Origin of the sequence: Thalassospira sp. (genome assembly GCF_030690045.1) — a bacterium.
Lineage (GTDB): Bacteria > Pseudomonadota > Alphaproteobacteria > Rhodospirillales > Thalassospiraceae > Thalassospira.
This window is the reverse complement of sequence record NZ_JAUYHK010000016.1, coordinates 344309-401324: the sequence shown is the minus strand read 5'-3', so window position 1 is coordinate 401324 and position 57016 is coordinate 344309. Positions and strand designations below refer to the sequence as shown.

57 protein-coding genes (1 of these 57 only partly in view) are annotated in these 57016 nt (G+C 56.7%); 41 read left to right on the top strand and 16 right to left on the bottom strand.

The window, feature by feature from the left end; all coding sequences use genetic code 11:
* Positions 1-123: the 5' portion of a hypothetical protein gene (locus tag Q8O73_RS13415; RefSeq protein ID WP_305558672.1), read on the bottom strand. 111 nt of this gene lie to the left of the window's left edge; only the first 123 of its 234 coding nucleotides appear in the window; it begins with the start codon at positions 121-123; its stop codon lies off the left edge, out of view.
* Positions 124-366: 243 nt separating this feature from the next.
* On the opposite strand from Q8O73_RS13415, the gene Q8O73_RS13410 reads away from it, so the two are divergent.
* The 6 genes from Q8O73_RS13410 (at position 367) to Q8O73_RS13385 (ending at position 6392) form a co-directional block, all read left to right on the top strand.
* Positions 367-1002, top strand: a complete 636-nt coding sequence (locus Q8O73_RS13410) for a LysE family translocator (protein WP_305558671.1) — start codon at positions 367-369, stop codon at positions 1000-1002.
* A 23-nt stretch (positions 1003-1025) separates the two neighbouring features.
* Positions 1026-2243, top strand: a complete 1218-nt coding sequence (locus tag Q8O73_RS13405; RefSeq protein WP_305558670.1) for an MFS transporter — start codon at positions 1026-1028, stop codon at positions 2241-2243.
* Positions 2244-2478: 235 nt separating this feature from the next.
* A complete protein-coding gene (locus tag Q8O73_RS13400) occupies positions 2479-3552 on the top strand; it encodes a hemin-degrading factor (RefSeq protein ID WP_305558669.1) in 1074 nt (357 codons plus the stop codon).
* A 4-nt stretch (positions 3553-3556) separates the two neighbouring features.
* Positions 3557-4420: a hemin ABC transporter substrate-binding protein gene (locus Q8O73_RS13395; protein WP_305558668.1), complete on the top strand. Its 864-nt coding sequence runs from the start codon at positions 3557-3559 to the stop codon at positions 4418-4420.
* Between the two features lie 26 nt (positions 4421-4446).
* The gene (locus tag Q8O73_RS13390; protein WP_305558667.1) at positions 4447-5496 is read left to right on the top strand and encodes an iron ABC transporter permease; all 1050 of its coding nucleotides are present in this window, start codon (positions 4447-4449) and stop codon (positions 5494-5496) included.
* The gene (locus Q8O73_RS13385; protein ID WP_305558666.1) at positions 5493-6392 is read left to right on the top strand and encodes a heme ABC transporter ATP-binding protein; all 900 of its coding nucleotides are present in this window, start codon (positions 5493-5495) and stop codon (positions 6390-6392) included. Before Q8O73_RS13390 ends, Q8O73_RS13385 begins: the two co-directional genes overlap by 4 nt.
* Here Q8O73_RS13385 and Q8O73_RS13380 read toward each other — a convergent pair.
* Both Q8O73_RS13380 and gcvA read right to left on the bottom strand, forming a co-directional pair.
* Positions 6337-8037 carry a methyl-accepting chemotaxis protein gene (locus Q8O73_RS13380; protein ID WP_305558665.1) on the bottom strand — a complete coding sequence of 567 codons (1701 nt, stop codon included), beginning with the start codon at positions 8035-8037 and terminating at the stop codon, positions 6337-6339. The genes Q8O73_RS13385 and Q8O73_RS13380 overlap by 56 nt on opposite strands.
* Positions 8038-8156: 119 nt before the next feature.
* Positions 8157-9080 (bottom strand): transcriptional regulator GcvA, encoded by a 924-nt coding sequence (gene gcvA, locus Q8O73_RS13375; RefSeq protein WP_305558664.1) that lies wholly within the window; start codon positions 9078-9080, stop codon positions 8157-8159.
* 291 nt (positions 9081-9371) lie between these two features.
* Between gcvA and Q8O73_RS13370 the strand changes: the two genes are divergently transcribed.
* The 5 genes from Q8O73_RS13370 to Q8O73_RS20155 all read left to right on the top strand — a co-directional run bounded on the left by Q8O73_RS13370 (position 9372) and on the right by Q8O73_RS20155 (position 14016).
* Positions 9372-10559, top strand: a complete 1188-nt coding sequence (locus Q8O73_RS13370; RefSeq protein WP_305558663.1) for an FAD-binding oxidoreductase — start codon at positions 9372-9374, stop codon at positions 10557-10559.
* A gap of 30 nt (positions 10560-10589) precedes the next feature.
* The gene (locus Q8O73_RS13365) at positions 10590-11882 is read left to right on the top strand and encodes an aspartate aminotransferase family protein (RefSeq protein WP_305558662.1); all 1293 of its coding nucleotides are present in this window, start codon (positions 10590-10592) and stop codon (positions 11880-11882) included.
* Between the two features lie 40 nt (positions 11883-11922).
* Positions 11923-13422: an aldehyde dehydrogenase family protein gene (locus tag Q8O73_RS13360; RefSeq protein ID WP_305558661.1), complete on the top strand. Its 1500-nt coding sequence runs from the start codon at positions 11923-11925 to the stop codon at positions 13420-13422.
* Positions 13423-13552: 130 nt separating this feature from the next.
* The gene (locus Q8O73_RS13355; RefSeq protein WP_305558660.1) at positions 13553-13744 is read left to right on the top strand and encodes a hypothetical protein; all 192 of its coding nucleotides are present in this window, start codon (positions 13553-13555) and stop codon (positions 13742-13744) included.
* Positions 13744-14016, top strand: coding sequence for a type II toxin-antitoxin system RelE/ParE family toxin (locus tag Q8O73_RS20155; protein WP_371135087.1), 273 nt, complete (start codon positions 13744-13746; stop codon positions 14014-14016). The genes Q8O73_RS13355 and Q8O73_RS20155 overlap by 1 nt, the downstream gene beginning before the upstream one ends.
* A 94-nt stretch (positions 14017-14110) precedes the next feature.
* Here Q8O73_RS20155 and Q8O73_RS13350 read toward each other — a convergent pair whose 3' ends face one another.
* From Q8O73_RS13350 to Q8O73_RS13340, 3 genes are all read right to left on the bottom strand, one after another.
* A complete protein-coding gene (locus Q8O73_RS13350) occupies positions 14111-14716 on the bottom strand; it encodes a superoxide dismutase (protein WP_305558659.1) in 606 nt (201 codons plus the stop codon).
* 234 nt (positions 14717-14950) lie between these two features.
* On the bottom strand, positions 14951-15256 hold the full coding sequence (locus Q8O73_RS13345) for a hypothetical protein (RefSeq protein ID WP_305558658.1): 306 nt from the start codon (positions 15254-15256) through the stop codon (positions 14951-14953).
* A gap of 198 nt (positions 15257-15454) precedes the next feature.
* The gene (locus Q8O73_RS13340; RefSeq protein ID WP_305558657.1) at positions 15455-17830 is read right to left on the bottom strand and encodes a Tex family protein; all 2376 of its coding nucleotides are present in this window, start codon (positions 17828-17830) and stop codon (positions 15455-15457) included.
* Between the two features lie 181 nt (positions 17831-18011).
* Here Q8O73_RS13340 and Q8O73_RS13335 point away from each other — a divergent pair, with 181 nt between their 5' ends.
* Positions 18012-18245, top strand: coding sequence for a DUF1674 domain-containing protein (locus Q8O73_RS13335; protein WP_305558656.1), 234 nt, complete (start codon positions 18012-18014; stop codon positions 18243-18245).
* 92 nt (positions 18246-18337) lie between these two features.
* Here the strand turns inward: Q8O73_RS13335 and rpe are convergent, their stop codons facing one another.
* Positions 18338-19006 carry a ribulose-phosphate 3-epimerase gene (rpe, locus tag Q8O73_RS13330; protein WP_305558655.1) on the bottom strand — a complete coding sequence of 223 codons (669 nt, stop codon included), beginning with the start codon at positions 19004-19006 and terminating at the stop codon, positions 18338-18340.
* A gap of 62 nt (positions 19007-19068) precedes the next feature.
* The gene (locus Q8O73_RS13325) at positions 19069-20424 is read right to left on the bottom strand and encodes an RsmB/NOP family class I SAM-dependent RNA methyltransferase (protein WP_305558654.1); all 1356 of its coding nucleotides are present in this window, start codon (positions 20422-20424) and stop codon (positions 19069-19071) included.
* A gap of 162 nt (positions 20425-20586) precedes the next feature.
* Here Q8O73_RS13325 and Q8O73_RS13320 point away from each other — a divergent pair, with 162 nt between their 5' ends.
* The 6 genes from Q8O73_RS13320 to Q8O73_RS13295 all read left to right on the top strand — a co-directional run bounded on the left by Q8O73_RS13320 (position 20587) and on the right by Q8O73_RS13295 (position 26427).
* Entirely contained in the window at positions 20587-21618 is a 1032-nt protein-coding gene (locus tag Q8O73_RS13320) for a glycosyltransferase family 4 protein (protein WP_305558653.1), read from the top strand.
* A gap of 114 nt (positions 21619-21732) precedes the next feature.
* On the top strand, positions 21733-23709 hold the full coding sequence (locus Q8O73_RS13315; protein ID WP_305558652.1) for a nucleoside-diphosphate sugar epimerase/dehydratase: 1977 nt from the start codon (positions 21733-21735) through the stop codon (positions 23707-23709).
* A gap of 143 nt (positions 23710-23852) precedes the next feature.
* On the top strand, positions 23853-25430 hold the full coding sequence (gene purH / locus Q8O73_RS13310; RefSeq protein WP_305558651.1) for a bifunctional phosphoribosylaminoimidazolecarboxamide formyltransferase/IMP cyclohydrolase: 1578 nt from the start codon (positions 23853-23855) through the stop codon (positions 25428-25430).
* A gap of 1 nt (position 25431) precedes the next feature.
* A complete protein-coding gene (locus Q8O73_RS13305) occupies positions 25432-25740 on the top strand; it encodes a hypothetical protein (protein WP_305558650.1) in 309 nt (102 codons plus the stop codon).
* Positions 25741-25810: 70 nt separating this feature from the next.
* Complete coding sequence (locus Q8O73_RS13300) at positions 25811-26149, top strand: type II toxin-antitoxin system RelE/ParE family toxin (protein WP_305558649.1); 339 nt, start codon at positions 25811-25813, stop codon at positions 26147-26149.
* Positions 26146-26427 carry a Fis family transcriptional regulator gene (locus Q8O73_RS13295; protein ID WP_305558648.1) on the top strand — a complete coding sequence of 94 codons (282 nt, stop codon included), beginning with the start codon at positions 26146-26148 and terminating at the stop codon, positions 26425-26427. The genes Q8O73_RS13300 and Q8O73_RS13295 overlap by 4 nt, the downstream gene beginning before the upstream one ends.
* 72 nt (positions 26428-26499) lie before the next feature.
* Here Q8O73_RS13295 and Q8O73_RS13290 read toward each other — a convergent pair whose 3' ends face one another.
* Genes Q8O73_RS13290 through hemC form a run of 4 tightly spaced genes read right to left on the bottom strand, consistent with a single transcriptional unit; the run spans position 26500 to position 31055 of the window.
* On the bottom strand, positions 26500-27897 hold the full coding sequence (locus Q8O73_RS13290; protein WP_305558647.1) for a heme biosynthesis protein HemY: 1398 nt from the start codon (positions 27895-27897) through the stop codon (positions 26500-26502).
* On the bottom strand, positions 27894-29303 hold the full coding sequence (locus Q8O73_RS13285) for a COG4223 family protein (protein WP_305558646.1): 1410 nt from the start codon (positions 29301-29303) through the stop codon (positions 27894-27896). The genes Q8O73_RS13290 and Q8O73_RS13285 overlap by 4 nt, the downstream gene beginning before the upstream one ends.
* Before the next feature lie 55 nt (positions 29304-29358).
* Complete coding sequence (locus Q8O73_RS13280) at positions 29359-30081, bottom strand: uroporphyrinogen-III synthase (RefSeq protein ID WP_305558645.1); 723 nt, start codon at positions 30079-30081, stop codon at positions 29359-29361.
* A 29-nt stretch (positions 30082-30110) separates the two neighbouring features.
* A complete protein-coding gene (gene hemC, locus Q8O73_RS13275) occupies positions 30111-31055 on the bottom strand; it encodes a hydroxymethylbilane synthase (RefSeq protein ID WP_305558644.1) in 945 nt (314 codons plus the stop codon).
* 222 nt (positions 31056-31277) lie between these two features.
* Here hemC and tsaD point away from each other — a divergent pair, with 222 nt between their 5' ends.
* The 5 genes from tsaD (at position 31278) to Q8O73_RS13250 (ending at position 34493) form a co-directional block, all read left to right on the top strand.
* Positions 31278-32336 (top strand): tRNA (adenosine(37)-N6)-threonylcarbamoyltransferase complex transferase subunit TsaD, encoded by a 1059-nt coding sequence (gene tsaD, locus Q8O73_RS13270; protein ID WP_305558643.1) that lies wholly within the window; start codon positions 31278-31280, stop codon positions 32334-32336.
* Between the two features lie 24 nt (positions 32337-32360).
* A complete protein-coding gene (locus Q8O73_RS13265; RefSeq protein ID WP_305558642.1) occupies positions 32361-33368 on the top strand; it encodes an NAD(P)H-dependent glycerol-3-phosphate dehydrogenase in 1008 nt (335 codons plus the stop codon).
* 86 nt (positions 33369-33454) lie between these two features.
* A complete protein-coding gene (locus Q8O73_RS13260; protein WP_305558641.1) occupies positions 33455-33733 on the top strand; it encodes a YciI family protein in 279 nt (92 codons plus the stop codon).
* Between the two features lie 2 nt (positions 33734-33735).
* Positions 33736-34149 carry an EVE domain-containing protein gene (locus tag Q8O73_RS13255; RefSeq protein ID WP_305558640.1) on the top strand — a complete coding sequence of 138 codons (414 nt, stop codon included), beginning with the start codon at positions 33736-33738 and terminating at the stop codon, positions 34147-34149.
* Positions 34146-34493 (top strand): Rieske (2Fe-2S) protein, encoded by a 348-nt coding sequence (locus Q8O73_RS13250; RefSeq protein WP_305558639.1) that lies wholly within the window; start codon positions 34146-34148, stop codon positions 34491-34493. Before Q8O73_RS13255 ends, Q8O73_RS13250 begins: the two co-directional genes overlap by 4 nt.
* Before the next feature lie 7 nt (positions 34494-34500).
* On the opposite strand, the gene Q8O73_RS13245 is transcribed toward Q8O73_RS13250, so the two are convergent.
* A complete protein-coding gene (locus Q8O73_RS13245) occupies positions 34501-35295 on the bottom strand; it encodes an alpha/beta fold hydrolase (RefSeq protein ID WP_305558638.1) in 795 nt (264 codons plus the stop codon).
* A 38-nt stretch (positions 35296-35333) separates the two neighbouring features.
* Between Q8O73_RS13245 and Q8O73_RS13240 the strand changes: the two genes are divergently transcribed.
* The 16 genes from Q8O73_RS13240 to Q8O73_RS13165 all read left to right on the top strand — a co-directional run bounded on the left by Q8O73_RS13240 (position 35334) and on the right by Q8O73_RS13165 (position 51020).
* Entirely contained in the window at positions 35334-36566 is a 1233-nt protein-coding gene (locus Q8O73_RS13240; RefSeq protein WP_305558637.1) for a glycosyltransferase family 4 protein, read from the top strand.
* Positions 36567-36610: 44 nt separating this feature from the next.
* The gene (locus Q8O73_RS13235) at positions 36611-37573 is read left to right on the top strand and encodes a glycosyltransferase family 9 protein (RefSeq protein WP_305558990.1); all 963 of its coding nucleotides are present in this window, start codon (positions 36611-36613) and stop codon (positions 37571-37573) included.
* Positions 37574-37671: 98 nt separating this feature from the next.
* A complete protein-coding gene (locus Q8O73_RS13230; RefSeq protein WP_305558636.1) occupies positions 37672-38244 on the top strand; it encodes a helix-turn-helix domain-containing protein in 573 nt (190 codons plus the stop codon).
* Positions 38245-38250: 6 nt separating this feature from the next.
* Positions 38251-38796 carry a GNAT family N-acetyltransferase gene (locus tag Q8O73_RS13225; RefSeq protein ID WP_305558635.1) on the top strand — a complete coding sequence of 182 codons (546 nt, stop codon included), beginning with the start codon at positions 38251-38253 and terminating at the stop codon, positions 38794-38796.
* Between the two features lie 219 nt (positions 38797-39015).
* Positions 39016-39531, top strand: coding sequence for a translation initiation factor IF-3 (gene infC / locus Q8O73_RS13220; protein WP_305558634.1), 516 nt, complete (start codon positions 39016-39018; stop codon positions 39529-39531).
* 39 nt (positions 39532-39570) lie between these two features.
* Positions 39571-39975 carry a response regulator gene (locus Q8O73_RS13215; RefSeq protein ID WP_305558633.1) on the top strand — a complete coding sequence of 135 codons (405 nt, stop codon included), beginning with the start codon at positions 39571-39573 and terminating at the stop codon, positions 39973-39975.
* Positions 39976-40200: 225 nt separating this feature from the next.
* Positions 40201-40398: a 50S ribosomal protein L35 gene (gene rpmI / locus Q8O73_RS13210; protein ID WP_305558632.1), complete on the top strand. Its 198-nt coding sequence runs from the start codon at positions 40201-40203 to the stop codon at positions 40396-40398.
* A gap of 19 nt (positions 40399-40417) precedes the next feature.
* Complete coding sequence (gene rplT / locus Q8O73_RS13205; RefSeq protein ID WP_305558631.1) at positions 40418-40774, top strand: 50S ribosomal protein L20; 357 nt, start codon at positions 40418-40420, stop codon at positions 40772-40774.
* Between the two features lie 110 nt (positions 40775-40884).
* Entirely contained in the window at positions 40885-41955 is a 1071-nt protein-coding gene (gene pheS, locus Q8O73_RS13200) for a phenylalanine--tRNA ligase subunit alpha (RefSeq protein ID WP_305558630.1), read from the top strand.
* 4 nt (positions 41956-41959) lie between these two features.
* Positions 41960-44368 (top strand): phenylalanine--tRNA ligase subunit beta, encoded by a 2409-nt coding sequence (gene pheT / locus Q8O73_RS13195; RefSeq protein ID WP_305558629.1) that lies wholly within the window; start codon positions 41960-41962, stop codon positions 44366-44368.
* Positions 44369-44497: 129 nt separating this feature from the next.
* Positions 44498-45400 (top strand): LysR family transcriptional regulator, encoded by a 903-nt coding sequence (locus tag Q8O73_RS13190; protein WP_305558628.1) that lies wholly within the window; start codon positions 44498-44500, stop codon positions 45398-45400.
* 159 nt (positions 45401-45559) lie between these two features.
* On the top strand, positions 45560-46720 hold the full coding sequence (locus Q8O73_RS13185; RefSeq protein ID WP_305558627.1) for an ABC transporter substrate-binding protein: 1161 nt from the start codon (positions 45560-45562) through the stop codon (positions 46718-46720).
* A gap of 103 nt (positions 46721-46823) precedes the next feature.
* Positions 46824-47825: an ABC transporter ATP-binding protein gene (locus Q8O73_RS13180; protein WP_305558626.1), complete on the top strand. Its 1002-nt coding sequence runs from the start codon at positions 46824-46826 to the stop codon at positions 47823-47825.
* A complete protein-coding gene (locus Q8O73_RS13175) occupies positions 47825-48766 on the top strand; it encodes an ABC transporter permease (protein ID WP_305558625.1) in 942 nt (313 codons plus the stop codon). The genes Q8O73_RS13180 and Q8O73_RS13175 overlap by 1 nt, the downstream gene beginning before the upstream one ends.
* Entirely contained in the window at positions 48756-49568 is an 813-nt protein-coding gene (locus Q8O73_RS13170) for an ABC transporter permease (RefSeq protein ID WP_305558624.1), read from the top strand. The genes Q8O73_RS13175 and Q8O73_RS13170 overlap by 11 nt, the downstream gene beginning before the upstream one ends.
* Before the next feature lie 21 nt (positions 49569-49589).
* Entirely contained in the window at positions 49590-51020 is a 1431-nt protein-coding gene (locus Q8O73_RS13165; RefSeq protein ID WP_305558623.1) for a gamma-aminobutyraldehyde dehydrogenase, read from the top strand.
* Positions 51021-51046: 26 nt separating this feature from the next.
* On the opposite strand, the gene Q8O73_RS13160 is transcribed toward Q8O73_RS13165, so the two are convergent.
* Both Q8O73_RS13160 and Q8O73_RS13155 read right to left on the bottom strand, forming a co-directional pair.
* Entirely contained in the window at positions 51047-51514 is a 468-nt protein-coding gene (locus Q8O73_RS13160; RefSeq protein ID WP_305558622.1) for a hypothetical protein, read from the bottom strand.
* Complete coding sequence (locus Q8O73_RS13155) at positions 51511-53556, bottom strand: ATP-binding protein (RefSeq protein WP_305558621.1); 2046 nt, start codon at positions 53554-53556, stop codon at positions 51511-51513. The genes Q8O73_RS13160 and Q8O73_RS13155 overlap by 4 nt, the downstream gene beginning before the upstream one ends.
* Positions 53557-53843: 287 nt before the next feature.
* On the opposite strand from Q8O73_RS13155, the gene lepA reads away from it, so the two are divergent.
* Both lepA and Q8O73_RS13145 read left to right on the top strand, forming a co-directional pair.
* Positions 53844-55649: a translation elongation factor 4 gene (gene lepA, locus Q8O73_RS13150; protein ID WP_305558620.1), complete on the top strand. Its 1806-nt coding sequence runs from the start codon at positions 53844-53846 to the stop codon at positions 55647-55649.
* 72 nt (positions 55650-55721) lie between these two features.
* The gene (locus tag Q8O73_RS13145) at positions 55722-56183 is read left to right on the top strand and encodes a heme-degrading domain-containing protein (RefSeq protein WP_305558619.1); all 462 of its coding nucleotides are present in this window, start codon (positions 55722-55724) and stop codon (positions 56181-56183) included.
* A gap of 24 nt (positions 56184-56207) precedes the next feature.
* Here the strand turns inward: Q8O73_RS13145 and Q8O73_RS13140 are convergent, their stop codons facing one another.
* Positions 56208-56972, bottom strand: coding sequence for a nucleotidyl transferase AbiEii/AbiGii toxin family protein (locus Q8O73_RS13140; RefSeq protein WP_305558618.1), 765 nt, complete (start codon positions 56970-56972; stop codon positions 56208-56210).
* Between the last annotated feature and the right edge of the window lie 44 nt (positions 56973-57016).

The window sequence follows — 57016 nt, the reverse complement described above, 5'->3', positions numbered from 1 at the left end:
CACGCCAACACCGGAACCAATGGCGGCCCCGCTCAGCATTTTCTGGTCTCGGTCACTCAAATTTGTGCAGGCCGAAAGTCCAAAGGTTGCCACTGCGATGGCCATGATTGCTGTCTTTTTCATCTCATGTCCCTTTCTGTCGTTTTTGGGGTCTTCGATCCTGCCGAAAACCCGTAAACAGGTTCCCAAAATCAGAATGCCTGACCTTTAAGGATGCGATAGGGCAAAGATGTGGCGGATTAAGGCATGGATTTAAGGAGTTAGGCGGGCTGTCTGTTTCAAACGTGATGGCTGGCGTTTGCGGCGTTGCAACCGATGGCAACAGCCGCTAGCCTGCGGGCAAACAAGATCATCCGGGGAACGTTCATGACTTTTACTGCCTGGCTGTCGGTGGCGGTCATTTGCATTTTGGGCGCGATGACGCCGGGGCCGAGTCTTGCCGTTGTGTTGCGCCATTCACTGCATCAGTCGCGTCGGGCGGGTTTTGCCTGTGCGCTGGCGCATGGGGCGGGGATCGGGTTTTATGCAGTGATCACGATGGCAGGTCTGGGTATTTTGTTTCAGACCGTGCCGGCCTTTCGCAATATCGTCAGTGTGATGGGCGCACTCTATCTGATCTGGCTGGCGGTCCGGGCGTGGCAGGCCGCCGGAAGCAGCGCACGGTTTGCATCCGGACAGGGCGGTTTACAGGCCCAAACCATGATGCAGGCGGTGCGTGACGGTTTCATGATTGCCTTCCTCAATCCCAAAATCGCGCTGTTTTTTCTGGCGCTGTTCAGTCAGTTTGTCTCGCCGGAATTTGGTTGGGGTAGCAAGGCATTGCTGGCCTTTACCGCCGCCGCCATTGATGCGGTGTGGTATTGCCTGGTCGCGGTCGGATTTTCGCATGGGGCGGTTTTGCCGTGGCTCAAACGCCATGCCGGGATGATCGAACGGTTGATTGCCGTACTGTTTGTGCTGGTCGCCGGGCGTGTGCTGTATGATATTCTGCCTGTTTTCTAGCCTTATCCTTGCGGAGAAACCCGATGACTGAATTGCAACCTGTTGATCCTGCTGCCGATCCGGCGGCACGGGGATTTCGGCGTTTGACGCCGCATCTGGGTTTTTTGGCCGCCCTGTTGTTGTTGGCGCTCAATATGCGCGGTTCTATCGTTGTGATGGGGCCGTTGGCCGAAACGGTGGGGATCGATTTGTCTCTGTCGGCAACGCAACTGGGCCTGCTGACGACCATTCCGATCCTGTGTTTCGGAGTATTGTCGGTGTTTGCGCCGCGCCTTGGGCAACGTTATGGAATCGAAACGACGTTGGTGGTGATGTTGATTCTGGTTGCCGTCGGGCAGGGTCTGCGGTCCACCGGGATTTACGGAGTGATGGTCGCCGGGACGCTGGTTTTGGGATCGGCGATTGCGGTGATGAATGTGCTGACGCCATCACTGGTGCGGCGCAGTTTTCCGGCGCGGGTCGCGATGGTCACTGCCCTTTATACCTTTACGATGTCAAGCGGGGCGGCCTTTTCGGCATGGATTGCCATTCCGGTGCGCGATGCGATGGGGGGTGACTGGCGATATGCGCTGGGCATCTGGGCGGTTGTGGCGGTGATTGGTTTTGTCTGTTGGTTGCCAATGTTGCGGTATCGGCATCGCAATGCGGTGTCGGGCCTTCCGGCGGCCTCATTATGGCGCAATCGTGAGGCCTGGGTGCTGAGTCTGTTTTTTGGTTGTCAGTCGCTGGTGTTTTATACCGGGATTGCGTGGGTATCGAAAATCTTTATCGATTCCGGGATATCCGAGGCCGAAGCGGCAACCCTGCTAACACTTTTCAATATTTTTGGTATTCCGGCGGCATTTCTGGCCCCCCTGATTTATTCGGTGATTCCCAACAAGAAACTGGCAATGACGGTATTGCATTTGCCGTTTTTGATCGGGGTGCCGGGTTTTGCCTTTGCCACCACCAGTTTCCCCTATGTCTGGGTGATTTGCATGGGGCTGGGTCAAGGCAGCATGATCAGCATTGCCCTGACTCTGGTTGGCATGCGCGGGGCGGACCCGCAAACATCGGCACGATTATCGGGCATGTGCCAGTCTTTGGGATATTTGCTGGCGGCGATTGGCCCCGTGCTGTTTGGGGCGTTGTATGACGTTCTGGGCGGCTGGCGGGTGCCGCTGATGATCCTGTTTGGGGTTCTGTGCGTGCAATATCTGGCCGCCCTGCGTGCCGGGTCAGCCGAAAAAATCAGCGCCTGATTTCAGATAAAAGGCTTTGTCGTTCGTTTTATGTTTAACCCGCCGGATATTCCGGCGGGTTATTTGGCTTTGACACACGGCGTAGCCTTGTTTCAGGCCGGGTGGATGCCTTGACGACAGGTGACAATCATTATAATAATGCAAATCATTATTAATATTAATTCCGAGGCAGCATCGGGTCCTGTGTGCCTTTTTCCGCGCCTTTTTTCCCGTTTTCAATCCAGGAGAAACCGCCATGACCGGAAATAATTTCAAGACAGCAGCCGAAGCCTGGGCCGCGATTTCCAGCGGCACGGCCAAGGGATATACCCGCGACATCGCCGACGAAATGGAGATCAGCGAGGGGGAACTTGTGGCGGCGGGATGCGGTGATAATGTCATTCGTCTTGATGCCGACTGGGGGGATGTGATCACGCGCCTGAGCGAGCTTGGCGAGGTGATGGTACTGACCCGTAACGAGTCTGTGGTTCATGAAAAGACCGGCATGTTTGGCAAGGTCAGCATCAATGGCGAAATGGGCCTTGTGTTGAATCATGACGTGGATTTGCGGCTGTTTCTGGGGCATTGGGGGCATGGTTTTGCCGTGGAAACCAACACAGCCAAGGCCGGTCAACGTTGCAGTTTTCAGTTTTTTGATCATGATGGCACCGCCATTCACAAGGTTTTCCTGACCCAAAACTCAAATACCGCGGCGTATGACGCACTGGTCGCAGAATGGCGTGCCGATAACCAGTTGCCGGAAATCGAGGTTTTGCCACCCCTGCCCAAACCGGCCCTGTGCAGCGATGACGCGGTTGATCTTGAGAATTTCCGCGCCCATTGGCGGCGCATGACCGATGTTCATCAGTTTCATGGTCTGTTGCGCGATTTCAATGTGGGCCGCCATCAGGGATTGCGTCTGGTCGGGCCGGAATTTGCCGAAAGGCTGGATGTCGGGTCCCTGCGCATCTTGCTGAAAAAGGCCGCATTGCAAGGGGTTTCGATCATGGTGTTTGTCGGCAATCGAGGTGCGATCCAGATTCATACCGGTCCGATCCAGACCATCCGCGAGATGGGGGACTGGATCAATGTCATGGATCCGACATTTACATTGCACCTTCGTAACGACCATATTTCCGAGGCATGGCTGGTGCGCAAACCGATCCGCGAAGGCAGAATCACCACGGTCGAACTGTATGATGCAGATCTGAACAATTTTGCGATTTTTTGTGGTGAACGTGCCCCAAAAGATCCCGAAAACAGCCAGTGGCGCGATCTGGCTCAATCCCTGCCGCGTGATGGCGGCACCAAAAATGCTGCGGCGGAGTAAAAAGATGCGGTTTATCGTTTTCGTTCTGGCCGCGATGATCGGACTGGTCAGTATATGGTCGGCGGGATATGCCAGCGAACCGGCATCGCCGCAACGGGTGATTACCGTGGGCGCACCGGCCACCGAAATTGTCTTTGCCCTGGGTGCCGGGGATCGGGTGATTGCCACCGATACCACCAGCACCTTGCCCGAAGCAGTGGGTGACTTGCCCAAGGTTGGCTATATGCGGACACTGGCGACCGAAGGGATCGTCGGGTTGAAACCCGATCTGATTCTGGTGGTTGAAAAAGCCGGGCCGGATGCAGCGCTGAAAGATCTTGTGGCGCTGGGCATTCCGGTGGTCAAATTGCCATCCCTTGATCATCTTGCCAATCTGCCTGACGCAATCCGGATTACCGCCGATGCCTTGCATCTTGGTGATATCGGGCAGGAAATGGCGAGCCGGGTCCGGGATGATATTGCCTCGATCCAGAATATGGCCGGGGCGGATCATGCCAAAATCGTTTTCCTGATGGCGGTGGGGCATGGTCAACCGATGTCGGCGGGGCGCAATACCACGGCAGATGAAATCATTCATCTGGTTGGTGGTGAAAATCCGATGGACAGTTATGACGGGTTCAAGCCGGTATCGCCCGAGGCGATTACCGCCGATGCATCGGATTATGTCTTGATGCCAGATTCAACCTTGGACCACTTTGGCGGGTTGGCGGGCCTGTCCCAGCATCCGGCACTGGGCCTGCACCCGGCGGTGGCACAGGGCCGGGTTTTGACGATGTCGTCTTCGACTATTCTGGGGTTTGGCCCGCGTTCGGTGGGCGAAATACGTCTTCTTGCCGAAAAATTGCATAATATTTCTGATCCGAAATGAGTTTGCCTAATGCCGTCAGGATGTCTTTGACCCGGTTTCCGTCGCGCACCGGTCTGGTGTTGCTGGTGATGGCAGTGATCTTGTTGATGACGCTGGTGATATCGCTGGGCGCGGGTGGGGCGGATATCACCACAATGGATGTTTTGCGCCATCTGGCCTTTCGGATCGGGATTTCCGATCAGGGGATTGGCGATTTTAACGGCCGGGTTCTCGATGCCTTGCGACTGCCGCGTATTGTGCGAGGGTTGGTGATCGGGGCATCATTGGGCCTGTCCGGGGCCGTTCTGCAAAGCCTGTTTCGTAATCCGATTGCCGATCCGGGCATTATTGGCGTATCGGCCAGTGCCGCGTTGGGCGCGGTTGCGATGATTGTCTGCGGGCAGATGATTTTGGGCAGCTATTATACGGCGATGGGTCCTTACGGGGTGCCGGTGGCGGCCTTTGGCGGGGCGTTGCTGGCAACTGCGGTTATCCGCAAATTATCGCGTCAGGATGGACACACCGATGCGGCAATGATGTTGCTGATCGGGGTTGCGATCAGTTCGATTGCCTGGGCCGGGGTGGGTGTTTTCACCTATATGGCCGATGACGTGCAATTGCGCAGTCTGACTTTCTGGCAGATGGGGGCGCTGGGTGGCAATGGTCCGGCGGATGTGCCTGCCCTGATCATCATGGTGCTGGGTGTGTGTTATCTGGTGACGTTGGGGCAGGCGATGAATTTGTTCCTGCTGGGCGAGGCCGAAGCGCGTCATTTGGGGGTCGAGGTCGAAAGCCTGAAACAGCGGGCGACGATGGCGGTGGCCCTTGTGGTCGGGGCGGCGGTGGCCGTATCGGGCATTATCGGCTTTGTCGGTTTGATGGCCCCGCATCTGATGCGGTTGGTGATCGGGCCCGATAACCGGTTTGTCCTGCCGGGATCGGCCTTGTGCGGGGCGTGGCTTCTGATCGGGGCGGATGCGATTGCCCGGGTGATTGTCCTGCCGGCCGAATTGCCAATCGGGCTTGTGACCGGCATGGTGGGCGGGCCATTTTTTCTGGTCATGTTGTTGCAGGAACGACGCCGGAGGCGGATATGAGCCTTGTACTGGAACAGGTCGGCTTTTCAGTGCGGCAACATGTATTGCTGGCCGATATCTCGCTTGAAGTCAGGCCGGGCGAGGTTCTGGTCGTGCTGGGTCCCAACGGGGCGGGGAAATCCACCCTGCTACGGCTTATGGCCGGGGAAATGGCCCCGACGCAGGGGCAGGTGATTCTCGATCAGCGGCCCTTGTCGGCATGGCGGGCGGGTGAACTGGCGCAACGCCGGTCGGTGATGCCGCAGGCCTCGATGTTGGCCTTTCCCTTTTCGGTGCGCGATATCGTGGCGTTGGGTCGGGCCCCCTATCGCCGGATATCACCCCGGCGGCTGGATCAGGAGATGATCGACCGGGCGTTGGCGCTGGCCGATCTGACGGCGATGGCGAACCGGGCCTATCCTGCATTGTCCGGCGGTGAAAAACAGCGGGTGCATCTGGCGCGTGCCCTGGTGCAGTTATGGGGGATGGATATGGCACCCGTCGCCGGGAAAAGCGAGGCGGGCGGGCATCGGTTTTTGTTGCTGGATGAACCAACAGCGGGGCTGGATATCGCCCATCAACATGCGTTGCTGGGTGTGGCGCGGCAACAGGCGATGGACTATGGGGTCGGGGTTCTGGCGATCCTGCATGATTTCAATCAGGCCGCACTTTATGCCGACCGGGTGGCAATCCTCAAGGCCGGGCGGCTGGTGATTTGTGCGCCAACCCTTCAGGCGATGGTGCCCGATATTTTGTCGGATGTTTTCCAAAGCCCGATCCGGCTGATCCGCGATGCGGTCACGCAACAGCCGGTCTTTATCAGTGATGGACATATTCGTGATGGGCAGGGCGGCGTAGGGATCAGTCCGCCGTCATCCGGCTTGCCGCCAGTGCCAGTGCATCAAGCCGCGCAATGACATCATGTGTCGCCTTTTCCATATCGGCAAAGGCGGTGAGTGCGGCGGGCATATTGCCGGTGTTAAAAGCGCGAATGGCGTTGATGCCCGCCTGATGCTGGGCGGTGTGGGGGGATTTGACGGCCTCGAATTCCTTTAAATTCCGCAATCCGGCGGCAGCAGGGCTGTTGAGCCATTTACCAAACCGGCAGGCTCCGGCATCACCAATATCGGTTTCTGCGATTTTACCTAACCCGGCCAGCATTTCAGCGACTTTTTTGCAATAAACTGCATGTTCGGCCTTGGCGCTGCGGATGGTGCGGTTGGGGATGTCATAACCGACCAGTTCACCAACCTGCACATCAATCAGGCGTTCGATGCCGCCCATCACCGTAATCACCGACCGGATGGCCGCAACCTGTGCGCCGGTTTGCCCGGCAATATGGGTGACACCATCCGACACGGCATTGGCCGCCCCGGTCTGTTCGCCGAGAATGGCGGAAATATCTTCGATCCGGCGGGTGGTTTCGGTCATTTTACTGCCGATATCCTCCATGCCATGCGCGACATCATCCATGACCTGTTGCCCCATGGTGACGGCACCGGTGCCACGATTCATCGCACCGACGATATTTTGCATTTCTTCCTGCAAGGTTGCGATGCGCTGGCGGATTTCCTCGGTGGCGCGGGCCGTCTGGCTGGCAAGGTTTTTGACTTCATTTGCGACCACGGCAAATCCCTTGCCGGCATCCCCGGCGCGGGCGGCCTCGATGGTGGCGTTGAGCGCCAGAAGATTGGTCTGGGATGCGATTTCCTCGATCGACTGGACAATTTCGCCAATATGCCGGGATGCATCGGCCAGTGTACTGACCCGATCCGAGGCATCGCTGACCGCACCGGCGATATCTTTCATACTGGCAACGGCATTGCGGACGGTTTGCTGACCGTTATGGGTGGCATCAATGGCATCGGTGGCCGTGCGGCTGGCGATCTGGCTGTTTTGGGCGATGCCGTTGATACCTGCCACCATTTGATCAACTGCGGCGGAAATGGATTGTGCCTGCTGGTCGATATCTTCCAGTGAATGCATCATGCGGGCATTGGAAACCGCACTTTGATTGATCGCAATCGACATATCCATGGTGCGATCCATCAATTTGTCGGCAAAACCGGTTTCCGAAACATGATGGCGGCTGTCAGAGGCGGCATCGCAATAGGCCGTCAGGGTCAGTTCGATATCAAGCAACATCACCGATGTCAGAGCGGTGACAATTGATGCCGTTTTGCCTGCATTCCAGCGGAACTTGCCAATGATCCCCTCGATCAGATTGTCGGTAATTCGGTTATATCCGGCGATATATAATTTGGGTGTGATGCCGCAGGCGGCATGCAGACGACCCAGTTCGGCGGATTCAGTCAGAAAGTCCGCATCAAGATCGCCGTTAAAAAGCCGGGTCCAGTGACGGGTCAGTTTTTGCCTGAGATCCTTGATGTGTCGCGGATCGGGTGGGGATGTTTTGAGGTCCTCGTTCTGGCAAATCCGGTCGTAAAACTGTTCGACCCGGTTCGGAATTTGGCTGTGAACAAGATCGGATGCCTGTTTGAGAATGGCAAATGTCGCCGGGGCAACATTATAAAGTTCCAGACGATTTCCCAGTGCCGACAAAGCGATTCCCCTTTTTATGATCTGCTTGTGCAGATTTTATCCCGTTAAACCGGTCACGTTTTTGATGATTGGCGTGAACTGTAGGGTTGGGCAAGGGGCCGCGCAATCAAAATCAGATGTCACGTCACAAGCGGCGATGTGGCAGGCGGGATGTTGCCGCTGGCAGTCAGAATCCAGTCCCGAAAGGCCCGCACCGCAAAGGTGGTTTCCTTTTCTTCGGGATAGACGACGTAATAGGCGTGCTGGTTGGGAATGGCGAGGTCAAACGGGGCGACCAGTCGGCCATTGTCCAGTTCTTCGCGCACCAGAAATTCCGGCATCAGGGCAAGGCCCAGCCCGGCGACAGCGGCCTGAATCACCATATGAAAATGTTCAAATCGCGGCCCGGCGAGTTCATCCACCGCCGGAACGCCTGCGGCGGTCAGCCAGTCCTGCCAGGCGGTGGGGCGGGTGGCATGTTGCAACAGGGTACAATTGCGGATGCGGTCACGGGCAATTGGCAGATCGTCATTTTCCCTAAGGATTTTCGGCGCACATACGGGAATCAGGGTTTCCCCCATCAGGCGATGAAACACACAACCCGGCCAGTTGGCCTCGCCAAAATGAATGGCGATATCAATCCCTTCTTCTGCGAAATCAAAAGGACGAATTTGCGTGATCAGGTTCAGCTGGATATCAGGCCAGGCGGTTTTGAAATCACCCAGGCGCGGCACCAGCCAGCGTGCGCCAAAGGTAGGCAAGGTGCCGACATTCAACATGCCGCCGGTGCCGCTATAGGCCATGACTTGCAGGGTGGCGGCCTCGGCCCGGTCCAAAAGATCACGGACCTGTGCGGCATAGGCTTCACCCGCCGGGGTCAGTTTCAGGCGTTTTTTAACCCGGCGAAACAAATCGCGACCCAAAAATTCCTCAAGGGTTCTGATCTGGCGGCTGATCGCACTTTGCGTGACGTTCAATTCCGCCGCCGCCTTGGTGAAACTCAGATAACGGGCCGAAGCTTCAAAAAATTGCAGGGCGGTCAACGAGGGCAGGACGCGACGCATGATGTCTTCCATAATCGACAAGTTCATTCCAAAATAGAATGATATGGTGCCAATATATCGTTTGTATGCCTGTTCGCCAAGCCTTAGCCTGATCAGGGTTCGGAATGACCCCTCGTGCCACCACACAGATGTTCCGGGCCTTGTCATATGCGACAAAACAGCAGGAACCGGCCCGGATCGGGCCGGTTATCTGTGTACTGGACTTGATCTTGAAACAGCCTGTTCGCCCAATATGCCGGGGCGGGAGACGTCCCGTTCCGGTTTCGATATAAACCGGGAAACCTGACCATCATGGGTTCGACTGACGGAAATTACGATGTGATTATTGTGGGCGGGGCTGTCATTGGCAGTTCTGCCGCATGGTTTTTGACGGGCCGCGATGATTTCAAGGGCCGGGTTCTGGTGATTGAAAAAGACCCGACCTATGAATTTTGTTCGACCGCCCTGTCGGCGGCCTCGATCCGACAGCAATTTTCAACCCCGGCCAACATTGAAATGTCGGGATTTGGTATTGAATTCCTGCGCAATCTCAAACGCGATGTGGACGCCGAAGCCGATATTGCCCTGCATGAAAAAGGGTATTTGATTCTGGCGACCGCATCCGGGCGCGACATTTTGCATCAGAACCATCAGACGCAACTGGCGCATGGGGCGGATATCGTCTGGATGAACCCGGACGAGTTGAAAGCAAAATATCCGTGGATGAACACCAATGATCTGGCTGCCGGATGTTGGGGCCGGACAGGCGAGGGCTGGTTCGATGCTTATTCCCTGTTGCAAATTCTGCGGAAACAGGCCCGTCGTCGCGGGGCGGAATATCTTCAGGGCGAAGTCACCGGCCTGACCCGCGAGGGGAATCGCATTACCGGGGTTATGCTTGCCGATGGTCGTCGTTTCGGATGCGATACAGTGATTAATGCGGCGGGAACCGGTTGTTCAAAGGTCGCCCGTATGGCCGGGCTTGATGCCCCGGTGGAGCCGCGCAAGCGGTGCATTTTTGTCTTTGATTGCCGCGATTCTGCCGATATTCACGCTACCTGTCCGATGCTGATTGATCCCAGCGGCCTGTATTTCCGACCCGAAGGGGAATATTTCATCACCGGCATTGCCCCGCCTGCGGATCGTGACCCGGAATGCTGGGATTTTGAAGTTGACCATTACCTGTTTGATGAAATCGTCTGGCCCGGTTTGTATGAACGGTGCGAACGGTTCGAGGCGATCAAGCTGGTCAATGCCTGGGCCGGGCATTATTCCTATAATCTGCTGGATCAGAATGCCATTGTCGGGCCGCATCCCGATCTGCGCAATTTCCTGTTTGCCAACGGCTTTTCCGGTCACGGTCTGCAACAAAGCCCGGCCGTTGGCCGTGCGCTTTCGGAATTGATCGCAACCGGGGCTTATCAGACACTTGATCTGTCGGTGTTTGGTTATGAACGCATCCGCGACAATGCGCCGGTGCGTGAACTCAATGTTATTTAATGGTCTTTCCCCATGCCCCGCGATGAAATCATGACTGAAATCTCCGCAACCCTTCAGACCCGTCACAAGGCATCGGTCTCGTCGGCGATTAAAAATCTTCATCCGGTTTATCTGGACCGGGCGGAAAATGCCGAAATCTGGGATGTGGAGGGCAAGCGTTATATTGATTTTGTCGGCGGTATCGGGGTTTTGACCATCGGTCATCGCCATCCGGTGGTGATGGCAAAGGTGGCGGCCCAGATGGCGCGTTTCACCCATAGCTGCTTTAACGCCCTGCTGCACGAGCCATATGTTGCGGTAACGGAATGGTTGGCAAAAAACTGCCCGATTGAAGGCCCGGCAAAATCGATGCTGACCAATTCCGGGGCGGAGGCAATGGAAAATGCCCTGAAACTGGCGCGGGCCTTTACCGGACGTACCGGGGTTATTGCCTTTGATGGCGGGTTTCATGGCCGCACTTTGGCGACGCTGGCCCTGACCGGCAAGGTCACGCCTTATAAAACCGGGTTGGGGCCGTTGCCCGGCCCGGTCCATCATGTGCCCTATCCTTGCGTTGAAACAGATGTATCGGTGGATGATGCCTTTGCTGCGATGGATCGAATTTTCGCCATTGTTGCCGGGCCGGAAACCATTGGTGCGGTGGTCATCGAACCGGTTCAGGGCGAGGGTGGGTTTCGGGCCTGCCCGCCGGAATTTCTGCAACGGCTGCGTGCTTTTTGCGACCGGCATGGCATGGTTCTGATTGCCGATGAAATTCAGTCCGGCTTTGGCCGCACTGGAAAACTGTTTGCGATTGAACATGCCGGTATGTGCCCGGACATTCTTGTGATGGGCAAGGGAATTGGGGGCGGCTTTCCGTTGGCTGCGATTACCGGGGCCGAAGATGTGATGTCGGCGATGGGGCCGGGCGGCCTTGGCGGTACCTATTCCGGAAATCCGGTGGCCTGTGCGGCGGCAACCGGTGTTTTCGAGGTTCTGGAAAACGAAAATATTCTGGCGCGTGCAAATGAACTGGACACGCAGTATGGTCGCCATATCGAAAATCTGCGCGGTCTTGCCGGTGGGCAGATGATTGGCGGCATGCGTGGTATTGGCGCGATGCGGGCCTTTGAACTGGTCGATGATGCCGGTTATCCTGCGCCCAAACGCCTGCAAGCCCTGTTGCAACTGGCCCGGGAAAGCGGATTGCTGTTAATGCCCAGTGGCGAACATGCCAATGTGGTGCGATTGCTGGCACCGCTGACGATTTCGGCGGATCTGGTGGACGAGGCGTTCGCCCTGATCGGGCGGTTGTTGCCGGAAGTCGAAAAGATTGTTGCGTGATTGCGCAAACGAAATAAACACGGAACAAGGGAGTTTTACCGTGAGTCATACCAAAATCCTGAATGAACTTGGCCTGTCGGGTGCGGAAATTTCCGGTGGCACGCTGAAGGTTCACACACCGATTGACGGTTCGGAAATTGCGGCTGTGCGCGAAACCCCGGCATCGGGCATGGCGGGCATTATTGCCGATGCCAGACAGGCCTTTGGCGCATGGCGTCAGGTGCCCGGCCCGCGGCGCGGTGAACTGGTGCGTCTGCTGGGCGAGGAATTGCGCGCTGCCAAGGAACCGCTGGGCCGTCTGGTGTCGTTGGAATGCGGCAAGATTTATCAGGAAGGCCTTGGCGAAGTTCAGGAAATGATCGATATCTGCGATTTCGCCGTCGGCCTGTCGCGCCAGCTTTATGGCCTGACGATTGCTTCGGAACGTCCGGGCCACAAAATGATGGAAACCTGGCATCCGCTGGGCGTGGTCGGTGTGATTTCGGCGTTCAATTTTCCGGTGGCTGTCTGGTCGTGGAATACGGCGCTGGCGCTGGTTTGCGGCAATAGCGTGATCTGGAAACCGTCGGAAAAAACCCCGCTGACCGCGCTTGCCTGCCAGAAGATTTTTGAAAAGGCGCTGGCGCGTTTTGGCGATGCGCCCAAGGGTCTGCATCATGTGGTGATTGGCGACCGCGCCATTGGCGAAGCCCTGACCGACAGCCCGGATGTCGCCCTTGTCTCGGCAACCGGATCAACCCGCATGGGCCGCGAAGTCGGCCCGCGTGTCGCCGCACGGTTTGGCCGCACCATTCTGGAACTGGGCGGCAATAACGCCATGATCGTTACTCCGTCGGCCGATCTGGATATGGCGGTGCGTGCCACCCTGTTTTCCGCCGTCGGCACATGCGGGCAACGTTGCACGTCCCTGCGCCGCCTGATCGTCCACAAGGATGTCAAAGATGCCCTGCTGCCCAAGGTTCTGGCGGCGTATAAATCGGTGGCGGTGGGTGATCCTTTGGCCAATGGCACGCTGGTCGGCCCGCTGATTGACCGCGACAGCTTTGACAATATGCAGGCCGCCCTTGCCAGTGCCAAAAAAGATGGCGGCGTTGTGCATGGTGGCGAACGGTTGCTCGAAGATCGCTATGCCGATGCCTTTTATGTTCGCCCGGCGGTGGTTGAAATGCCCGGTCAGACCGATACGGTCAAACATGAAACCTTTGCACCGATCCTCTATGTCATGACCTATGAAACGCTGGAAGAAGCGATTGCGCTTCAAAACGGCGTGCCGCAGGGCCTGTCATCCTGCATCTTTTCGACCGATCTGCGCGAAACCGAATTGTTCCTGTCGGCGGTGGGGTCCGATTGCGGGATTGCGAACGTCAATATCGGCCCGTCGGGGGCGGAAATTGGCGGGGCGTTTGGCGGTGAAAAGGAAACCGGCGGTGGCCGTGAATCCGGTTCGGATGCGTGGAAAGCCTATATGCGCCGCGCGACCAACACCATCAACTATTCCCGCGAATTGCCGTTGGCGCAGGGAATCAAGTTCGATATCTGATCTTGATGAACTGATCTGTGTTTCAAGAATCCTGCCGGGAAACTGGCGGGATTTTTACTTGCGGTGTCTACGGGTTTGCCAAATTGCGATATAGTACGATGTATTGCAACGTAAACAAAAGGCCGTAGAGATGAGCAAAGATACCCTTGCCGTCCGGGTGGATGAAGAGATGCGCCATCGTCAGTATGTGGAACATCAGGAATGGCAGGTTGATCTGATCCGGAACCGTCTGGCAGCCCTTGATGCCGGGGCAGGCGAAACTGTTCCGCACGAGGATGTTCTGGCTGAATTTGAAAAACGGTTTGCCGAGAGCGCCCAATAATGAAAATCGCCTGGGCCAAGACCGCCCTTGCCGACTTGCGTGACATTATAGATTACATTGAAATCCGAAATCGGGTCGCAGCCAAAACAACCTACCATCTGATTTCCGGCAGTGTGTCACAGCTTGCCAATCATCCTTTTATCGGGCGGGCCGGTTACCGGGACACGCGAGATGATTGTAAACGGGATGCCATATCTGGTGACTTACAGACTTGCAGAAAGCCGGATCGATATCATTGCGGTGCTTCATGGTTCCCGCAAATGGCCGACTGAATTTTCAGAATGAAATGTCTGCCTTGCCACCATGCCCCAACAAAAAAGCGGCCCGCATCGGGGCCGCTCTTGAAGTGTCGTGTGCTTCGGAAGATCACGAAGCCTTGGCAAGCCGTTCTGCCACATATTCCCAGTTCACGAGGTCGTTGAGGAACGCCTTGACGTAATCCGGGCGGGCATTGCGGTAATCGATATAATAGGAATGTTCCCACACATCACAGCCCAGAAGCGGGGTCTGCCCGTGGACCAGCGGATTTTCGGCATTCGGGGTTTTGGTTACAACCAGCTTGCCCGATTTGTCGAGTGCCAGCCAGCACCAGCCCGACCCGAACTGGGTCACACCGGCATTGGTGAAATCTTCCTTGAATTTATCGACCGAACCGAAATCGGCGATGATTTTCTTTTCCAGTTCGCCGGGGATTGCGCCGCCACCGTTCGGTTTCATCATTTTCCAGAATTCGATATGGTTCCAATGCTGGGCCGCATTGTTAAACAGGCCTGCCTTCGACGCATCGCCGTAAGAACCAAGAATGATTTCTTCAAGCGACTTGCCTTCAAGGCCGGAACCTTCAAGCAGCTTGTTGCCATTCACCACATAGGCATTGTGGTGCTTGTCATGGTGAAATTCGAGGGTTTCTTTCGACATGACCGGCGCCAGCGCGTCATAGGCATAAGGAAGTTCAGGTAATGTAAGTGCCATGATTGATTTCCCCAATCTGTTCTTTGAAACCAGTGCTGTCGCAGCACAATGCTGCCGCACCATAGCCCTTTTCACAGGTGAGAAGGAAGCGAAAATCCCGTGCAACTCTCTGAAGACGGGTGCTTTCCTGATCACCGGTTGGCGATTGTGATCAGCCAGGCCGGGTCTTTCTTCTATCTGGGTCAAAGTCGTGCGGGTGCAATGGTTGTGGCAGATGAAAATCTGCAATCCCGGTTATTCCTTGGTCAGGCTGACCATATTGATGATGTCGGTTTCATGCCGAATCATCACGCCATATTCGCCGCGTTCCAGCATGCTGATATCAAGATGACAGGGAAAGGAAACGCAGTCTTTATTCAGCGCAATCGTGCCGTTCGGATAGGTCAGGATGACTTCGCCATGCGGTTTTTCTGCGCGGATGGTAACGGTATCGGTCACCGCCTTGGGGGCGATTTTGACTGCGGCGACGGCGGCGGTGGTGACGGTCATCAGGGCGATAATGGCAATGATGCCGCGTTTGCTGCGAAAAGGTCTCATCATGGATGTCTCCTCGGTCGGGAGTGGTTCCGACTCCGCTTGAGGATAATCTGACAGGCAAAGGCGGGGGAAACAGGGCGTGATTACGGCAATTCCGTGCCGAAATTGATAGTTTTAACCCGGAAACATATCAAAAAGCCCCGCAAACAGATGATTGCAGGGCTTTGATAAGGTCTTTGATGAGAATTTCGTCGTAAATCTTTATTTCCGGCGCTCCATCGCGGCTTTCAGGGCTGCAGCCATCGCGCCACCATCCCCGGAACCGCTGCCTGATGATTGATTGCGGGTCGGTTGGGCCGAAGATGGATTGTTTTGCGAGCGGGTGTTGGGGGGGCGACGGCCCGATTGGGGCGGAACGCCCGCCGCCCGGTTATCGCGGCGTTCGGTAGCGGCGTCATAATCGGGGGCCGATTTCATCGACAGGCCAATGCGTTTGCGCGGCGCATCGACTTCCATCACCGTGACGGAAACGATTTGCCCGGCCTTGACCACTTCACGCGGGTCGGCAACAAATTTGTCGGCCAGTTGCGAAATATGCACCAGCCCGTCCTGATGGACGCCAATATCAACAAAGGCCCCGAAATTTGTGACATTGGTGACGGTGCCTTCCAGCTTCATGCCGGTTTTCAGATCCTTGATTTCCGTCACGCCGTCGGTGAATTTGGCGGTTTTGAATTCCGGGCGCGGATCGCGGCCCGGCTTGTCAAGTTCGGCCAGAATATCGCGAATGGTCGGTACGCCGAACATGTCATCGGCAAAGGCATCGGGTTGCAGGGTTTTGAGAAACGGCGAATCGCCAATCAGGCTACCCAGTGCCCGGCCGGTTCGCGCACTGATTTTTTCGACCACCGGATAGGCTTCGGGATGCACCGCCGACGCATCAAGCGGATTGTTGCCGCCACGAATGCGCAGGAAACCGGCACATTGTTCAAAGGCCTTCGGCCCCAGACGTTCGACCTTGCGCAGATCGGTGCGCGCCCGGAACGCACCATTGACATCGCGCCATGCCACAATATTGCGCGCCAGCCCTTCGGACAGGCCTGCCACTCGGGTCAACAGCGGGACTGAGGCGGTATTAAGGTCCACCCCCACACCATTAACGCAATCCTCAACCACGGCATTCAGCGACCGGGCCAGTTTGGCCTCTGACACGTCATGCTGATATTGACCCACCCCGATTGATTTGGGTTCGATTTTGACCAGTTCGGCCAGCGGATCCTGCAATCGCCGGGCAATCGAGGCCGCGCCGCGCAACGACACATCCAGATCGGGAAATTCTTCGGCGGCGGCTTGCGACGCGGAATAGACAGATGCCCCGGCTTCGCTGACCATGATCTTGGTCGCCTTCAAGGCCGGAAAACGTTTCAGCAATTCCCCCGCCAGTTGATCGGTTTCGCGTGAATAGGTGCCATTGCCAATCGCGATCAGTTCGATCTTGTGGCGGGCGGCCAAGGCGGCCAGCATATTCAGCGATCCTTCAACATCATTACGGGGCTGAAACGGATAGACAGTGGCGGTATCAACCAGCTTGCCGGTGGCATCGACCACCGCAACCTTGACCCCGGTCCGCACGCCCGGGTCAAGGCCCATCGTGGCTTTTTGCCCGGCCGGTGCAGCCAGCAGCAGGTCTTTAAGGTTATCGGCAAAAACCTTGATTGCACCTTCTTCGGCGCTGTCGCGCAAATCGCCAAACAGATCAAGTTCGATCGACAGCGACAATTTGACCCGCCATGTCCAGCGCACGGTTTCCATCAACCATTTATCAGCCGCCCGGCCCTTGTCGGCAATGCCGGTATGGGCGGCAATCACGGTTTCACAGCGCCCCGGCTGGCCACGCGGACGGTCTTCGTCCTCGGCGCCAAGGGTCAGTTTTAACTGCAAAATACCTTCGTTGCGCCCCCGGAACAAGGCCAGGGCGCGGTGCGACGGACAGGTTTTGATTTTTTCGGAATGGGTGAAATAATCGGAAAATTTCGCCCCTTCGGCCTGTTTACCCTCGATGACAGAGGCACTGATTTCGCCGTCATCCCACAGGATTTTGCGCAGACGCGCCACCAGATCAGCATCCTCGGCAAACCGTTCCATCAGAATCTGGCGTGCCCCATCCAGGGCCGCCTTGTCATCTTCTACCCCCTTGTCGGCATCGACAAATTTGCGGGCTTCGGTTTCGGGATCAAGGGCGGGATTGGTCAAAAGCGCGTCGGCCAGCGGCTCCAGCCCGGCTTCGCGGGCGATCTGGGCCTTGGTGCGGCGCTTTTTCTTATAAGGCAGATACAAATCCTCAAGCCGGGTTTTGGTATCCGCCTCGTTGATCGATTTTTCCAGTTCCGGTGTCAGTTTGTCCTGTTCGCGGATACTGTCAAGCACACTGGCACGACGTTCTTCAAGCTCGGTCAGATAACGCAGGCGTTCATCCAGATTCCGCAATTGCGTATCGTCCAGCCCGCCGGTTTTTTCTTTCCGGTATCGGGCAATGAACGGCACCGTCGATCCTTCATTCAGCAATTCGATGGTGGCGATGACCTGTTCGGGACGAACCGAAAGTTCTTCGGCGATACGGTGGGGAATCGGACGCATGGTTTCTCCTTGTTTTGCTCGTTGCCCTGAAATAGCGGCTTTCGCCGTCACAGGAAAGAGCCAGTTTAAGGCAATGCCATGGCGCAAGGTCGCCGCCGGGCTTGCCGGGGGCGGTGTGGCGGGCTATCTGTCATGTTACAGAACATGATAGCACCACCCGCGCCAAAACCCGGAGAGCATGATGGCAGGAAAATTCCGCGAAACCATTGTCCAGCGCCCGAAAGCCGTACCGGAAGACGTCCGCCCGGCGCCTGAACCGGCACCCGAACTGTCGCAAGATGCCAAAAATGCCCTTGCCGAAGCCAAAGCGGCAAAGGAAGAAGTCGAACGCCAACGCGAAATCGGCGGCCCCAAAGGCCCGGAACCAACCCGTTTTGGCGATTGGGAACATAAGGGGCGGTGTATCGATTTTTGATACCTGATCTACATATTCTTTCCGAAAACAAAAAGTCCGGTGCAGATCACACCGGACTTTGTCATTTTAGAGTCTTTGTGAAGTTTGGACGTTTAATTCCCGCGAATGGCCGAGATATTCGGGGCATATTGTCCCGCCCCCCCCTTGAAGGTCGCAGACCCGGCGACCAGAACATCGGCCCCGGCGGCGATCACATCGCGGGCGATTTCCGGGTTCACACCGCCATCAACTTCAAGGTCGATGGCGCGACCGGTGGCGGTGATCATTTTGCGGATGCGGGTAATTTTTTCAAGCTGGCTCGGGATAAATTTCTGTCCGCCAAAACCCGGATTGACCGTCATCACCAGCACCAGATCGACCAGATCCATGACATATTCAATCGCACTTTCCGGTGTTGACGGGTTCAGCGATACCCCGGCCTTTTTGCCCAGTGATTTGATCAGTTGCAGCGAACGGTGCAGATGCGGCCCGGCCTCGGCATGGATGGTGATGATGTCCGACCCGGCATTGGCAAATGCTTCGATATAGGGATCGACCGGGGCGATCATCAGATGTACGTCAAACACCTTGTCGGTATGCGGGCGCAATGCCTTGACCACATCCGGGCCGATTGTGATGTTGGGCACATAATGGCCGTCCATCACATCAATATGGATGTAATCGGCACCAGCAGCATCAATGGCGCGGACTTCTTCGCCCAGTTTGGCGAAATCGGCAGACAGGATTGACGGGGCAATTTTAATGGTGTTGTGCGCGGACATGACGGGGCAAACATCCTGATCGTGACGGGGAAAGCGGGAAATTTGGCGATCTCATAGCGCAATTAGCCCTGTTTGACCAGTCGCGCACAGAAAAAGCCATCCATCCCGCCAATATCGGCCATATGGGTTGGCAAAATGCGCAAGGCTCCGTCGGGCGTGATCGCCTCGCCCCAGCCGCCCAGTTCGCCCGCCGTAATCGGCTTGCGGGCATAACCGGGATGATCGGCCAAAAAGGATTTGATCTGATGCTCGCCTTCATCGGGTTGCAGCGAACAGGTGCAATAAATCAGTTCCCCGCCCGGATTAAGCAATTTATCCGCCTGTTGCAGCAGCTTTTGCTGAATCGGCAGCAGGGATTTCATCAAACGGTCGCTGTCGCGCAGCAAGATATCAGGATGGCGGCGAATGGTGCCGGTCGCCGAACAGGGCGCATCGACCAGAACGCCATCGGCACGCGGCGCATCAGCCGCCAGATCGGTGGCATCGCCGGTGACCACGGCGGCGGCAAGGCGCACCCGTTCCAGATTGTCAAATACCCGTTTCAGGCGGCCTTCGGATTTATCAACGGCAATGGCACTGGCCCCGCGGGACGCCAGTTGCATGGTTTTACCGCCGGGGGCGGCGCACAGATCATAGATCGTTTTGCCATCATAGGCGGAAAACAGTTTGGCCGGCAGGCTGGCACTGGCATCCTGCACCCACCATGCGCCGTCACCATATCCCGGCAAGTCGCGAATGCGTTGCCCCGATTCAAGGCGCACCGTACCGGTTGGCAGGATAATGCCGTCCAGCTTGTCGGCCCAAAAGGCAATCTGGTCATGGTCGCGGATTGTCAGGTCGAGTTTGGCCTGACCCAGTGAAGCCTCGCAAATCGCCTGGGCGGTGTCATTGCCATAGGTCTTTTTCCAGACCCCGCGCAGCCATGCCGGAACGTCAAGCTGCCAGGCCTCGATACCATCGGGCAGGTGATAACCATCGCGCTGAATGCCGCGCAGTACGGCATTGACCAGTTTGGTGTATTTGTGCAGCCCGACATTGCGCGCCAGACTGACGGTGCTGTCGATGGCGGCATGATCGGATGTTTCCATAAACAGCAATTGTGCAACACCAAGGCGTAGCACGCTGGTCAGGCGGGTGGCGGTGCGGTCCTGCGGCGGTTGATAGCGCAAATCCAGCATCGCATCGATTTCGCCCAGATGGCGCAAGGTACTGCCCAGCAATTGCCGCAGAAAATTGCGATCCCGCGAAGGTAGACCATAGCTGTGCTTGGTCAGCAATTCGTCCAAGGTGATTTCGCCGCTGCGGATTTCCTGAAGCACCTTGAGCGCCAGCGCGCGCGGATCGGCGGCATCGAGTGTTGCCGGTTGCGCGGCCGGGCGTTCTGGCGGGGGCGAATAAGGTCTGCGACGGTTGGGCAAAAGCGATATCTCCGATGGGATTTAACCTTGAGGTTGCCTGTAATTAAGCGCCCGTGGCAAGGGTGTAAAGTACCGATATGGCTGAAAAGCCTTGCGATTGGCGCATGCCGTCGCTATTCCGGAGCATTGCTGGTCGCCACAGCCACTAAAACAGGGTTCAGGATGTCTTTTGTCGCATTAGCCGTTTTTGCCGGGGGCCTTGTGATTGCCAGCATGCTGGCAACGCGGATGGTGCTGGTTTATTTGCGCAGCAAGGCGATTCTCGATATGCCCAATCACCGATCCAGCCATGCCGTGCCGACTCCGCGTGGCGGCGGTCTGGCGGTGACACCCCTGTTGCTGGTGATGGCGGGCGGGGTGTTTGTCTGGGCTGATGCAGGGGATATCGGGCGCTGGGTGATGCTGGCCGCTGCCGCCGGGTTGGCGATGATCAGTTGGCTGGATGACCGGCGAAATTTGCCCGCCCGGATCAGGTTTTTGTGCCAGATTATTGCGGTTTCCTGCGGCCTGTCGGCGATCAGCGGCCCGGTTTTGCAAGGGTTGGTGCCGTTGTGGCTGGATCATGTTCTGGTGGCGCTGGCTTGGATCTGGTTTGTCAATCTGTTCAATTTCATGGACGGGATCGATGGGATCAGTGGCGTTGAAGCCGGATCAATCGGCATGGGTCTGTTTATCCTGATGCTGCTGGCGCCAATGGTCGGGTTTGTCGATCTGGGGATTGTCGGGCTGGGGGTTGTGGCGATCATGCTGGGATTTCTGATGTGGAACTGGCACCCGGCAAAGCTGTTTATGGGCGATGTGGGGTCGGTGCCGCTGGGCTTTGTACTGGGTTGGCTGTTATTGGAACTGGCCGCGCGGGGGATGTGGGTTCCCGCACTGATTTTGCCATCCTATTATCTGGTGGATGCAACCTTCACCCTGATCAGGCGTGCGTTGCGCCGGGAAAAAATCTGGCAGGCGCACCGGCAACATTTTTATCAGCGCGCCACGCAACGCGGGCTGGGCCATGCGCAGGTATCGACCCTGATTCTGATCGGCAATCTGGCCCTTATAATGGTGGTGTTTGTTCCCTTGCCCGATCCGTCGCCCTTGTTGCGGGTCGGTCTGGCCTGTCTGGTGGTGGGGGGACTGGTGGCAGCCTTGCTGTGGTTGCCCTTGCCGCGCAAGGGCATAGGACAGTCAACGGGTGATTGAAACAGGGTAGCGCTCCGGTTTTCTTGACTTGTCGTGATGGCAGGGCGAAAAGGATGTTTCCTGTGCGCCAAAAGCGCGGATAACACAACAACGAGCAGACAGGTCCGGGGACGAATGTCGCGATATCTTAAGCGCAGCCATATTGCCTTTCTCCATGACGTGTTCATGGCGGCGGTGTCTTTTCCGCTCGCACTTTATCTGCGTGTTGGCCCGGTGCTGCCTTATTATCCGCTTGATAACATGATGCTGGCGACCGGTGTTTTCGCCATCGTCGGCGGGGCGATTTTCTGGTTGCTGGGGCTGTATCGCGGGGTGTGGCGTTATGCATCCCTGGGCGATCTGGCGCGGATTGCCCGGGCGGTAACGATTTCGATTGCCATTCTGTTTGCCTTTTTGTTCCTGACCACAAGGCTGGACTGGTTACCGCGATCCACCCCGATCATTCAGTGGTTTGTGCTGATGGCCTTGCTGGGTGGGCCGCGACTGATTTATCGCATGGTCAAGGACCGGTCAGTGTCTTATGGCCTGATCAGGCAGGGCGGGCATCGGGTGCCGGTTCTGGTGATCGGGGCCGGGGACGAGGCCGAATCTTTTATCCGCGAAACTCGCCGGTCAGGCGAAACGCCGTTTGAGGTGGTGGGTCTTGTTTCGATCAGTGATGGCCGGGTCGGGCGGCATATTCACGGCGTTAAGGTCCATGATACGGTTGACCGCCTTGACGAGGTGCTGCGCAAAATTGCCACCCGTAAAAACGCCGTGCGTCCGCAAAAACTGATTCTGACCGGCGATGCCCTGCGTCACGAGGATATCGGGCGTTGGGTCGAGATTGCCGATCAGAACGGCATGGCCCTGGCGCGCCTGCCAAAAATAAGCGACCTGCGCGAAGGCATTGCCGATCCGCTGCAAATCCGGCCGGTGGCGATTGAAGATTTGCTGGGCCGTCCGCAGGCACGTCTGGATCGGGAACGGGTACGTCATATGATTGCCGGTCGCCGGGTTCTGATCACCGGGGCGGGGGGGTCTATCGGTTCGGAACTGGTGCGTCAGATTGCGTCTTATGGTCCGGCACATCTCGTTTTATTCGATGCCGGGGAATATAATCTTTACGCGATTGACATGGAAATGGCGGAAAAATTCCCTGATTTGTCGCGTGAAAGCCTGTTGGGTGATGTGCGCGACCGGTTGCGGATTGATCAGGTATTTGACCGCACCCGCCCTGAAATCGTGTTTCATGCCGCGGCCTATAAACATGTGCCGCTGGTTGAACATAATCCCAATGAAGGCATCCTGACCAACACGCTGGGCACGCGCAATATTGCCGAAGCCTGCCGGGCGGCCGGGGTGGAGACGATGGTTCTGATTTCAACCGACAAGGCGGTGAACCCGGCCAATGTCATGGGGGCGTCGAAACGGCTGGCGGAATGTTATTGTCAGGCACTGGAAACCCTGCCGGTCGGGCAGCGCGGCCCGACGCGCTTTGTCACCGTGCGGTTTGGCAATGTTCTGGGATCAACCGGATCTGTGGTGCCGTTATTCCGGCGACAACTCGAAGAAGGCGGGCCGCTGACCGTTACGCATGAAGGCATCACCCGTTATTTCATGACGATTGCCGAGGCGGTGGAACTGGTGTTGCAGGCAGCCCAAATGGGCCGCGATGGCGTGACCGAGGGTGGCAAGATTTTCGTTCTGGATATGGGGCGTCCGGTCAAAATCATCGATCTGGCACGTCAGATGATCCTGCTGGCCGGATTGCGACCGGGCAAGGATATCGACATCAGGGTGACCGGTCTTCGCCCCGGTGAAAAGCTGTATGAGGAATTGTTCCACGATTCCGAACCGCCCGAGGCCACCGAAACCGACGGGGTGATGCTGGCCTCCCCGCGTGTGGTCGATTATGCTCTGATCGCAAAAGTGTTTGACGAACTGGCCGACAGCGCATCGCAACGCGATACCGTTCGCACTCTTGAACTGGTTTCGCGGCTGGTGCCGGAATTCCAGTCGCCGGAATTTGGCGTCAATTCGATTTTTGCGGCCCGGCAGCACCAGGATCATGACACCGGGATTGTTCAAAAAGGCACGGCGTTGCCGTAAATTTGGGCAGCATTGGCCCTGTGCCAGTGCAATAGCCGCCCTGCAACAATTCGGGGTCCACATTTGCGCCGTTGCGTGATATTGATCCGCGCGAATTGGGGCCTGGCCCTTCATCCCCTTTGTTGCATGAAAGCGAAGCCAAGATGACTGCCCGTATTGCGCGCGCGCTGATTTCCGTATCCGACAAGACCGGTCTGGTCGCATTTGCCCAAGCCCTGCATGCGCAGGGTGTTGAAATCCTGTCAACCGGCGGGTCGGCCAAGGCGATTGAAGCCGCCGGTATTCCAGTTACCGAAGTGGCATCCCATACCGGTTTTCCCGAAATCATGGATGGCCGTGTCAAAACCCTGCATCCGAAAATTCATGGCGGCCTGTTGGGCCGTCGTTCTGTTTCCAGTCATATGCAGGCTATGACAGACCACGATATTGCCCCGATTGATCTGGTGGCGGTCAATTTGTATCCGTTCGAGGAAACCGTTGCGAAAGGGGCCGATTTCGACACCTGCATCGAAAATATCGATATTGGCGGGCCGGGCATGATCCGGTCGGCGGCGAAAAACCATGAATCGGTGACGGTGATTGTCGATCCGGCCGATTATGATCACGTGATTGCCGAAATGCAGGCCAATGACGGCGCAACCAGCCTTGAAACCCGTCGTGCGTTGGCGGCGCGTGCCTATGCCCGCACCGGGGCCTATGATGCGGCGATTTCATCGTGGTTTGCCGGGCAACTGGGCGAAACCTTCCCGCAACGCCTGAATGTTTCGGCGGAATTGAAACAGACCCTGCGTTATGGCGAAAATCCGCATCAGGAAGCCGCGTTTTATGTCAGCGGCAAACAGCGCCCCGGCGTTGCAACCGCAAACCAGCTTCAGGGCAAGGAATTGTCATTCAATAACCTGAATGACACCGATGCCGCCTTTGAACTGGTATCCGAATTTGCCGACAAACCGGCGGTGGCAATCATCAAACATGCCAACCCGTGCGGCGTTGCCGAAGGCGACACGTTGCTGGACGCCTATCACAAGGCCTTGTCTTGTGATCCGGTATCGGCGTTTGGCGGAATTATTGCGGTTAATCGCACACTGGATTCGGCAACCGCCGACGAAATCGCCAAACTGTTTGCCGAAGTGGTGATTGCCCCCGATGCCGATGACGCGGCGCGGGCCGCCCTTGCGGGCAAAAAGAATTTGCGTGTGCTTCTGACCGGCGGCATGGCCGATCCAAAACAGGCCGATATGACCCTGCGTTCGCTTGCGGGCGGATATCTTTTGCAGAATCGCGATGCGGGCCGGATCGAACGCGATGATCTGAAAGTCGTTACCAAACGTACGCCCAGTGCGCAGGAACTTGACGATCTGCTGTTTGCCTTCCGGGTGGGTAAACATGTCAAATCCAATGCCATTGTTTACGTTAAAGATGGCAAGACGGTTGGCATTGGCGCCGGTCAAATGAGCCGTGTTGACAGTTCGCGCATTGCCGCATGGAAGGCCGAAGAAGCCACCAAAAACGCCGGTGAAACCGAATTGCGCACCAAAGGTTCGGTGGTATCGAGCGATGCCTTCTTCCCGTTTGCCGATGGTTTGCTGGCCGCGGTCAAGGCCGGGGCAACGGCGGTGATCCAGCCGGGCGGCTCCATGCGTGATGAAGAAGTAATTGCCGCCGCCGATGAACATGGCATCGCCATGGTCTTTACCGGCATGCGGCATTTCCGGCACTAAAATGAAACGTTTGGCATCGGATGAAATACGAAGGCTGAAAAAGCTTTTGGCAGAGTGGCAGATGCCGAACGGAATGGAGAAATTGGTCGGGCAGGAGAACAATAATCTCGGCTCGACCCACTTCTTTAATCAGAGTGGTCTGGATTTCCTTCGTGATGCATGGATTGCGGCCGAGTTTGGCACTTTAAGGAGAGCTGAAAAGGTAAGACTTGTTTCCGATAATTGGCCGGATTTTGAGCTTGTCGTTGCTGGATGTGTCGAAGCTTTTGAAGCTGTCTGGCCTGCCTGTCATCGGCGACAATGTAGCTGATTGGGAATTTCATTGACGCAGAGATCGTCAATAAACATAATGTACCTTGCGTGATACATTATGGGCTCATATGAAAAAGATTCAGGCTTGTTTCTACAGATCAGCAGGCGGAACGGAACCCGTCCGGGAATTCATCAAAGAGCTTTCGCTTGACGACAAAAAAGTCATTGGTGTGGATATCGCGACTGTTGAATTTGGTTGGCCGGTTGGGATGCCGACATGCCGTCCTTTGGGGGACGGATTGTGGGAAGTGAGAAGCCGGATTTCCGATCAAAAGATCGCCCGGGTCATTTTTTGTATCGCAGACGGAAAAATGATTCTGCTGCATGGTTTTATCAAGAAAACCCAAAAAACGCCGAAACCGGATATGGACCTTGCCAAAACGCGCAAGAAGGAGATGGATCAATGACCAGCCAACATATTGGATCTTCTTTTGACAGTTTTCTGGATGAAGAAGGTATTCGCGAGGAAGTCGAGGTTACTGCGGTCAAGCGTGTTTTGGCATGGCAAATTTGCGAAGCGATGAAAGAACAAAATCTGACCAAAACCATGATGGCAAAGCGTATGATGACCAGCCGGGCCCAGCTTGACCGGCTGCTTGATCCAGAGAACGACAAGGTTCAGCTTGATACGATTCGTCGGGGTGCTGCCGCCGTTGGACGCAAATTGCGTCTGGAATTAGCGTAAGATATTTAACATTAAAAAACGCTGCAAACGGTAATGCGTTTGCGGCGTTTTTGTTTGGTGGCATTGGGTAAATCAGGCCGCCGGTCGGGTATTGTTATTGGTTGCCGTGGCGTCAATCGTGGGGGCGCCTTCGATTGGCAAGGGGGCGACCGGTTGTGATTTTTCGGTGGCCGGATCGTTATGAACCCGGAGGGGCGCGCGCCAGTCGATGCTGCCAAAACTGTGGCAGGATGGGCAACTGACCGACCATTTGTCGGTTTCAGCCCCGCATGCGCCACAGCGCCAGTCCGGATCGGGATTGGCATGGCTGGCCTTGACCAGAAGGTCGCGGGCCCTGGACGAATCATTTTTCTCCCGAAATTCCAGATCGGCCAGCAAACGGTAATGGCGGGCCTGGGTATTATGCGCCATTGCCTTTTCCAGATGGTTGCGGGCCAATCCCCACAAATCGGCCTTAAGGGCGGTCTCGGCCAGCAAAATGTGGCTTTCCGGATGATCGGGGTTGGTGGCAATCAGTTTTTCAACGGCCTTGACCTGTGACAGGGCATCGCCATCAAGGCTTTCAAGATACAGCGCGCCCAGCGCCCCGCCGGGGGCCACCCGCCAGATCGCCATAATGGCATCGCGGGCCTTGGCGGGCTGTTTGATATCGATATCCAACCGGGCAAGAAGGACTGCCGCCCCCATAAAATCGGGATGGGCATTGAGCGCCTTGCGCAGTAATTTGACCGCCTCGGCATTTTCACCATCCGTAATGGCGTCCTCGGCCTTGGCCGTAATCAGAAGGGCGCGGCGGCGCGATAATTCAACTTCGTTAAAGACTTCGGCCTTTTGTGCATCAACCAGAAGCGACAAGGCGCGATCCCAGTTACGCACTCCTAGCAACAAATCAAACAACGTCACCAGAACCGATGGATTGCGCGGGCGCAACCGGTGGGCGCGTTCGGCATAATCAAGCGCAGATTTGCGGTCATTGGTCTTGAGAGAAAGTTGCAACAGCCCGCGCAGCCCGAAAAAAGCCGAATCCGGTTGTTGCAGCATGGCGTCGAATTGCCGTTTGGCGGCGGCGTCATTCCCATCCAGTTCGGCGGCCTGTGCGGTCAGAAGACGGGTTAAGGTATCGTCTTCAAGATATTTATCGACCGCACGGGTATGTTTAAGCGCCTGACGCACATCGCCCGATGCCAGTTCCAGCAGGCCCATCGTCAGGGCTTGCTGGCCCTTTTTGCGGCGACGGCTGCCCAGAAGGCGGCCCAGCCAGCCCGGCGAATGGGAAATCGCCGACCATGTCCGCCACAGCAGCATCAGAACCATCGTCAAAAGAACAAGGCCAAGCACCACCATGCCGACCGATCCGTCAAAACGATATCCCAGCCAGACCACTGTCATTGTGCCCGGATTATTGGCAAACCAGACCGTGCCGGTGACAAGGGCAGCTGTTGCGAGAATAAACAGGGCAAGCCGGATCATTGGCCGTCTCCTGTACCGGTCAGAAGGGTGATGGCGCGTGAACTCAGGGTGGCAAGTGATGTGTCAATGGTCTGACGATCCTTGGCGCGGGTCAGCCAGGGGGCAATCGCCTGTTGGGCATTTACCCCTTCGACCCCTTCAAGGGCGGTGATGGCGGCATCAAGATCGTTATGTTCCAGTGCCTGTTCGGCACTGGCAAGACGGCCATCAAGGCTTTCCTGCCCGGCGACATCAACCCGGCGGACCGGAAACAGTTTTTGTAAATTGGCCAGTGTTGCATCCAGAACCGAACCGGAATGATCATCGGTGCTGGCGCGGATGGCTTCCTGCGCAATTGCCGGGAAGCTTTGGCGCAAATTCTCGATGGTGGGTGCGCCGGTATTGGCGAAAGGTTTCAACAAAACAATCTGTTCGGCAACCAGCGGGTCATCGGTGCCGCTGCGTTCAAGCTGATTGAGGGCGACCTGAAACGGTCCGCCACGCTGTACGGCATCGCGCAGGATGGCAACGGCAATGCCAATTGCCTGCCCGCGGCCTTCGATTCGCAACCCGGCGGTGGCCCGGACTTCTTCTTCCATTGTCGCCAGTCGCGCCGACATATCGCGCATTTCCGATGCCACACCGGCCAGTTCGGCTTCGACCCGTGCCAGTTCGGCAATCGGGGCGGTGCGGGTTTCGATTTCGGCCATGCGTTGTGCCACGGTATTATTCAGGCTGTCACCCTGATCCTGATCAAGGCGCTCGCGCAGGGCGCTGATGGTGCCTTCAAGTTCAGACAACCGGGCGGTCAGACTGGGATCGACAATGACCTCTTTGTCTTCGGCGGTGTCCGGTTCCGATGACAGGGTCGGTGATGCCGGTACAGCAGGCAGGATATCATCCGAGGCAGTGTCGGTATCGGTGACGGTTTCGTCCGACGGGATGTTGATATCGGGGGTCGGGGCGGGCGTGTCGGACGCGGTGCTGTCTGTGCCGCCATTGGCGGCATTGTCAGGTGCCAGTGCCCCGATCAGCGAAGAGGGCAGGACCGTGGTCAAAGTTGGTTCGGCATGGTGCCACCATCTGTCACGACCGGCCCATGCCGTGATAATTATCAGGCCGATAATGGCAATGATCCATAATAATCCGCCGCGTTTTTTCACTGGTTTTGCCGGAACGTCATCTTTTTTGGCCGATTTCAGGTCTGACTGGCCGGGCTTGATCGTCCAGTTGTCAGGCTTTTTATCATCGGCTTTTTTGTCGTCCGGGGCTTTTGCCGGACCGGAACCTGTTGTGCCTTGTGCGGCATTCGGGGCGGTTTTTTGTGCCGGATCAACAGACGCGTTGCCCTGACTGTCGATTGAAATCGTTTCAGACGGGGTTTCCGGTTTGGCGGCAGCGGGTTTTGGCGTTTCTGGTTTTTTCACGGGCGGACCATTGCAGTTTGCGGTTGTTCCGAGACGCCCTGTGGCGCAGGAAATGTCAGGCGATAACAGATGCTAGCGTCAGAAGAAGGTGTTCTTGTGTCGGCTGTCGGGCAACATGTATCTCCTGCCATGTAAGGGGCGAAAGCCGGTCTTTCACGGCCTGGCTCAGACAAAAGGCCTGAATGTGCCGGATGGCCGCATCCATTTTATAATGCGCCACCACCTTAACAAAGCTTTGTGCCGTTCGGGGAGAGAAAAATAAAACGGCATCAATCTGGTGGCGGGTCAGCGCGTCCAGAACTTCCGGGGAAAAATCATTGACCGGTTGTGCTTCATACAGCGTTTCGCGCCGGATTTCATATCCGGTCCCGGCCAGCATGGTGGCCAAATCCCCGGCGGGCTGGCTGGCGGCGGGGTGATAAAGGCTGCCTTTGTGCGGATCAATCTTTGCCGTGATCAGGGCGGCAAGATCCTGAATATCGCCTGCGGCACTTTGAATATCGTCAAATCCAGCCATGCGTGCCATGCGGGCGGTGGCATCGCCGACCGACAGAACCGGCAAATCACGTCGTTCACACGCGGCGACAAAGGCCCGTACGCCATTGGCCGATGTAAAAACCAGCGCCTGCACCCCGAACAAATCAATGTCAGAGGTGCGAGGCGTCAAAACGATTTCCAGCATCGGTGCAGACAGGGTGCGATAGCCATACCCCTGCAAGGCTGCCAGCAATCCTTCGGAATCGGCAACGGGCCTTGTGTTGAGGATCAATGGGGGCATTTATCCTCCTGTCTGTCTTTTCTGTCCGCTCAGGCGGTAATAAAATCAGGACCGCCGCGTTCTTTCAGTTCGTTACCGGCATCCTGTCCGGCGGCCACGGCCTTTGCGGTATCAGGGTTGGCAATCAGACGTTCAGTATCAAGCCGTTCGCTGCCATCCGGGCGGATGATGGTAACGCGCAGGCGCATCTGACCATCCGGGCGGAATTCGGCAAGGGCGGCAATCGGCGTGCGGCAGGAACCGTCAAGGGCGCGAAGGGCCGCCCGTTCGGCGGCAACGCGCATCGCCGATGTTTTGCTGTGCAAGGGTGTCAACCAGTTGGCACATTTGCTGTCATCTTCGCGAATGGTGATGCCAATCGCGCCTTGGGCAACGGCCGGCAGCATGTCATTTTCCGAAATGGCTGCCGTGGCGACATCCGGGCGGCCCAGCCGGTTCAGACCGGCCATCGCCAGAAGGGTGGCATCTACCTGACCTTCTTCAAGCTTGCGCAGGCGGGTTTGCACATTGCCGCGAAACGTGATGACTTTCAGATGCGGGTATTTGTTGAGGATCATGGCCTGACGGCGGAGCGAGGCCGACCCGATGACCGATCCTTCGGGCATTTCGGCAAAGTTTTTATATTTCAGCGAAATAAACACATCGCGCACATCTTCGCGTGGCAGGATAGTTGGCAAAATCATGCCATCGGGCAGGATGGTCGGCACGTCTTTCATGCTGTGGACGGCAAGGTCGATTTCGCCACCCATCAGGGCATCGTCGATTTCCTTGGTAAACAGGCCCTTGCCACCAATTTCCGACAGGGCGCGATCCAGAATTTTATCGCCGGTTGTGGTAATGACAACAATGTCGATGGCATTTGGCCCCGACAATTCAGGATGGGCGGCCGCCAGTTTGTCACGCACTTCATGCGCCTGGGCCAGGGCAAGTGGCGAACCACGGGTTCCAATTCGGAGTTTTGCTGTATCTGTCATAATGTCGGGTTGTAATCCGGATCAGGCGTGGAAACAAGGTGTTGTGGCAAATTTCAAATCATCTGCAAGGCGTTAAAATACCGGTCTTTCGGGGTGCGTGCCGGGATGCAACACGCAGATATGTTGCGCCGGGGGTGGAAAGCATCCTGTGTTTGGGCTACATGATCGCAAGATGCCCTGCCTTGATCAGGCGCAATTTTTGAAGAACCGGACGCGAAAACCATGATTGTTCTCGGGATTGAAACCAGTTGCGATGAAACAGCGGCGGCGATTGTCAATGACCGCCGCGAAATTCTGGCGAATCGCGTCCTGACGCAACTTGAAGAACACAAACCCTATGGCGGGGTGGTGCCCGAAATTGCCGCACGCGCCCATCTGGAACATCTTGATGTGCTGGTGGCGATGGCGATGGATGATGCCGGGCTGGATTTTGCCGATCTGGATGCCGTTGCCTGCACTGGCGGGCCGGGGCTGATTGGCGGGGTGATGGTTGGGACCATGACGGCCAAGGCCATCGCCTTTGCCGCGCACAAACCGTTTATCGCGGTCAATCATCTGGAAGGCCACGCCCTGACGGTGCGGCTGACCGATGATGTGGCATTTCCCTATTTATTGTTGCTGGTCTCGGGCGGGCATTGCCAGATTTTGATTGTTAAAGGGGTCGGTCAATATAAACGCATTGGCACGACGATTGACGATGCCGTCGGCGAAGCCTTTGACAAAACCGCGAAAATGATGGGGCTGGGTTATCCCGGTGGTCCGGCGCTGGAACAATTGGCAAAAAAGGGCGATCCGTTGCGATTTGGCCTGCCGCGGCCCCTGCGTGGGCGTCCCGGTTGCGATTTTTCATTTTCGGGTCTGAAAACGGCTGTGCGGATTTATCTGGACGGTTTTCCGGTCGAACAGCAAACCGATACCGTCAAGGCCGATCTGGCGGCATCGTTTCAGCGGGCGGTGGGGGAAACCCTGATTGATCGCACGCGCAACGCTGTTTATCAGTTCATGAACGAACATCCCGGCGGCACGACATTGGTGGTGGCAGGCGGGGTGGCGGCCAATCAGTATTTGCAGACCCGCCTGACCGAACTGACAGATCAGGCCGGGTTGAAACTGGTGGCCCCTCCGATTGCGCTGTGTACCGACAATGCCGCCATGATTGCATGGGCGGGGCTGGAACGGTTCCGTCTGGGCGAACAGGACGGGCTGGATTTCAAACCCCGTCCGCGCTGGCCGCTGGACCCGGATGCCCCCAAACGACCGGGTGCCGGGGTCAAGGCATAAAGACAGAATCAGGATATCAGGGACATGGCGCAAAAACATATCGGGATTATCGGTGGTGGTGCGTGGGGGACGGCATTGTCAATACAGGCGGTGCGTGCCGGTGCGTGCGTCAGTTTGATGCTGCGCGATGCCGGTCTGGCGCACCGGATCAATGAAACCCGCGAAAATGATCTTTACTTGCCGGGCATTGCCTTGCCGCCGGACATCCGGGCATCGGTCGATGCGGTTGATCTTTTGCAATCGGATGTGGTGTTGCTGGTCACCCCGGCCCAGCATTTGCGTGCGACACTTGCACCGCTGGCAGATCGTTGGCCCGCCGGATTGCCCGCCATTATCTGTGCCAAGGGCATTGAAAAAGACACCGGGGCGCTGATGGAACAGGTGGTGGGTGAAACCCTTGGGTCTTCTGTCCCGGTTGCGGTTTTATCCGGTCCGACCTTTGCCCAGGAAGTGGCAACGGGTTTGCCTGCGGCCCTGACGCTGGCATGTCGGGATCGGGCGTTGGGCAAAAAACTGGTCGATATGATCGGTACCCCGGCCTTTCGTCCCTATTACAGTTCAGACGTTACCGGGGTCGAGGTGGCGGGGGCGATCAAGAATGTGCTGGCGATTGCCAGTGGCGTAGTGGCCGGATTGCAGCTGGGCGATAATGCGCGTGCTGCCCTGATCACACGCGGGCTGGCGGAAATGTCACGTCTGGCAATTGCGATGGGCGGGCGGGCCGATACCATGATGGGGCTGGCGGGTCTTGGCGATCTGACCCTGACCTGCACCGGGGCGTTGTCGCGCAATTACAGTTTCGGTGTGGCGTTGGGGCAGGGGCGCAAGGCCGCCGATATTCTGGCCGAACGCCGCAGCGTGACCGAAGGGGTGGCAACGGCCGCCTCGATCACCGCTGTTGCCGGAAAATACGGGGTCGAAATGCCGATTTGCAGTGCGGTGGACCGGGTTGCCAATCACGGGGCGGATTTACCGGCAACGATTGCCGCCTTGTTGCAGCGGCCCTTTCGCGATGAACGGGAAAATGACTGAGCCTGCCGGATGGTTGGGCTTGAGCGTTGGCACCGACTCTGTCAGTTTGGCGGCAAGGTTTTTATTTTTTGCAAGGAAGATCCGACATGCTGTTTTATATCCGTTGTGTAGACAAACCCGGCCATCTGGCTGTGCGTAAGGCCAACCGCGAGGCGCATCTGGCCTATATCCGCGATGGTTTTGCCGACAAAATCATCGCCGCCGGGCCGACACTGGACCCGGATATGGAAGGCATGAACGGGTCGGTTTTTATCATTGATCTGGAAAGCCCGGCAGCAGCGGAAACCTTTACCGCCAATGATCCCTATGCCAGGGCCGGTCTGTTTGAATCGGTGGTGATCCGGCCGTTTAAAAAGGTGTTCTAGGCATGGCGTACTGGCTGATCAAAACCGAACCGGCAAGCTGGTCGTGGGACGATCAGATGCGCAAGGGTGTCGAAGGCTGGAACGGGGTGCGAAATTATCAGGCCGCAAATAATTTGCGGGCGATGAAAAACGGCGATCTGGCGTTTTTCTATCATTCCGTCAGCGAAAAAAGCATCGTCGGCATTGTCGAGGTGGTGCGCGAAGCCTATCCCGATCCGACGGACGCCAGCGGCAAATTTGTGCAGGTTGATGTCAAAACACACAAATCGTTCGCCCGTCCGGTCAGTCTTGCCGATATCAAGGCCGATTCGCGCTTTGCCGATCTGGCCCTGTTGCGGCAATCGCGCCTGTCGGTTGCGCCGGTGGATGAGGCATCGTGGCAGGCGATTTGCGCGATGGGCGGGGTATCGGCATGACGGCCTTGCCGCCTTCCGGCACGGTTTTATGTGATTTGTCCGATCTGGATGCTACCGGGGCCCGTGAATTTTCCTTTGGTGAAAGAATGGACCGGATCGGTGTTTTCGTCGTCCGCCAGAAGGATGAGGTTTATGGCTATATCAATAGCTGCCCGCATATCGGGGTGCCGTTGAACCTTGAAGCCGATGAATTTATCAGCGATCTGGGCCATGACATCATTTGTTCAACGCATGGGGCGCGGTTTCGCATATCGGATGGTTTTTGCCTTTCCGGCCCCTGCGCAGGCGACGCGCTGGAGCCGGTGGCGGTGATCCTTCAGGATGGCAAGGTGCTGTTGGCCTGACTGATAATCACATCGACGTCAAATCGACCAGATCATCAAGATGACGTGTGATGATGGCCAGTTGATCCGGGTTTGACAGACGATGATCACCGCCCTTGATCAGATCAATCCGGACATTTTCTGATGCGATTTTTTCACTCAGCCTTATCGCGGTAGGCCACGGTACATCCGGGTCCGCCATACCATGGACAAGGCGCACCGGGCAGGCAAGCGGGATCATATCGCGCAGCAACAGGCGGGTGCGGCCATCCTTGATCAGGTCACGGGTGATGGTATAGGGATCATCGCCATAGTCGGTTGGTTCGGTCAGGGCACCTTTTTCCATGATCGCCTGTTTTTGCGTCTCCGAAAACTGCGCCCACATCAAATCTTCGGTAAAGTCGGGGGCGGCGGCGATTCCCAGAAGGCCACGCACCCGGTCCGGGCGGGCAAGGGCGGCCAGCAACATGATCCATCCCCCCATTGACGACCCCACCAGAATTTGCGGGCCGCTGGTCACTTCGTCAAGAATCGCAATGGCATCGTCGGCCCATTTGCCAATGGTACCGTCCTTGAATGCGTCTGATGATTGTCCGTGACCCCTGTAATCAAAGCGGGTATAAGCCAGCCCGCACGCGACACAATGTGCTTCAAGATGGGTGGCCTTGCTGCCGGTCATGTCCGACATGAAGCCGCCCAGAAACAAAATGCCGGGCTTTTGTGTTGATGCGCTGTTTGCAGTATTGCCGGGGGTCGTGTGGTATGCGATTCTTGCCCCTGCGGACCGGTCAAGGAACTGAAGTTTCAGCATGTTATCTGTCATCTGGGCAAGATTTCCTGGATGCGAGTGGTTAAGGTTGGATGAGCGCGTCACAAAACGAAACCCAGTCAGTCTATCGTCCGGAACCGCAGACGCAAGGTTCGGGCTATCGTCCGGCTGTCATATTGCAGGTATTGCCCGAACTGGAAACAGGCGGTGTTGAACGCGGCACGATCGATATTGCGCGTGCCATTGTTGATGGTGGCGGGGTTGCGCTTGTCGCCTCTCAGGGCGGGCGGCTGGAACGCGAACTGGAACGGGTTGGCGGGCGACATATCCAGTTGCCGCTGAAATCGAAAAACATTTTTACCATGCGCCGAAATGTCGGTGCGCTGGTTGATCTGATCCGGACCGAAGGGGTGGATATTATTCATGCCCGGTCCCGCGCCCCGGCATGGAGCGCGCTGTTTGCCGCACGTCGCACCAAAATTCCGTTTGTCACCACCTTTCACGGCACCTATTCGGGTTATAATAACCCGATCAAGAAACGATATAATGCAGTGATGACGATGGGCGATCAGGTGATTGCCATTTCCAATTTTATCGCCACCCATATTCGCAGCCATTATCACGTTGACGAAGATCGCCTGACCATTGTGCCACGGGGCACCAATATCGATCTGTTCAATCCCGAAAATGTGAGTCAGGAACGGCTGATTGCCCTGTCGAACCAGTGGCGCCTGACCGGCGAGGAATTTGTCGTGATGCTGCCGGGGCGTTTGACGCGCTGGAAAGGGCAAATGGTGTTGATCGAGGCAATGCCAAAGGTTCTGGAAGAACTGGGGCATCGCAATGTGCGCTGTTTGCTGGTCGGTTCCGATCAGGGGCGTACCGGCTATCGTGATGAACTGATTGCCCTGACCCGTCGTCTTGGATTGCAGGATATTGTCCATATCGTCGATCATTGTTCGGATATGCCTGCGGCCTATATGCTGGCCGATGTGGTTGCCTGCCCGTCGCTGGATCCCGAGGCCTTCGGCCGCGTACCGACAGAAGGCCAGGCAATGGGGCGACCGATTGTTTCGACCGCCCATGGCGGGGCGCTGGAAACGGTTTTGCCAGGGGAAACCGGGTGGCTGGTTTCGCCGGGTGAAGTCGGGCAGCTTGCCACGGCCCTGACTCAGGTTTTGCGTCTGTCGCCGGAACGCCGGGCATCGGTTGCCCAAAAAGGCCGGGATCATGTGGTGGCGCATTTTTCGTTGACGCAAATGGCGGAAAAAACGCTGGCTGTGTATGAAAAGGCGTTGCGCCGTATTGTCAGGAATGTGGTATGACGGATCAGGAAACGGGGATAATTACGCCCGATGATCGTCCGGAAATGTCGGCTGCGCCAACCCAAAAACGCATTCTGGTGATCAAGCTGAGTGCGCTGGGCGATTTTGTTCTGGCAATGGGGCCGTTCAATGCGATTCGCGATGCCCATCCCGATGCGCATATTACGCTTTTGACAACCCGGCCTTATGTCGATCTGGCGCGGTCTTGCGGAACGTTCGATGCGGTGGCAATTGACCGTCGCCCCAAAATGACCCAGCCCCGTCAGGTTCTGGCGTTGCGCCGGTTTTTGCGCAATGGCCGGTTTGACCGGGTTTATGATTTGCAAACATCGGACCGGTCGAATTTTTATTACCGTCTGCTGTGGCCGGGGCCGCGTCCCGAATGGTCGGGCATTGCCCGGGGCTGTTCCCATCCGCATGCGAACCCGGATCGCGATACCCTGCACACGATTGAACGTCATGCCGATCAGTTGCGCATGGCGGGCATTGCCCATACGCCGTTACCCGCGTTCAAGCCGCAGGAATGCGATCTGACACAATTCGGAATCAGAAGCCCCTATGTCCTGATTTGTCCGGGCGGGGCACCGCATCGTCCTGAAAAGCGTTGGCCTGCCGAACGGTTTGGCCTGCTGGCCAAGATGCTGGCGGATTACCGGCTGACACCGGTGCTGATCGGTACCGACAAAGAAGCCGATGTTCTGAGAAAAATTGTCGATATGTGCCCCAAGGCCCGCGACCTGATGGGGCGGACCGGGTTTCTGGATATTGCCGGTTTGGCGCAACGGGCGGTGCTGGCGATTGGCAATGATACCGGACCGATGCATATTGCCACCGCCGCCGGTGCGCCGTCGATTGTGCTGTTTTCACGCGACTCGAACCCCAAAATGTGCGCGCCGCGCGGCCACGGACCAGAAGCGGTCAGCATCCTTCAGGAAGGCGATTTACGCGATCTGGCCAATACGCGGGTTTTTGATGAAATTCGGCGGCGCCTTAATCTGGTGGATTAAGGGGAATCCGGGTTTTGGCATGACACATATCCGACCTGTGGACGCAGGCCGGATTTTTAATCTTGACGATTTCCCGTATATGAGAATATTTCTTTTATATGGAAAAAAATACGTCGCATCACAGCAATTTCGACCATCAGATCGCCCGGCGGCTCAAGTCCCTGCGAACAGATCGGGGCTGGTCACTGGATGATCTGGCACAGCGCAGTAAAGTCAGCCGTGCCACCCTGTCTCGGCTGGAAAATGCCGATGTCAGTCCGACGGCGCATGTGCTGGGCAAATTATGTGCGGCTTATGGTCTGACGATGTCGCATCTGATGCGGATGGTCGAGGATGATTTTGTCCCGCTGGTGCGCCGGGAAGCCCAGCCGGTCTGGATTGATCCGCAAACCGGGTATCAACGCCGTTCGGTGTCGCCCCCGGCCCGCAGTCTGGCGGGGGAAATGCTGGAATGTGAATTGCCGCCCGGCACGCACATTGCCTATGACGATCCGCCGCGGTCAGGGTTGGAACATTATCTGCTGCTGATCGGGGGGCAGTTGCGCGTGACCCTGGATGGGCACACCCACGATCTGACCCCCGGCGATTGCCTGCGTTACCAGCTTTTTGGCGCCAGTATTTTTACGACTCCGCCGGATTCGATGGCGCGCTACATCCTGTTTGTGCTGTGAGGCAATATGACCGATATCATCCTGCGTATTTTTGATGCCGACACTATCGAACGTAACATCGACGCTTTGGCGATGCTGCTGCATGATTGTGTGCATGACGGGGCCAGCATCAGTTTTGTCTTGCCACATACCCCCGATGACAGTGCGGTTTTTTGGCGCACAAAAGTCCTTCCGGCGGTGCGGGCGGGCGGGTTGTTGGTGCTGGTGGCGGAACGAAGCGGTCTCATCGTCGGATCGGTGCAGCTTGATTACGATACGCCGCCCAATCAGCCGCATCGGGCAGAAGTACGCAAATTGCTGGTGCATCCGGATTTCCGGCGGCAGGGAATCGCACGGGCCCTGATGGCGGATCTGGAAATTCGGGCCGGGGCGCTGGGGCGCAGCTTGCTGACGCTCGATACCCGCACTGGCGATCTGGCCGAACCGCTTTATATCTCGATAGGATATCAGGTGGTCGGCATCATTCCGGGATTTTGCCGTGATCCCAGGATCGACAAGATCGATTCGACAACGATCCTGTACAAGGATTTTGCGTCGCAAGTGCCGGTGTAACCGCGAAAAAAGTTTCATTTGCGGTCCGGGGCCGGGGGGATCGACTCCGGATGCGGGCCTGCCTCTCCAATTGCCTGAAAATCATTGCTTTCTGGCGGATGCTGGCTATGCTACACAATGCTTTGCCCGGTGCTTTTGTGAGTGCCGGATGTGCCTCGTTTCTCTGCTTTCTGTTTTGATTACTAAAGGAGACTATCCATAGTACGACCACGCAAGCCGATGCAGCCGACCAAAGAAGGTCCGCGCGTCAATCAGGACATCAAAGCTCGTACCATCTGTGTTGTCGACGCTGAAGGTAACCTGTCCGAGCCAATCACCGTCCGCGAGGGCATTGATATGGCGATGGAAGCTGGTCTTGACCTCGTCGAAGTCGCACCAAATGCCGAGCCCCCAGTTTGCAAGCTGATCGATTTTGGCAAGTTCAAATACGAATTAAGCAAAAAGCAGAACGAGGCCAAAAAGAAGCAGAAGGTTATCGAGGTCAAGGAGATCAAACTCCGGCCAAATATCGATATTCACGATTACAATGTGAAACTGCGTGCGGCGCAGAAATTTATCGGCGGTGGTGACAAAGTAAAAGTTACCCTGCGTTTCCGGGGACGTGAAATGGCGCATCAGGACCTTGGTCTTGCCATGTTGCAGCGTTTTTCCGGCGATCTTGAAGATATCGCCAAACCGGAAATGATGCCGAAAATGGAAGGCCGTTTGATGATCATGGTGCTGGCGCCGCGTTAATTCGCGGCGTTTTGCCCTGTACCGAAAGGACGTGCCGAGATGGGCGCAGGCGAAGGACTTCTTGTCATCGGAGTCGATGATGATGCCAAAAGTCTTGTGTTGCTCAAACGGATCGTTGAAAGCGGCGGTTATCGTTTTATCGGTGTGTCTTCCGGTGCGGAACTTCTCAAAATGCTGGGCAAGGAAACACCGCGCATCATCCTGATGGATATCATGATGCCGGTGATGAACGGTTTTGAAACCGCCTTGCGGGTGCGGACCGGGTTTCCGCAAATGGCGACCGCCATCATCTATGTCACCGCCCGTCAGGGCGAAGAAGATTTGCGCGGTGGCGTTGCCGCCGGGGGCAATGATTTTGTTCTCAAGCCGGTCAATCGTGAAAAACTTCTGAGCCGAATCGAAAAATGGGTGGGCCGCGCCCATACCATCAATACAGCGGTCTGAGGCTCCAATAACCGGGGTTTAACGGTCCGGTTTGGCTTTGCTTTTGTGAAATCCCCGAAAACCGGCAGATTTTCTGGCGAAAAGCTGCTTGATAAAGCCAAAGGCGGAGTCTATAAGCACGCGTCCCCAAAACAGGTGGTGAGGCTGGAAGGATTAAGTTCCTTCAGGGCATGCCCAGCCGCCGTGGGGATTTCGATGTAAAATTGCTTATGCAAGGATAGAAAAATGCCCAAGATGAAGACCAAAGCGAGCGTCAAAAAACGCTTTAGCCTGACGGCGACCGGCAAGGTTCGTCGCAATGTTGCCAACAAGCGGCATTTGCTGACGGCGAAACCGACGAAGATGAAACGACAGGCGCGTGGCACCGAGATCATGTGCGACGCCGATGCGCGTATCGTCAAAAAATTCCTGCCGTACGGCTAAGGCGAAAGAGAGTTAAAAAATGGCTCGTGTAAAAGGGGGCGTGACATCTCACGCCCGTCACCGCAAGGTTATTAATGCTGCCAAGGGTTACCGCGGCCGCCGCAAGAATACTTTCCGCACCGCAGTGCAGGCCGTTGAAAAAGGCATGCAATATGCCTATCGCGACCGCCGCGTCAAAAAGCGCCAGTTCCGCAGCCTGTGGATCCAGCGCATCAACGCCGGTGCCCGTGAAAATGGTCTGAGCTACTCGCAGTTCATGAATGGCCTCAAAAAGGCTGGTGTTGAACTCGACCGTAAAGTTCTGGCCGACATCGCTGTACGCGAACCCGAAGCCTTCAAGGCTCTGGTGACCCAGGCGCAGGCTGCACTCGACTGATAAACCTTTTTTAAAGGTGATCAGTGCTTGCCTGATGTGATCGGGGGCGGCCATATTGGCCGTCCCCTTTTTATTTTGTTTCTGTCTTTAAGAGCGAAGCGTCAGAAGTTATGGAAAATATCGAAGCGTTGCGCGACGACGTGCTGGCCGAAGTGGAACAGGCAGCAGATCTGGCCGCCCTGGATCAGGTCCGGGTCAGTGCCCTTGGCAAAAAAGGCCGAATTACCGGGCTTATGAAAAATCTGGGCCAGATGGACCCGGAACAGCGCCGCACCTTTGGTCAGACCCTCAATGTCGTCAAGGATCAGGTCGCCAAGGCACTGGACGCCCGCAAAACCGCCCTTGAAGATGCCGATCTGAATGCACGTCTGGCCGGGGAACGGATCGATGTGACCTTGCCGTCGCGCCCCGAACAGGCCGCCGGTCGCATCCACCCGATCAGTCAGACGATGGATGAAATCGTCGCAATTTTTGGCGAGATGGGCTTTGCCCTGGCCGAAGGGCCGGACATCGAGGATGATTTCCATAATTTTACCGCCCTGAACATTCCGCCCGAACATCCGGCGCGCGAAATGGCCGATACATTTTATCTGCCCGAAGGCACCGACGGATCGCGGCTGGTGCTGCGCACCCATACGTCCCCGGTGCAGATTCGCACCATGCAGACCCAGACCCCGCCGATCCGCATCATTGCGCCGGGCCGGACCTATCGTTCCGACTCGGACATGACCCACACCCCGATGTTTCATCAGGTCGAAGGTCTGGTGATCGACAAAAAAACCCATATGGGCCATCTCAAGGGATGCCTGCTGGAATTTGTCAAAACCTATTTTGAACTGGATGACGTTCCGGTGCGCTACCGTCCCAGCTTTTTCCCCTTCACCGAACCCAGTGCCGAGATGGATATTGGCTGTTCGCGCAAGGGCGGCGAGCTGAAAATCGGGGCCGGTGACGACTGGCTGGAAATTCTGGGTTGCGGCATGGTACATCCGCGCGTGCTGGCGGCCTGTGGTCTTGATCCCCAGGAATATCAGGGCTTTGCCTTTGGGATGGGGATTGAACGCATTGCCATGCTGAAATATGGCATTCCCGATTTGCGCACCTTTTTCGATACCGATCTGCGCTGGTTGAAACATTACGGTTTCGTGCCGCTGGATGTACCGAATATGGTGAGGGGCTGATATTATGAAATTCACGATTGACTGGTTAAAGCAGCATCTTGCCACTGATGCGTCGGTGGACGCGATTGCTGAAAAACTCACCGCGATTGGGTTGGAAGTGGAAGGCGTTACCGACAGTGCCGCCGCCCTTGCCGATATTCGTGTCGGATATATCGAAGAAGCGGGTCAGCATCCCGATGCCGACCGCTTGAAACTGTGCCGGGTCAATACCGGTGACAAAATCATTCAGGTGGTGTGCGGCGCGCCCAATGCCCGCACCGGGATCAAGGTCGCGCTGGCACAGCCCGGTGCGATCATTCCGATTGATGGCTCCAAACTGAAACCCGGCAAAATCCGTGGCGTCGAAAGCCAGGGCATGATGTGTTCAACCCGCGAATTATGTCTGGGCGACGATCATGACGGCATTATCGAATTGCCTGCCGATGCCCCGATTGGCGCACAGGTTGCCAGCATTCTGGGGGCCGATGATCCGGTGATTGAAATCGGCCTGACGCCGAACCGGCCCGATTGCACCGGGGTCCGCGGTATTGCCCGCGATCTGGCCGCCGGGGGGCTTGGCACCTTAAAGGATGATCCAAGGCAGGTTGCGGTCACCGGCACATTCGACAGCCCGGTCGGGGTGTCGATTGGTGCCGATCTTTTGGCGAATGCAGCGGTTCCGGCCTTTTATGGCCGTTATATTCGCGGTGTTAAAAACGGGCAAAGCCCGGCATGGCTGAAATCGCGGCTGGAGGCCATCGGCCTGCGTCCGATTTCCGCCCTGGTCGATATCACCAATCTGGTGACCTTTGATCTGGGCCGCCCGTTGCATGTGTTTGATGCCGACAAATTGTCGGGTGATATCCATGTGCGTTACGCCCGCACGGGCGAAACGCTGGCCGCCCTTGATAACCGGGAATATGCCCTGTCCGATACGATGGTGGTGATTGCCGATCAGGCAAAGGCACTGGGCCTTGGCGGGATCATTGGCGGCGAAGAAACCGGCTGTGTCGAAGATACGGTGAATGTTTTTGTCGAATGTGCCCTGTTTGATCCGGTTGTGGTGGCAAAGGCCGGTCGTAAATTACAGGTCAATTCCGATGCCCGTTATCGCTTTGAACGCGGTGTCGATCCGCAATCGGTGATTTGGGGGATCGAGGTTGCGACCCGCCTGATTACCGAAATTTGTGGCGGCGAAGTATCCCATGTGGTGCGGGCGGGCGATGTCCCCGATTCGCGCAACAGCTTTGATTTGTGTCTGGACCGCATTGCCGGTCTGGGCGGGGTCGATCTGCCTGAAAGCCGGGTGCGCGATATTCTGACCGCCCTTGGCTTTGAGGTCAGCGGTTCTGCGCCGGTCATTTCGGCAATCGCGCCAAGCTGGCGTCCCGATATTGTCGGCGAGGCCGATCTGGTCGAAGAAGTGCTGCGCATTCACGGCTATGACCATATCCCGACGGTGCCGCTGGAACGCGAAACCAGCCTGCCGGTTCCGGCCCTGACCCCGTTTCAAAAACGGGTCGGTCTGACCCGCCGTATTCTGGCATCGCGCGGGCTTTATGAAACCGTTACCTGGTCCTTTACCGATTCGCGCCACGCCAAACTGTTTGGCGAATTGAAAGACGGGCTTTATCTGGCCAATCCGATCAGTTCGGATCTGGATATCATGCGGCCCAATGCCCTGATCAATATGATCGCGGCTGCCGGGCGCAATCAGGATCGCGGCTTTGCCGATCTGGCCCTGTTTGAAGTCGGCCCGGAGTTTTTTGGCGATCAGCCGGGCGACCAGCGTCTGGTGGCGGCGGGCCTGCGGGCCGGATCGACCACCCCGCGCAGCTGGACCGGATCGCGCCGCGATGTCGATGTGTTTGACGTCAAGGCCGATGCCGAAGCCGTTCTGGAGGCTTTGGGCGTTGCCAGTGCAAATGTGCAGATCAATGCCGCAGGGGCACCGCAATGGTATCATCCGGGCCGGTCGGGCGTGTTGCAATTGGGGCCGAAAAACATCCTTGGCTATTTCGGGGAACTGCATCCGAAAATCCTCAAGGCGATGGATGTGCGGGGCCGGGTTGTTGCCTTTGAACTGTTCGTTGAAAACGTTCCGGCACCGAAGAAAAAAGGCACCAATCGCCCGCCGCTGAATGCATCAAGCTTTCAGGCGGTCGAACGCGATTTTGCCTTTTTGCTCGATGATGGCATCAGTGCCGATCAGGTCATAAAGGCCGTGCGGGCGGTGGATCGCAATCTGATTGTCGATGTGACGGTTTTCGACCTTTATGCCGGCAAGGGCATTGCCGAAGGCAAAAAATCGCTGGCTTTTTCGATCACCTTGCAGCCGACCAGACAGACTCTGACCGACGAAGAAATCGAGGCGGTCAGCAAAAAAGTCATTGCCGCCGTCGAACAGGCCACCGGTGGCAGCCTGCGCGGCTGATCGCCAGAAACACAGATGCAAACAGGCCGTCCGCAAGGGCGGCCTGTTGTGTTTTGGGGCCATAATTAATCTTGTAATTCTAAAACGTTAGGCGCTTGCCAGCCGTTCGGCTTCGTGCCAGCATCGGGCATGGCATTTACACTTCGACAATTGCAGTTTTTCGTTGCCGTGGCCGAACAGGGGACGGTCTCGCGGGCGGCGCGCGCCCTGTCGATATCGCAATCCTCGGTTTCCGAGGCGGTGCAGGCACTTGAAAGCGATCTGGGCGTTGTCCTGTTTGAACGCAAATCGCGCCATCTGGAAATCACCCACAAAGGCAGCCAGTTTTTGCGCCATGCCACCAAAATTCTGGCCGATGTCGCCGATGCCCGCATGACATTTCGCGAGGAATCCACCCGTCAGGGCGGGCGGCTGTCGCTGGGGGTGACCTCGCTGGTGGCGGGTTATGTGTTGTCGGATATTCTGGCGCGGTTTCGCCGTGCCTATCCGGGGGTCGAGGTTTCGGCGATTGAGGATAATGGTGAATATCTGGAACATTTGCTGATTGGTGGCGAACTGGATGTGGCGGTTCTGGTGACATCAAACATCCGCGACCGGGCGGCCTTGCTGGTGGAAACATTGGAGGTGTCGGCCTATCGCCTTTGGTTGCCGTTGGGGCATCCATTGGCATCGGCCGAGTCAATCGGGCTGGATCAGGTCGCCGCCGAACCGCTGATCATGCTGAGTGTTGATGAAATCGAGGAAAGCACCCGCCGCCTGATCGATTCCTTGCGTGTGCGGCCCAACATTGCCTTTCGCACCCGTTCGGTGGAGGCAGTGCGCAGTCTGGTCGCCACCGGGGCCGGGGTCGCTCTGTTGCCCAATCTGGTATATCGCCCGTGGTCGCTGGAAGGGGACCGCATCGAAATTCGCGATGTGTCGGGCGATTTGCCAACGGTTCAGGTCGGGCTGGCATGGCGGCGCGGGGCACCTTTGTCCGATGTCAGTCGCGATTTTATTCGCACGGCACAAAATGCGATGTCCCCGCGTTAGGGGTTTTCTGGCACATTCGGCTATCTATCGGTTTTACCGATAACGCATTTCTGTTTTTTGAGATTGCGAATATTCCGCGCAGGCGGAGACTGCAATGACAATAAATCAAATCAGGGATGGCCTCAGGCCGAAATTCACGTCTTCAGCGGGAGAAGTCAGATGAAGCATATCCAGACGGGCTGCGCGACAGCCCTTGTTGCCGTTTTATGGGCCGGAAGCAGCCTTGCCGCCCAGATGATGACCGAAATCGGCGCACCCGAAGGTCAGGTCAATATCGTGGCCTGGCCCGGTTATATCGAACGCGGCGAAACAATGGCCGAATTTGACTGGGTGACCGGCTTTGAAAAGGCAAGCGGCTGCAAGGTCAATGTCAAAACTGCCAATACATCGGATGAAATGGTCGCCCTGATGAATGAAGGCGGGTTCGATCTGGTGACGGCATCGGGCGATGCCTCGTTGCGGATGGTGGCGGGCGGGCGCATTCAACCGATCAATATTGATCTGGTGCCAAGCTGGAACACGGTTGACCCCCGGCTTCAGAACGCGCCGTGGTTTACCGTCGATGGGGTGCATTATGGGGTGCCCTATCAATGGGGTCCGAATGTTCTGATGTATAACACCACGGTTTTCCCCGAGGCACCGACCAGCTGGAATGTCGTGTTCGAGGAAATGAACCTGCCCGATGGCAAACCCAATGCCGGTCGTGTGCAGGCCTATGACGGGCCGATCCATGTGGCCGATGCGGCGCAATATCTGATGTATCATCAGCCCGATCTGGGCATCAAAAGCCCCTATGAACTGAACCAGAAACAATATGAGGCCGCCCTTGATCTGCTGCGTCAGCAGCGCAAGCTGGTTGGCCGGTATTGGCACGACGCCTTTATCCAGATTGACGATTTCAAAAATGAAGGCGTTGTCGCATCGGGATCATGGCCGTTTCAGGTCAATCTTCTGGCCGGGGATGGCGCACCGGTGGCCTCGACCATTCCGGTTGAAGGGGCAACGGGCTGGGCCGATACCACAATGATGCATGTGGATGCGGCCAATCCGAATTGTTCTTATTTGTGGATCGAACATACCCTGTCGTCAAATTTGCAAAGCGACCTGTCGGTCTGGTTCGGGGCCAATCCAGTGGTGCCTGCGGCCTGTAACGACGGGCGCGGCATGCAAACTGCCGAAGGCTGCACCACCAACGGCTTTGATGAATTCGAACGTATCCGGTTCTGGACGACTCCGGTTTCGTCCTGCGAAAGTCAGGATGAATGCGTGCCGTATTACCGGTGGGTGTCGGACTATATCGGTGTGATTGGCGGTCGTTAAATAGCCCCGGTGTCCCGCGTCCTGCGGGGCACCGTCATATCCTTTTCTGCCCCTTGCCAGAGATTTCGGGAATTTCCCGGAATATCACGGAAAGCTGTTATCCATGACTTTTGCCGTAGAATTTCAGGACGTCTCGCGCCATTTTGGCGATATCAGGGCGGTCGATCATGTCGATTTGCAAATCGCCGAGGGAACGTTCTTTGCCATGTTGGGCCCGTCCGGGTCGGGCAAGACCACCTGTCTGCGCCTGATTTCGGGGTTTGATCAACCGTCATCCGGCCATATCCGGATTTTCGATACCCCGTCCGAAGGCGTGCCGCCAAACCGCCGTCAGGTCAATACAGTGTTTCAGGATTATGCGCTGTTTCCGCATATGAATGTACGCGACAATGTGGCCTATGGTCTGATGGTGCGCGGGGATGGCAAGGCACATCGCCATCAACAGGCCGAAGAAATGCTGTCATTGGTGAAACTTGACGGGTTTGGCGACCGCAAACCCGCACAGCTTTCCGGCGGGCAACGGCAACGGGTGGCGCTGGCGCGCGCACTGGTGAACCGTCCGCGGGTTTTGTTGCTGGATGAACCCCTGGGGGCGCTTGACCTGAAATTGCGCGAACAGATGCAGGAAGAACTCAAATCCCTGCAACAGCGTCTTGGCATTACCTTTGTTTTTGTAACCCATGATCAGGGCGAAGCCCTGTCGATGGCCGACAGTCTGGCGGTGTTTAACGAAGGCCGGATTGTTCAGGTCGGCCCGCCGCAGGAAATTTATGAAAAACCACGCACCCGCTTTGTCGCCGATTTTGTCGGGTCTTCCAATGTGTTCGATCCGCAGATAACCATCCGGTTCGCCAATGTCGCCCGCTGGTCAAGCCTGCGGCCCGAGACGGTAAGCCTGACCCCGGCACCCGATGCAACCGGGGTTCTGGCGCGCGGACATGTGCGCAGCACCCGCTATCTGGGGTCATCAATCCGGGTGACGGTGGATGTTGGCGGGGCCGATATTACCGCCCAGCATCCGGCCAGCGCCCCGGTGCCACAACCCGGTGCCGAAGTCGGCCTGACATGGGCGACCGATGCCCTGCATCTGATGGATCAGGACTGATGGCGGGGCCGCTTTCATATCCCCGTGCGGATGGCCTGACAGGCCGGTTGTCCGATCTGTTCTGGCGCAGGCCGGGCGTGCTGCTGGCCCTGTTGCTGGCACCGCCGCTTTTGTGGCTGGGCGTGATCTATATCGGGTCGTTGTTTGCCCTGCTGACACAAAGCTTTTTTGCGATTGATGAATTTACCGGCATGATCCGCCGCGAATTCACCCTGAAAACCTATGGCGAACTGTTTCGGCCGGCCAATTTTGACATCATTGTCCGCACCGTCTCGATGGCAGCATCGGTGACGCTGGCATCGGTCGTGCTGGCCTTTCCGATTGCCTATTTTGCGGCGCGTCATGCGCGGGGGCGCTGGAAAGTCCTGTTTTATCTGGGGGTGATGTTGCCTCTGTGGTCAAGCTATCTGGTCAAGGTCTATGCGTGGAAGCTGATCCTCGCCAAGGAAGGCATCATCAGCTGGGCGTTACAGGGGGCGGGACTTGGTTTCGTACTGGACGGGATATTGTCCTTGCCGGTGATTGGCGGCAATTCGCTGTCGGTCAGTTATATCGGCACATTCATGGTGTTTGTGTATGTCTGGCTGCCCTTCATGATCCTGCCGGTGCAGGCATCGCTGGAACGGGTGCCGGTCAATCTGATCGAGGCATCGGGTGATCTGGGCGCGTCGTCGCGCCAGACCTTTGTACATGTGATCCTGCCGCTGGCGCTGCCGGGCATCATTGCCGGGTCGATTTTCACCTTTTCACTGACGCTGGGCGATTACATCATTCCGCAGATCATCGGATCGTCGCGCCTGTTTATCGGGCAGGCGGTGTATGCCCATCAGGGAACGGCCGGGAATATCCCGCTGGCTGCGGCCTTTGCCGTGGTGCCGATTGTGGTGATGGCGGTGTATCTGTGGATCGCCAAACGCAAGGGGGCTTTCGATGCGCTCTGACCGTTCCGGTGCGTCCCTGACGCTGAAATGTGCAGCGATTGGCGGCTTGCTGTTTTTGCATCTGCCGATCCTGCTGATTTTTCTGTATGCCTTTACCACCGAGGAACGCAGTTATCAGTTCCCACCCCCTGGCCTGACCCTGCAATGGTTCGCGGTGACATGGAACCGCGCCGATGTCTGGACGGCGTTGTCGCTGTCCCTGAAAGTCGCCACGGTATCGACGGCGATTGCGCTGGTGATGGGAACCTTGTGTGCTGCTGCGATGGTGCGCACCCGCTTTTTCGGCCGCGAGGTGATATCCCTTCTGGTGATCCTGCCGATTGCCCTGCCGGGCATCATTACCGGCATTTCCCTGCGTTCGGCATTCAATCTGGCGGAAATTCCCTATTCGACCTTCACGATCATTCTGGGGCACGCCACCTTTTGCATTGTCGTGGTCTATAATAACGCGGTTGCCCGGTTCCGCAGATTGTCGGGATCCATGATCGAGGCATCGCTGGATCTGGGGGCCAACAGTTTCCAGACATTCCGTTATGTCATTTTACCCAATATCGGCACGGCCCTTCTGGCGAGCGGGATGCTGGCCTTTGCCCTGTCCTTTGACGAGGTGATCGTGACGACCTTTACCGCCGGGCAGCAATCGACATTGCCGATCTGGATGCTCAATGAACTGGTGCGCCCGCGCCAGCGACCGGTCACCAATGTGGTGGCGATGATCGTGGTGCTGGTGACCTTTGTGCCGATTCTTGCGGCCTATTATCTGACCCGTGGCGGCGAAGACACCGCCGGTCATGGCAAATAGAACACAACAGGGAGATTTGAGATGGACACGAACATGCTGATTGGCGACCGGCTGGAAACAGGAACCGAAACGCCCGAACCGATCCTGAACCCCCGGACCGGGGAACTGATTCTGGACATGCCCGAGGCATCCCACGCCCAGGTCGATGCGGCGGCCCGCGCCGCGGCGGTGGCGTTCAAAACCTGGTCGCGGACCACCCCGGCGGAACGATCCGGCTATCTTTTGAAAATCGCCGCCCGGCTCGAGGCCGAAGCCGAAGACTTCGCCCGGCTTGAAGCCCTTAATTGCGGCAAGCCGATCAGTTGTGTGCTGAATGATGAAATTCCGGCAATTGTCGATTGTTACCGGTTTTTTGCCGGTGCCGTGCGCTGCATGACCAGCACGGTGTCGGGGGAATATATGGCCGGTCATACCAGCATGATCCGGCGCGATCCGATCGGGGTGGTTGCCTCGATTGCGCCGTGGAATTATCCGTTGATGATGATGGCGTGGAAAATCGCCCCGGCGATTGGCGGTGGCAATACCGTTCTGTTCAAACCATCTGAACAGACGCCGTTAACGGCGTTGAAAATGGCAAAAATTCTGGCCGATATTCTGCCTGCCGGGGTGGTGAATGTTATTTTGGGGCGCGGCGAAACTGTCGGCAACCAGTTGATCAACCATCCGCTGGTGGACATGATTTCCCTGACCGGCGATGTCGCCACCGGCAAGAAAATGCTTCAGGCCGCCTCGAAAAGTGTCAAGCGGACCCATCTGGAACTGGGCGGCAAGGCCCCGGTGATTGTGATGGATGATGCGGATTTGTCCGAAGTCGTGTCAGGCTTGCAGGCGTTTGGCTATTACAATGCCGGGCAGGATTGCACGGCGGCCTGTCGGATTTATGTCAGTGACCGGGTCTATGACAATTTTGTCGCGGACCTGACATCGGCGGTGGCCGATATCAAATATGATCTGGCCGATGACAGCCTGAACCATATTGGCCCGCTGATTTCCAACCGGCAACGCGACCGTGTCGCCAGCTTTGTCGAACGCGCCCGCGAACAAAGCCATATCGACATCACCACCGGCGGCAAGGTGCATGGCGACAGGGGATTTTATTACCAGCCAACCGTGATTGCCGGTGCCCGGCAACAAGACGAAATTGTCCGCCGCGAGGTTTTTGGCCCGGTGGTATCGGTCACGCGGTTTTCGGATGTCGATCAGGCCGTCGAATGGGCCAATGACAGTGAATACGGCCTTGCCTCGTCGGTCTGGACATCCAATGTGGGCCGGGCGATGGCGGTGGCCTCCCGGCTGCGTTATGGCTGTACCTGGGTGAATACCCATTTCATGCTGGTCAATGAAATGCCGCATGGCGGGCTCAAACAATCGGGCTATGGCAAGGATATGTCGATGTACGCCCTCGAAGACTACACCGCCGTCCGGCATGTTATGGTCAAGCACGGCGCATAAGGGACGCGGCCCGGCCGGTCATCCGATCATGCGCCGGGCCGTTTTTTCATGACGGCAAACATCGATGCTTCTATATCTGCCCCCACAATGTCCGGGCCATTTGAATAAATTCGCCAGTATTTTGTGATGCCATCACATTGCAGGTTCAGTCGGTCGGCGGAACTGCTCCAGACGCAATTTTCCGCAGTATTGGCAACTTCCAGTCTGGCCGTGGCATTGTCGGCCAGCCGCATCACCATCAATTCCCGGTCATTATCCAGGGAATAAACGCCATAAACCTCGTTGGCGAAGCGGTAATTGATTTCGCTGCCATTCAACTGTCGCCAGCCGGTGGGCGGCGGGGCGGCAAAATCGCGCCCGGCGAAAATATCGGCCACACTTTGCATGTGATGGTCGGGCATGGTGCGCATTTCGGTGCCACACCCCGCAAGCATCAGCATCGCGGCAATCATGCCGGTTGTTCCGGTCTGGAAAAAACGGGTCGGGACGGTCATGTTGTGTCTCCGCGCAGGGTGAAGATAAAGGTCGCGCCGGGGTCGCTCATCGGGCGGGTGGTATCAAGCCAGATCGTGCCGCCATGTTGTTCGACGATTTTGCGACATAACGACAGACCAAGTCCAGTCCCGGCAAACTCATCCTTGTGCAGGCGTTGAAACAGCCGGAAAATCCGGCTGGCATGGTCGGAATGAATGCCGATACCATTATCGCGCACTGAAAACCGCCAAAATTCCGGCATGTCCGGATCACGCAGGGCGGTGATGTCGATATGCGGTGGCACACCGGGGCGGGCATATTTGATCGCATTGCCAATCAGGTTTTGAAACAGCCGCGATAACTGGATGCGATCACCCTGCAATTTCGGCAGGGCATTATGGGTGATGGTCGCACCTTCCTGCTGGATCGCCGCCTTGAGGTCGGCCTGCGCCTCGTTGAGGATTTCATTACAGTCAAGCAATGTGAGGTCGCCATTGCTGCCGGTGCGGGCATATTCCAAAAGATGGGTGATCAGCTTGTGCATGCGTTTGGCCCCGTCCACCGCATAATCGATATATTCATCGGCTTCGGGATCCAGCGTGCCGCCAAAGCGCCGTTTGAGAAGCTGGGTATAGCTGGCGACCATACGCAACGGTTCCTGCAAATCGTGCGAGGCGACATAGGCGAATTGTTCAAGGTCCTCGTTGCTGCGTTTAAGCTGGTCCAGGGTATCGCGCAGCTTGCTGGCATTCTGGACGAATTCGCTGACATCGCGCGCGCTGGCATACATGATGCCGTCATAAGGGCCGATACAATGCCATGCCAGCCAGCGCAGATTCTGATCGCGGTCCTTGATGCGAAATACCAGCGCATGTCCGCCTTTGGTGCCTTGCAGGCAATCGGCAAAGGCATAGGCCGCGCTGTTACGGTCTTCGGGCACGAACAGATCCAGAAAGGGCCGGTCGATCAGGTCGGCATTGCGCAAACCGACAAGCTGTTCAAGCACCGGGCTGATACCGCGCAATCTTCCGGTTTCATCCACCGCAATTGCCGGGTCGGGGGTGTGGGTCAGATAGGCCTCAAACGGATTGCAAATTTGCTGGTTCGCGGTCGTTTGCAGCAGCAACACCGTCACCAGCGGGCCGTTTTTATCCTTGCCCCGGATGGCCGAAAGATAAAACCGGTGCCAGTCACCATTGCCGATTTGCAGGCACACCATGGTGGCAAAACGTGGATCGGGCCAGATATCGCGCACCAGCGGATCGGAAATATCCTGCAATGACTGGGGATCAAACAGCGCCAGAAAATCCTTTGCGGTGACGGGGGGCGATGTCAGTCCGGAACCCAGAACGGCGGGCCAGTCCAGTTGCAAGACCAGATGATCCTGCCCCGGCCGCCAGCCCAGCACCGCACAGCCAAAACCCGACAGGGCATTTTCGGCATCGCTGACATGGCCGACAAGGCCGGTGGTGTGGCTGTATTGTTGTTTCAGGCGACGCCACAACCAGACTGACAGGCACCCCATCACCAAAAGAACAATCAGCATCAACCCGGCCTGAAGGGCAAGCCCCTGTATCCACCCGCCCAGAAGGCTGTTACGCGGGGTCATCACCACCACAACCCGGTCCAGAACCGGCATGAAATGATAGGAGGCCATCACCACCTGTTGCCCATGCTGGCAGATCAGGGTCCCATGACCGCGATCGGTGGGGGCGATGCGGGCAAGGGCATCGTTCAGGTCGCTGATGATAGGAACCGGCAAATTGCCATGCACCGGTACAAGGCTGGTATCGAGAACGGCAACAACCACGCCCTGATGATCCAGCGGGATGGCCGACAAATCATCGGGGTCGGCCTGCGATACGGTAATGCTGATCGAGGAAACCAGCCGCATCAATTGCGCCGCTCCCTGTTCAAGGGCGCTGTCATACAGGGTTTTCTGGATCAGACCGAAAGACAGCAACAGAATACCGGCACCGCCCAGCGACAGGATCACCAGCCATTGGCGCAGCTTTCTCAGGCTGCGATGTGACAGGGAAGGTTCAACGGGCGCAAGAAACATCTTTGATTGGAACTTTCCTGTCGATTTCCTCTATACGGATCATCGGCAAAAGCCTAAATAAACCCGCACATGGCGTAAAGCGCGATTGCACTTTGTCGTTTTATCCTGTTATTGACGAGCCGCCCGGTTTTACGGAATTGTCGTTGGTCAGCCGATACAGGTTATGACCGGATTTGATCTTGCTGTCGCTGCCCGAACAGGGTGCGCCGACGCAAGACGGGTCAAAAGCGGTTCATTCCGTCGGACCGGGGCTGGATATCCCGAATGTCGAATGCTAGAAGCAGGTCATGACCGATCTTAAACATATCCGAAATTTCTCGATCATCGCCCATATCGATCACGGCAAATCCACGCTTGCGGATCGCCTGATTCAAGTGACCGGTGGTCTGACCGACCGCGAAATGTCCGAACAGGTCCTCGACTCGATGGATATCGAGCGCGAACGCGGCATTACCATCAAGTCGCAGGCGGTACGCCTGAAATATGTCGCCAAAAATGGCGAGGAATATACGCTGAACCTGATGGATACGCCGGGCCATGTGGACTTCGCCTATGAAGTCTCGCGCTCGCTGGCGGCCTGCGAAGGATCGCTTCTGGTTGTGGATGCCGCCCAGGGGGTCGAAGCCCAGACATTGGCCAACGTCTATCAGGCGATTGAAAACAATCACGAAATCGTCCCGGTCCTGAACAAGGTCGATTTGCCTGCCGCCGAACCCGATCAGGTCAAGGCACAGATCGAAGAAGTGATTGGCATTGATGCCTCGGACGCGCTGATGATTTCGGCCAAGACCGGCCTTGGCATTCCCGATGTTCTTGAGGCACTGGTACATCGTTTGCCTGCCCCCGTCGGGGATGCGACGGCGCCGCTTCAGGTGTTGCTGGTCGATAGCTGGTATGATTCCTATCTGGGCGTGATGATTCTGGTCCGGGTCAAGGAAGGCACGCTGAAAAAGGGCCAGAAGGTCCGTTTCATGAATGCCAAGGTAACCCATACCATTGAACGGGTCGGGGTATTTACGCCCAAACCGCTGGCACTTGATCAGATGGGGCCGGGCGAAATCGGCTTTATCAATTGCGGCATGAAAACAGTTGCCGAATGCGAAGTCGGCGACACGATCACCGAGGAAAAACGTCAGTGCGACAAGCCGCTGGCAGGTTTCAAACCGTCGATCCCGGTGGTGTTCTGCGGCATTTTCCCGGTCGATACCAGCGAATATGACACGCTGCGCGATGCGCTGGAAAAGCTGCATCTCAATGATGCCTCGTTCCAGTTTGAACCGGAAAATTCAACCGCACTGGGCCTTGGCTTCCGGTGTGGGTTTCTGGGTCTTTTGCATCTGGAAATCATCCAGGAACGTCTGGAACGTGAATACGAACTGGACCTGATCACGACCGCGCCATCGGTGTCGTACCGGATTCTTCTGAATAACGGCACCGAAATGATGCTGCATAATCCGGCAGATTTCCCCGATGTCACCAAGATCAAGGCGATTGAAGAGCCGTGGATCAAAGCATCGATCATGGTGCCCGATGATTATCTGGGCGGGATTTTGACCCTGTGCACCGAACGTCGTGGCGTGCAGCTTGACCTGACCTATGTCGGCAACCGGGCGATGGTGGTGTATAAATTGCCGCTCAACGAAGTGGTATTTGATTTTTACGACCGCCTCAAATCCATTTCGCGAGGCTATGCCAGCTTTGACTACGAACTGGCGGGCTATGATGAAAGCGATCTAGTCAAGGTATCGATTTTGGTCAATGAAGAACCGGTCGATGCCCTTGCCCTGATGGTCCATCGCGGACAGGCCGAAACACGCGGCCGGGCAATTTGCGGCCGTCTGAAAGACCTGATCCCCCGGCAATTGTTCCGCGTTGCCATTCAGGCGGCAATTGGCGGCAAGGTGATTGCCCGCGAAACCGTTTCGGCGATGCGCAAGGACGTGACCGCCAAATGTTATGGCGGCGATATCTCGCGCAAGCGTAAGCTTCTGGACAAACAAAAGGCCGGTAAAAAGAAAATGCGCCAGTTTGGCCGCGTCGAAATTCCGCAATCGGCCTTTATCAATGCCCTTAAAATGGGCGAAGACAAATAATTGCCGTTTGGCGATCCTGAAAAAAGGCCGTATTCCTTGGGAATGCGGCCTTTTTGATGACAGGAGGGACTTTTGGATATTGATCTGCTAAAGCACCATGAAGACGTTCTGGTTTTTACGTCCTTCACCGAAGAAACCGCATGGCAGGTGGGGTGTGAACTGGTTGCGGCGGCACAGGCAAAACAGGCCCCGGTGGTGATCAATATCCGCACGGCGGATCGCACCCTGTTTCATGCCGCCTTGCCAGGTGCTGTTCCGGCCAATGATCATTGGGCGCGGCGCAAAAGCAATCTGGCGCTGCACACCCATCAATCCTCCATGCTGTTTGGGGAAATCCTGCGGGCCAAGGGTAAAAATCTGGCCGATCACGGGCTTGATTTTGCTGATTATGCCGATCATGGCGGCAGTTTCCCCGTCCGGGTCACCGGGGCAGGTGTGATTGCGGCAATCACGGTCTCGGGGCTGGCCTCGGCCGAAGATCACGGCATGATTGTCGATGTACTGGCAAAATATCTTGGGGTCATGCTTGGCTGAAAGCCGCATTTTGCGCCCGTCTCATCAGGCGGGCATATCGTTTCCAATTCGTAATGATAACGGCATCATGCCCCGATGCGCCCGAAGGCAGTCCATGCCGTCTTCCAGTCTGCCCCAAAAGGCAGGTTCAATCGCAAGATTGTGAAAATTTGCGGTGCGCAGGGTGATGTCCTCGGTCCGCGACAGGGCATAGTCGAGTGACTTTTCGACATCATATGTTTTGTTTGCCGTGACAATGGCCTGCTTCATATCGCATTGGCCGGTGGTCGCCAGTATGGCCAGATCATAAACATCCCGATTGTCGAGGGCGGTATCTGCGCCCTGATCGGTATTGACCAGCAGTTTTTGAACCGCCAGATCATTGTCATTGAGGCACGGCACGGGAATATTCGGATAAAAAGCCGGTTTCCCGGGGGCCGCCAGCCGTGTTTCCAGAAAAATCTCGAACGTGATGGGGATGTTTGCCAGGTCGGAGGCTTCCCCTGTCTGAACCTCGAATTTGATGCCATATTGATTGTAGCGGGCTTCGGAAAGGGTGATATCGGGCGGCAGTTTTTTAAACAGGACCGATGCATCGGACCTTATCAGGTTGCGCAATAACCGATATCCGCCTTGTGCCGGGTTTGGTGCAAAATCAATATCATCTGCCCGGCGATATTCCCCATGCGTTAATGTCAGCATGGTGCCGCCGCAAAATAAAATGCCGTTATCAGCGAAAAAATCTTCGCGCAAGCAAGACAGGATATAATGAATCCTGGTGTGATGAGAATGAAGGGACGGACCTGTCACATCACACGTCCGGACAAAGCAGGGTGCTCTGTAAAAGACAGTCT

Bases quoted from the DNA above. Each gene is read 5' to 3' on its own strand.
- Q8O73_RS13410 (WP_305558671.1), top strand. From the start codon at position 367: ATGACTTTTACTGCCTGGCTGTCGGTGGCGGTCATTTGCATTTTGGGC.
- Q8O73_RS13405 (WP_305558670.1), top strand. From the start codon at position 1,026: ATGACTGAATTGCAACCTGTTGATCCTGCTGCCGATCCGGCGGCACGG.
- Q8O73_RS13400 (WP_305558669.1), top strand. From the start codon at position 2,479: ATGACCGGAAATAATTTCAAGACAGCAGCCGAAGCCTGGGCCGCGATT.
- Q8O73_RS13395 (WP_305558668.1), top strand. From the start codon at position 3,557: ATGCGGTTTATCGTTTTCGTTCTGGCCGCGATGATCGGACTGGTCAGT.
- Q8O73_RS13385 (WP_305558666.1), top strand. From the start codon at position 5,493: ATGAGCCTTGTACTGGAACAGGTCGGCTTTTCAGTGCGGCAACATGTA.
- gcvA (WP_305558664.1), bottom strand. From the start codon at position 9,080: ATGCGTCGCGTCCTGCCCTCGTTGACCGCCCTGCAATTTTTTGAAGCT.
- Q8O73_RS13370 (WP_305558663.1), top strand. From the start codon at position 9,372: ATGGGTTCGACTGACGGAAATTACGATGTGATTATTGTGGGCGGGGCT.
- Q8O73_RS13365 (WP_305558662.1), top strand. From the start codon at position 10,590: ATGACTGAAATCTCCGCAACCCTTCAGACCCGTCACAAGGCATCGGTC.
- Q8O73_RS13355 (WP_305558660.1), top strand. From the start codon at position 13,553: ATGAGCAAAGATACCCTTGCCGTCCGGGTGGATGAAGAGATGCGCCAT.
- Q8O73_RS20155 (WP_371135087.1), top strand. From the start codon at position 13,744: ATGAAAATCGCCTGGGCCAAGACCGCCCTTGCCGACTTGCGTGACATT.
- Q8O73_RS13350 (WP_305558659.1), bottom strand. From the start codon at position 14,716: ATGGCACTTACATTACCTGAACTTCCTTATGCCTATGACGCGCTGGCG.
- Q8O73_RS13345 (WP_305558658.1), bottom strand. From the start codon at position 15,256: ATGATGAGACCTTTTCGCAGCAAACGCGGCATCATTGCCATTATCGCC.
- Q8O73_RS13340 (WP_305558657.1), bottom strand. From the start codon at position 17,830: ATGCGTCCGATTCCCCACCGTATCGCCGAAGAACTTTCGGTTCGTCCC.
- Q8O73_RS13335 (WP_305558656.1), top strand. From the start codon at position 18,012: ATGGCAGGAAAATTCCGCGAAACCATTGTCCAGCGCCCGAAAGCCGTA.
- rpe (WP_305558655.1), bottom strand. From the start codon at position 19,006: ATGTCCGCGCACAACACCATTAAAATTGCCCCGTCAATCCTGTCTGCC.
- Q8O73_RS13320 (WP_305558653.1), top strand. From the start codon at position 20,587: ATGTCTTTTGTCGCATTAGCCGTTTTTGCCGGGGGCCTTGTGATTGCC.
- Q8O73_RS13315 (WP_305558652.1), top strand. From the start codon at position 21,733: ATGTCGCGATATCTTAAGCGCAGCCATATTGCCTTTCTCCATGACGTG.
- purH (WP_305558651.1), top strand. From the start codon at position 23,853: ATGACTGCCCGTATTGCGCGCGCGCTGATTTCCGTATCCGACAAGACC.
- Q8O73_RS13305 (WP_305558650.1), top strand. From the start codon at position 25,432: ATGAAACGTTTGGCATCGGATGAAATACGAAGGCTGAAAAAGCTTTTG.
- Q8O73_RS13300 (WP_305558649.1), top strand. From the start codon at position 25,811: ATGAAAAAGATTCAGGCTTGTTTCTACAGATCAGCAGGCGGAACGGAA.
- Q8O73_RS13295 (WP_305558648.1), top strand. From the start codon at position 26,146: ATGACCAGCCAACATATTGGATCTTCTTTTGACAGTTTTCTGGATGAA.
- Q8O73_RS13290 (WP_305558647.1), bottom strand. From the start codon at position 27,897: ATGATCCGGCTTGCCCTGTTTATTCTCGCAACAGCTGCCCTTGTCACC.
- Q8O73_RS13280 (WP_305558645.1), bottom strand. From the start codon at position 30,081: ATGCCCCCATTGATCCTCAACACAAGGCCCGTTGCCGATTCCGAAGGA.
- hemC (WP_305558644.1), bottom strand. From the start codon at position 31,055: ATGACAGATACAGCAAAACTCCGAATTGGAACCCGTGGTTCGCCACTT.
- tsaD (WP_305558643.1), top strand. From the start codon at position 31,278: ATGATTGTTCTCGGGATTGAAACCAGTTGCGATGAAACAGCGGCGGCG.
- Q8O73_RS13265 (WP_305558642.1), top strand. From the start codon at position 32,361: ATGGCGCAAAAACATATCGGGATTATCGGTGGTGGTGCGTGGGGGACG.
- Q8O73_RS13260 (WP_305558641.1), top strand. From the start codon at position 33,455: ATGCTGTTTTATATCCGTTGTGTAGACAAACCCGGCCATCTGGCTGTG.
- Q8O73_RS13255 (WP_305558640.1), top strand. From the start codon at position 33,736: ATGGCGTACTGGCTGATCAAAACCGAACCGGCAAGCTGGTCGTGGGAC.
- Q8O73_RS13250 (WP_305558639.1), top strand. From the start codon at position 34,146: ATGACGGCCTTGCCGCCTTCCGGCACGGTTTTATGTGATTTGTCCGAT.
- Q8O73_RS13245 (WP_305558638.1), bottom strand. From the start codon at position 35,295: ATGACAGATAACATGCTGAAACTTCAGTTCCTTGACCGGTCCGCAGGG.
- Q8O73_RS13240 (WP_305558637.1), top strand. From the start codon at position 35,334: ATGAGCGCGTCACAAAACGAAACCCAGTCAGTCTATCGTCCGGAACCG.
- Q8O73_RS13235 (WP_305558990.1), top strand. From the start codon at position 36,611: ATGTCGGCTGCGCCAACCCAAAAACGCATTCTGGTGATCAAGCTGAGT.
- Q8O73_RS13230 (WP_305558636.1), top strand. From the start codon at position 37,672: ATGGAAAAAAATACGTCGCATCACAGCAATTTCGACCATCAGATCGCC.
- Q8O73_RS13225 (WP_305558635.1), top strand. From the start codon at position 38,251: ATGACCGATATCATCCTGCGTATTTTTGATGCCGACACTATCGAACGT.
- infC (WP_305558634.1), top strand. From the start codon at position 39,016: ATGCAGCCGACCAAAGAAGGTCCGCGCGTCAATCAGGACATCAAAGCT.
- Q8O73_RS13215 (WP_305558633.1), top strand. From the start codon at position 39,571: ATGGGCGCAGGCGAAGGACTTCTTGTCATCGGAGTCGATGATGATGCC.
- rpmI (WP_305558632.1), top strand. From the start codon at position 40,201: ATGCCCAAGATGAAGACCAAAGCGAGCGTCAAAAAACGCTTTAGCCTG.
- rplT (WP_305558631.1), top strand. From the start codon at position 40,418: ATGGCTCGTGTAAAAGGGGGCGTGACATCTCACGCCCGTCACCGCAAG.
- pheS (WP_305558630.1), top strand. From the start codon at position 40,885: ATGGAAAATATCGAAGCGTTGCGCGACGACGTGCTGGCCGAAGTGGAA.
- pheT (WP_305558629.1), top strand. From the start codon at position 41,960: ATGAAATTCACGATTGACTGGTTAAAGCAGCATCTTGCCACTGATGCG.
- Q8O73_RS13190 (WP_305558628.1), top strand. From the start codon at position 44,498: ATGGCATTTACACTTCGACAATTGCAGTTTTTCGTTGCCGTGGCCGAA.
- Q8O73_RS13185 (WP_305558627.1), top strand. From the start codon at position 45,560: ATGAAGCATATCCAGACGGGCTGCGCGACAGCCCTTGTTGCCGTTTTA.
- Q8O73_RS13180 (WP_305558626.1), top strand. From the start codon at position 46,824: ATGACTTTTGCCGTAGAATTTCAGGACGTCTCGCGCCATTTTGGCGAT.
- Q8O73_RS13175 (WP_305558625.1), top strand. From the start codon at position 47,825: ATGGCGGGGCCGCTTTCATATCCCCGTGCGGATGGCCTGACAGGCCGG.
- Q8O73_RS13170 (WP_305558624.1), top strand. From the start codon at position 48,756: ATGCGCTCTGACCGTTCCGGTGCGTCCCTGACGCTGAAATGTGCAGCG.
- Q8O73_RS13165 (WP_305558623.1), top strand. From the start codon at position 49,590: ATGGACACGAACATGCTGATTGGCGACCGGCTGGAAACAGGAACCGAA.
- Q8O73_RS13160 (WP_305558622.1), bottom strand. From the start codon at position 51,514: ATGACCGTCCCGACCCGTTTTTTCCAGACCGGAACAACCGGCATGATT.
- Q8O73_RS13155 (WP_305558621.1), bottom strand. From the start codon at position 53,556: ATGTTTCTTGCGCCCGTTGAACCTTCCCTGTCACATCGCAGCCTGAGA.
- lepA (WP_305558620.1), top strand. From the start codon at position 53,844: ATGACCGATCTTAAACATATCCGAAATTTCTCGATCATCGCCCATATC.